The organism is Runella sp. R5_40 (assembly GCF_057652295.1).
In genome coordinates, this window is sequence record NZ_JBYFCH010000030.1 from 1 (window position 1) to 57671 (window position 57671).

Here is a 57671-nt window from a genome sequence, read left to right on the forward strand (position 1 = left end):
ATCTGCGGTTATCTGCGGTTTTAGAATCAGCGTAAATCTGCGGGTAAATTATAAAGAAACTTAATAAACAACGTACTTAATTTAAGCCTTGGTCTTTGTCAAAGTTCAAGACTTAAACAAAGGAGGGTTTACGAAACTTTATAGGTGATTAGCAAAATTAAACACATAGTACACAAATCTAAAGGTCGATGCGTCTGACCGATTTCTTTGTTTACTATGTGTTTATTCTAATTGTGCTCTATGTGTTTTAAAGGGAAGGGAATGTTACTAAATCCTGCATTTATTTGTACACCCACAAAATACCAAGGCTTAATTTGGGAATGAAATTTTTCCCATCGAAACACTGGGGACTCCCTCTCTTGTGCCAAAGTCAAGGTTATTTCCACAAAGCGTTTCGTTGGCCAAAATGGCAAACAAAACCGCTTCTTTGGCATCTCCTGATATCCCTAAGGAATCGGTGGCATCCATCGGAAAGTCGGGAAGTAATTTGCGAAGTGCCTCAATGAGGGCAGGGTTGTGCATTCCCCCCCCGCTCAAATACAAATGATATTCTTGGTCTTTTTGGCACACTTTTAAAATGGCCTCAGCGATGGTTTCTGCCGAAAACTGAGTAAGGGTAGCGACCAAATCTTCGGGGGATAAGGAGGTGGTATTGCTGCGTTGCTGGGCAATTCGCACGTACTCCAAACTGAATAATTCGGGGCCCGTTGTCTTGGGAAAGGGCCCTTTAAAAAAGGCATCTTTTTTTAACGCGTCCAACAAAGATTGATTGACATGGCCACTTAGAGCCACTTTTCCATCTTGGTCGTAGGGCAAGTTAAAAAACTTACGCATAAAAGCGTCGATGAGGGTATTGCCTGGCCCAGTATCGGTGACGAACACCTCTTGGGCATTGAGCGACCCTGGCAGATACGTAAAATTGGCTATTCCGCCCATGTTGAGCATGATGCGGTTTTCATCTTTTTTGGAAAAAATAAAATAGTCGCCATAGACAGCAAGGGGCGCACCTTCACCACCCGCCGCGCAGTGTTTTTGCCGAAAATCACTCAGGGTAATAATGCCCGTCGTTACGGCGATATGGTCGCCATCGCCAATTTGAAGGGTAGCGTTGGGGTATTTATCTAGCCGATGCAAAATTTTGGGAGCATGAAAAACCGTTTGCCCATGACTAGCGACAACATCAATGTCTTGCGGGTCAATTTGCCATTTCTTCAAACAATCCAGCACGAGTTTTCCGTGCAAATTTCCGACCCACGGGTTGAGGAGACAAAGGTGTTGGAAATCAATTTCTTTTTTGGCAAAAACCCGACGAATTTCATCTTTGATGTCATCACCAAAGGCAATGGTATCGAATTTTTCGAGGGTAAGCGTTGTCTTTGCACCATGCCCACTAAAACGACATAGGGCTATGTCTAAACCATCCATGGATGTCCCAGACATGAGCCCTATGATTCGTCGCGTTGGCTTTTGTGCAATCTCAACTAATTTACTGAGGTTTGCATTCATTCGCCTGTCGATTAAAAATGTCTATCACCAGCTTCGCGGCGTCCCAACATCACGGCACCTACCATGGCAATTAGGAACAATACCGACGCTAATTCAAAAGGAAGTAAATAATCGTTGTAAAGTACATTGCCGAGGCTTTCGACCATCCCTACTTGTGAATCAAATTCGTAAGGGTTGTAAGAGCCAAATTGTGATTTACGCAACACACCGACCATGATAACCCCGAGGGTTCCACCCACAATAGTTGCCGCGATTTTGACTAAATTGGTTTTCGATTCTTCGTCTTCTTGACGCAAGTTCAAGAACATAATGACAAATAAGAAAAGTACCATGATAGCCCCTGCATAAACGATGATATTAACAGCAGCTAGGAATTGGGCGTTTAGAAGCACATAATGTCCTGATAAACAAAAGAAAGTGCCAATCAAAAAAAGTACGCTGTGAATCGGGTTTCTTGCTAAAACGACCATTAGCCCGCACAAAATCGTCAAAAACGAAAGTACGTAGAAAAAGATAGCGGCGGGGGTAAGGTTATTAATAAAAGTTGAAAAGTCCATCTTTAAGGTAGTTTACAGTTGTGTTCTTGGTTGTGCTACGATACCTTTCAAATCTTGTTCGTGCGCTTCTTCTCTGGTCCAAGCGGTGCGTAAATAGCGGTTGTTCATATTTTCGGCCAACTTGTCTTTACCCCAAATTACTTGATCACGTTCAGTAAATACGGGCAGAAACTCATCGTGACGAAGGTAAATGGCTTGTTTTGGACAAGCTTCCTCACACAGCCCGCAGAAAATACAACGTAGCATGTTGATTTCATACACGGCAGCGTATTTCTCTTCCCGATAAAGATTTTCTTCTCCTTTTTGGCGTTCTGAAGCCACCATTGAAATCGCCTCAGCAGGACAAGCTACGGCACACAAACCGCAGGCAGTACAGCGTTCGCGGCCTTGGTCGTCGCGTTTGAGGACGTGGCGCCCGCGAAATACGGGGCCTAGGTTCTTTTTAACTTCAGGATAACTGATGGTCACTTTTTTCTGAAAAAAGTGCTTAATCGTAATCCCTAGACCTGTGACGATGGCAGGAAGATAAATCTTCTCTGCAAAGGTCATTTCTTTATTACTAACTTGTTTTGAACGATTCGTAAGTTGCATAACTCAAAGGTTTACAGTTCCTAGTTTACAGTTTACAGGGCGATAATTAGTAAGCTGTAACACTTGTAAGCTATTTCAAAAGTGAAACTACTAAGGGTTTCAAGTACAAAATGGCGCCCCCCGTCAAGATAACATTGACAATGGCCAATGGAATAAGTCCTTTCCAGCCGAGGTTCATTAATTGGTCGTAACGGAAACGAGGCAATGTCCAACGTACCCACATGTAGAAGAATACAAAGAACAATGACTTACCAAAGAAAGCCAACGTACCTACTAATGTAGCAAGGTTGTGGCCCGTAATTTCTCCCGTTGCAGCAATCAATTTGGCTTGTACCCAATCCATGCCTGGGTAGTTGTACCCACCAAAGTAAAGACTGGCAATCATTGCGGATGAAACAAACATGTTGATGTATTCAGCAAAGAGATAGAAACCAAGTTTCATCGAGCTATACTCCGTATGATACCCACCAATGAGCTCTGTTTCACACTCAGGAAGGTCAAAAGGAGTACGGTTACACTCGGCAAACGCACAGGTAATGAAAATAACAAAACCCAACGGTTGATAAAATATATTCCAGTTGCCGCCGTGCTGTTGCTCCACGATATGACGGATAGAAAGTGACCCAGTCATCATCAAAATGGCAACAATAGCCAAACCCATTGAGATTTCGTAACTGATGTTCTGCGAAGCCGCACGAATGGCGCCTAAAAGCGAGAATTTGTTGTTGGAAGCCCAACCTCCCACCATGATTCCATACACACCAAGCGAAACAACGCCAAACACGTATAGGATTCCAATGTTAACGTCGATGGCTTGTACGGCCACATCCCAAACTTTACCAGGGGCGGCTTCGTACTTGATGCTGTCGCCAAACGGAATAACCGCGCTGGTCATTAAGGCGGTAAGCATGGAAAGACACGGGCCTAAAATAAACAGCCATTTGCTGGCATGTGATGGAATGAAGTCCTCTTTAAAGAACATTTTGACGGCATCGGCGATGGGTTGCAATAACCCAAACGGGCCTGCACGGTTAGGGCCAATACGGTCTTGAATAAAGGCTGCCACCTTGCGTTCTGCATAAGTGGAGTAAGTTGCTATCAACAGGGTAATGGCAAAAATGAGTAATATTATAATTGCCTTGATGATAAAAGCTGCGTCTATTGAAAAAGCCATAATCGAAGTGACTGTTTTTTAGTTGTTCTCGGCCAATGAACGTTGATTGGCTTTCGCGTTATTTTCTTTACTCAGTTCCCGAATGGTGCTGTTGTCAGTGACAAACGGGCGAGAGTCGTCAATTTGCTTGTATTGCGAGGCCGCTACTTTCAAACCAAACTCTGGTTTTTTCAAGTCAGCGCGGTATTTATTGGCCATAATCACCGAGTAACGTGCCACTTTCATGGGGCCTTCGATGGTCCAGTCACTGGTTTTTTTACGTTCAAAACGGCAGGTATTACAGATAAATTCTTTGACTTCGCCCCATTCGTTTTTGCGCGCAGTAACGCGGATTACTTCATCTCCACGGTACCACAACGTCACTTTACCACTGCATTTTTCACAATCACAATGTGCATCTACAGGCTTTGTGAACCAAACACGGTTTTTGAAACGGTAGGTCTTATCCGTCAATGCACCTACTGGGCAAACATCAATAACGTTTCCTGAGAAATCATTATCAATGGCTTTTTCGATGTACGTACTAATTTCGGCATGGTCGCCACGGTTCATCACCCCGTGTACACGTTTGTTGGTGATTTGGTCAGCAGTAAACACACAACGGTAGCACAAAATACAACGCGTCATGTGTAATTGAACATACGGGCCAATGTCTTGCTTTTCAAACGTACGACGGTCTTCTTCGTAGCGCGTTTGAACACGACCATGCTCAAACGCAAAGTCTTGAAGGTGGCATTCGCCTGCTTGGTCGCACACTGGGCAATCGAGCGGGTGGTTGAGGAGCAAAAACTCCACGATTCCCTTGCGGGTTTCTACCACGGCTTCGTTGGTGGTGTTTTCAACAATCATACCATCTTGCACCGTAGTAATACACGAAGGTACCAACTTAGGCATAGGGCGCGGGTCTTTGGCTGACCCTGCGGATACTTTTACCAAGCAAGCACGGCATTTTCCACCCGAACCCTTCAATGGTTCATAGTAGCACATAGCTGGAGGTGCAAGGTGCATTTTTGTAGGATCGGCTTCGGCGATTTTACGGGCCGCTTGCATGATGGTCGTTCCAGGCGGCACTTCGATTTCGATACCGTCAAACGTTATTTTGAATAACTGCGGTGCAGTAGTTTCCATGTATTATTCGTAGTTCAAAATCAAACTTCAATCTCTTAAACTAATTCCATTTCACCACGGTACACTGCACCGGGTTTTGTTGCTTCGAGCGGATGGGTCACGTGCCATTCAAATTCATGACGGAAGTGACGAATGGCCGCCGCTATTGGCCAAGCTGCTGCATCTCCCAATGGACAGATGGTGTTTCCTTCAATTTTCTTGGCTACGTCCACCAACAAGTCAATGTCACGCATGTTTCCTTTGCCGTGTTCGATGCGGTCGAGCACTTTATCCATCCAGCCAGTTCCTTCGCGACAAGGTGAACATTGTCCGCACGACTCGTGGTGGTAGAAACGGGCAAAGGTCAACGTATTGCGAACGATACAAGTGGTTTCATCCATGACGATAAATCCGCCCGATCCAAGCATGGTACCTGTGGCAAAACCTCCGTCAGACAATGATTCATACGTCATCAAACGTTTGTCACCATTGGCCAATGTTAGGATAAGGTTGGCTGGCAAAATAGGTACAGAAGAACCTCCTGCTACCACCGCTTTGAGGTGGTGCCCAGGGCGAATCCCGCCACACCATTCGTCAGCATAAATAAAGTCTTCCACTGTAATACCTAATGGAATTTCATAAACGCCAGGTTTGTTGACGTGGCCAGAAACCGAAATAAGCTTCGTTCCTGTGCTACGACCTACCCCAAGTGCCGCATAAGCTTCACCACCGTTGTTGACAATCCAAGGTGTATTTGAGATAGACTCCACGTTATTAACCACCGTAGGACATTGGTAAAGCCCCTTGACGGCAGGGAACGGTGGCTTGTTGCGTGGGTTTCCACGTTTTCCTTCCAATGATTCAAGAAGGGCGGTTTCTTCTCCGCAGATGTAAGCACCGCCGCCTGGTTGAACGACCAATTCAAGGTCATAGCCAGTTCCCAAAATATTTTTTCCTAAAAAGCCCGCAGCTTTTGCTTCTTCAATGGCTCTTTCAAGGATGTGAATGACGTACATCAATTCACCACGTACATAAATGAATGATTTTTTGGCACCAAGCGCAAAACTTGAAACAATCATCCCCTCAATCAACAAGTGAGGGTTGTTTTTCATTAAATAGTGGTCTTTGAAAGTACCAGGTTCTGACTCATCGGCGTTGCAGACCAAGTAGCGAGGAACTCCTTCTGGTTTGGCCAAAAAGCTCCACTTCATTCCCATCGGGAAACCTGCTCCACCGCGTCCTCTGACACCTGATTTTTTGACTTCCTCCACGATTTCGTCAGGAGTCATTTTTTTCAATGCCTTTTCTACCGCAGTATAACCGCCCATCTTACGATAGACTTCGAAGGTGTCGATACCGGGAACATTTATGTGTTCGGTAAGAATTTTTACTGGCATAGTATATCGATGAAATATCTTTTAGTCTTTGCTTAATTCGTCAATGATTTCGTCAATCTTGTCATTGGTCAGGTTCATGTAGTACTTTTCACGAACCTGAAAGACGGGTCCCCATCCGCAGGCAGCCAAGCACTCCACTTCTTTGATGGTAAATTTGCCATCAGCGGTAGTTTCGCCCGTATCAATTCCCAATTTTGTCTTGAGGTATCCATAAACATCTTCACCACCCATGAGGCAGCAAGGACCCGTACGGCAATACTCAATGACGTGTTTGCCAACGGGGTCAAGGTGAAACATGGTATAAAACGATGCCACCTCATATACTTCAATGGGCAAAATAGTGAGCAATCCAGCCACATAATCCATCACCTCAGGACTTACCCAGCCATATTGTTCTTGGGCAAGGTGAAGCAAAGGCAAAAGGGCAGATTTTTGTTTACCTTCTGGATAGCGAGCTATGATTTCTTTGGCTTTGGCTAGACGCTCGGTAGTAAAAGCAACAGTATGTGTAGTTTCAGTCATTTTCAAAGTCGATTAAGCATCCAACTCACCTGCAATTACGTTAAGACTACTCATGGTCACGATAGCATCTGAGATGGTGCTACCAACGCACATTTCAGGATAAGCCTGATAATAAATAAAACACGGACGACGGAAGTGCAAACGGTAAGGCGTACGTCCACCATCGCTGATTAAGTAGAATCCAAGTTCTCCGTTTCCACCTTCAACAGCATGATACACCTCGCCAACGGGAGCGTCGATTTCACCCATCACAATTTTGAAGTGATAGATGAGTGCTTCCATGCTACGATATACTTCTTGCTTTGGAGGCAGATAGTATTCTGGGGCATCGGCAAAGTAAGGGCCTTCTGGAAGATTTTTCAACGCTTGCTCAATGATGCGAAGGCTTTGCCAAATTTCCTCGTCACGAACCATGAATCGGTCGTATGTATCGCCATGTTGTCCAACTGGAATGTCAAATTCAAAATCTTCGTACGAAGAATAAGGGTTCATCACCCGAACGTCGTAGTCCACCCCAGCAGCACGAAGGTTTGGCCCCGTAAAGCCGTAACTCATAGCACGCTCGGCAGAGATAGCGCCAACCCCAACGGTACGATCCATAAAAATACGATTGCGGTTAAATAACCGTTCGAATTCTCTGAAAATAGGGGGGAATGTCGTCAAAAACTCATTGATTTTGCGAATCGCTTCTTTCGACAAATCGCGTTCCATTCCACCTACGCGACCCATGTTGGTTGTCAAACGCGCACCACACATTTCTTCGTAAATTTCATAGATTTTTTCACGGTACTCGTAGATGTACAAAAAGCCCGTAAATGCTCCTGTGTCAACGCCTAAGATACCGTTACAAACGATGTGGTCGGCAATACGTGCCAGCTCCATCATAATAACGCGAATGTATTGAGCCCGTTTTGGAACCTCAACGCCGAGGAGTTTTTCAACCGTCATGTGCCATCCCATGTTATTGATAGGAGACGAGCAGTAGTTCATGCGGTCGGTGAGGGTCGTAATTTGGTAAAACGGACGACGCTCGGCAATTTTTTCAAAAGCGCGGTGGATATACCCGACTGTTTGTTCCCCAGCAATGATTTTTTCACCATCCATCGTCAACACGTTTTGGAAAATACCGTGTGTGGCGGGGTGGGTAGGGCCAAGGTTGAGGGTAGTCAGTTCATTGACGTATTGTACTGGTTCGTCTTTGACAAGAGTACCGCTAGTTGATTTGGCAATGTTAGCTTCGGTCATTTCTTGTTTTACTTAAAATTATCTTCCAAAAAGAGCATCAATTTTATCTTCACGGGTAGCGTCTTCCAACGGATATTCGCGGCGCATTGGGTGGTAATCCATTTCTTCCATGTTCAGGATACGAATTAGATTAGGGTGGCCATCGAAGATGATTCCGAAGAAATCAAACGTTTCGCGTTCCATCCAATTGGCGCTTGCATATACTTCGGAGGCCGTTGGAATGTGCAAATCGGCTTCTGCCAAAAAGACTTTAATACGTACCCGAAAATTGTGAATAAAACTGTGCAAGTGATATACCACACAGTATTCGGTGGCGGGGGTGGTGTCAGGAAAATGTACCCCAGTAATATCTGTTAGAAAGCCAATTTTAAATTCTGAGTGATTTTTGAGGTATTCGAGCATTGGAATAATCTGCTCACGCGTGGTAGTCAACGTGAGCAACCCAAATGGCTCTTCAAAATCATATACATCATCCCCAAATTTCTTGACGATTTCTTCTGCTACTGATTGATTGTTGAGCATAAGTCTCAATGATAAAATCGATGATTACTGAATGTTATACGATGCCAAAAGTGCTTGATACTCGGCACCATTACGACGGCGGAGTGATTCGTTGTGGGTAAGTTCACGTACTTGCATGATGCCTTCCAAAATTTGCTCAGGGCGAGGAGGGCAACCAGGTACATATACATCTACAGGAATAACGCGGTCGATGCCCTGCAAAACGCTGTACGTATCGAAAACACCACCACTTGAAGCACACGCACCAATGGCAATAACCCAACGAGGTTCGGCCATTTGAAGGTAAACTTGTTTCAAGACAGGGGCCATTTTCTTGGCAATGGTTCCTGCAACCAGCAACATGTCAGCTTGGCGAGGTGAGAAACTAGGACGCTCTGAACCAAAACGAGCCAAGTCATAACGCGAAGCCATGGTGGACATAAACTCAATTCCGCAGCAAGACGTCGCAAACGGCAATGGCCACAACGAGTGACTACGGGCCAAACCTACTACTTTATCAAACGAGGTAGCAAAGAAGCCCGAACCTTCGAATCCTTCAGGGGCTTCTACTATTTTTATATCAGTTGCCATAATTGATGGTTAATCGTTGTTATTTTTCCCAGTCTAAAACACCTTTGCGGATAATGTAGTAGAAGCCAGCCAAAAGCAAGCCCATGAATAAAATCATTTCTACAAATCCTAGCGACCCTAATTTTTGGAAATTGACCGCCCAAGGGTACATAAAAATAACCTCCACGTCAAACAAGACGAAAAGAATAGCTACTAGAAAATACTTGATGGAAATAGGAGTACGCGCATCTCCTTTTGATTCGATACCACATTCAAAAGCTTCGTCTTTACGCTCACTGTTTCGCTTTGGACCAATAGAGTGCGTTACTATCATGGTCACCACGATGAAGGCCAATGCCAAGCCTAGTTGAATGAGGATAGGTAGGTAGTCTGAAGGTAAATAATTCATTCGTATGGGGATTGGTTAATGCAGATTAACTTAATACTCAAAATTAGGAATGTCCGTTAAGTAAACCAAATGTTAGGGCTTTGGTTTTTGAACGGCGCTGTAAAATTAATAAGAAAGGCTTCTGTACACCACAGAAGCCCCGAAAATATCAATAATCTATAATAATTCGTCGTGAATCGTTGAGGGTGGTGGACGAAATTTTGAAAATATATTCCCCATCTGGGAGGTGCGACAAATCCACTACTTTGCGGACGTCCAACACGGGAAGTTTCTCACGGTAAACCACTTGACCCGAAATGTGGGCGACGGTTATCTGCACATTTGTCAGGTCTTGGAAGGTTTCAATGGCAATTTTTCCATGACGACTCGGATTGGGATAAATTATTAAACCTTCTTCCTCACCAGCGGGGCGAACGGTTATTTCTGAAGAAAAAGGAGATACACACGTACGTGAACTGCCGCCCGTCGATGATACAAACGTCACCCGAGAACGGACACTGAATGCACCAATAGATGTTGTCTTGATGGCAGATTGCTTGTTGGGCAGTGCGCGGCTACCTTGTTGCCAGTCCCAAGAAATGGCCGAAACCTTTGAGTCAGCAAACGAATAGATCGTAGAATCAACAGCCGCTTGTACACTGTAAGGACCTGATTGAACAATAGACGGAGCCTTTATGCTGATAGTTTTAATGGTTACTGGTGACGAAACAGCAGAACTACACCCGTAAATATTTGAAATTCTAGCAGTGTATTGGCCTGGGTTTTTTACCGAAATAGTTCTGCCTTCAAATGAATTACTCCAAGTAACGGTATTAACAGCTGATACATTGACCGACAAGGTGATGGTCGAGTCAGCACAAATTACTTGTTCGCCACTTGGTGTAATGGTTGGAACAGGTGGTTCAACGTTTTCAGTCACTGTGATAGGGGCTGTCAAGTAGGTATTCCCTGCGTTATCTTTCATCGTAACTTGGTAGGTACCTGCTCCCTTTACCGTAATGATTTGGGTAGTTTCACCAGTACTCCACAAGTAAGAAGAAAAGCCATTGGGCGCTTTGGCATTAAAACTAACAGCAGGGGTATTGCAACTGATAGAAATGGGTAAAACTGTCCGTGCCATAACGGGCACCACGGTGGCAAAAAAGCTTGGAGGAAGAGAATTATCCCACGCCCGTGCTACATCTACCAAGCCTTGGCCTTGGAAGTGAACGTAGTCGTCTTCGCCATTGACGGGATTTTTGGCAAGTCGCGGTACTTGAATATTATCGGTGAAAGGCCCACCGTAACATTTGTTAAATGGAATATTAATGACGGCTGTTTGGGCGTCAATTACATCTTGAGATACAAACGAGGCGCTGTTGAAGGCATAACGAGAAGTGCGCGACAACACCCATGGAAGTGACGATAATACTTCTCCTTGCTCAATGCGAGCAACGTTTACTAAGCCTTGTAATGAATTTTGGTAAGCTGCTTTTGTTACACGGGCGGCGGCATCGTTTTCTCCTTGCAACCATAAAACAGCCCGTAATCCTAAGATAGAACCATAGTATTGGAGCGATGCTTTGAGGTTAGCATAAGGCATGCCTGGAGGTAAGAATACGCCTGGAACTCGGCTCTCAACGGGCTTGCCATTGGCGGCATCTAACCAGTTTTGGGTAGAAGTGTCAAACCAAGAGGCGTTCATGAACATCACGGGAACATTGAGCTTTCTGACGAGCAAGTCGCCCAAGGCACCCCAGCACCAAGCGCTGCGTCCACGAGGTCCAATGACCATATTGGCGGTAACCTGAGCGAAAGTAAGTGTCGGATTGTTGGTTTTGTCTGAATTTTGATTGTCCCAAGTTACGGCATTTACGCGGTCATCAGTGGCAGCGGGAGCGCCAAAATCGAAGAAGCCTTGGGCATTGGATTGGCCTGCAATCAGAAATACTTCCCCAACACCTACCCGACTGATGGCGTCACGTCCTATCTGGTTTGGGCCATAAAATCCCCTTACTTCTAGCGTGTACCACCCCCCACGGCCTGTCAGAGTACCTAAAAAAGTGCCTCCACTGGGATTTGTTTGAATGGTAGTCCAGTCAGTGGCTTGTCCTTGCCCTGCGAGCACAGGTACTAGCCGTGCTTCGATGCGGTCAACCGCTTGGGTATAGTAGCCGCCAATAGAAATAACTGCTTGGTTGGCGTTGTTACGCTGAAAAATGGCTCTTTCGACGGGAAAAGTAATTTTGACTTGGGCCATCAACGTACCTACTGTCATAAACACAATCAGTAACACATTCAACCAGCGCCAGTAAGTAGTTGTTCTTCTCTGCATAATCATGACGGACGTTTCGATTTTTAAGTTTTTTGCGGCGCAAATTTAAAATTATCACACTACTTTTCACACTGCTATTCAAAGTTATTATGGTTTCCAGACTTGTTTCACTAAATTTGTGGCCTCATTTTATTTGCGTTTACTATGTTTGAAAGCTTACAGGATAAATTAAACAAAGCCATTCGAACCCTCAAGGGGAAAGACAGAATTACGGATATTAACGTAGCCGCCACGATTAAAGAGGTGCGCCGCGCCTTGGTGGACGCCGACGTTAACTTCAAAGTTGCCAAAGAAATTACGGACAGAATCAAAGATAAAGCCCTCGATCAGAAGATTTTGATTGCGGTTGAGCCTGGGCAAATGTTCGTAAAAATTGTCCATGAAGAGTTGACTGAATTGATGGGTGGGCATGCCGAAGGTATCAATACTAAAGGTGATCCTGCCGTAATTTTGATTGCGGGTCTTCAAGGTTCGGGTAAAACAACGTTTTCGGGTAAATTGGCCAGCTCACTCAAACGCCAAGGGCGTCAGGTGTTGTTGGCGGCCTGTGATATTTACCGTCCTGCGGCGATTGACCAGCTGAAAGTGCTTGGTGAGCAAATAGGTGTAGAAGTTTTTGCCGAGCCAGAAAATAAAAATGCAGTAGAAATTGCCCAAAACGCCATTGCCCACGCCAAAAAGTCGGGCAAGAAAATTGTGATTGTCGATACAGCGGGTCGTTTGGCCGTTGACGAGGTCATGATGCGTGAGGTTGAAAATATCAAAGCAGCCCTAAAGCCTTCCGAAATTTTGTTCGTTGTTGACTCAATGACGGGGCAAGATGCGGTAAATACGGCCAAGACGTTCAATGAACGTTTGAACTTTGACGGGGTTGTACTTACCAAATTAGACGGTGATGCTCGTGGGGGAGCGGCGCTTTCAATTCGCCAAATTGTAGATAAACCGATTAAGTTTATCTCAACGGGCGAAAAAATGGAAGCCCTTGATAGTTTCCACCCTGATCGTATGGCGAGCCGTATTTTGGGAATGGGAGACGTACTTTCGTTGGTAGAACGCGCTCAACAAGCCTTTGACGAAGACGAAGCGAAGCGTTTGAACGCCAAAATGCGTCAAAATAAGTTCGATTTCAACGACTTCTTGGGACAATTACAACAAATCAAAAAGATGGGTAACGTCAAAGATTTGTTGGGAATGATTCCAGGCATGGGAAGTGCCGTGAAAGATATGGATATCGACAACGATTCTTTCAAACCGATTGAGGCCATCATCCAGTCAATGACTCCGAAAGAACGCGAAAACCCAGACATGATTGACAATAGCCGTAAGAAACGTATTGCAACAGGTAGTGGTACATCTTTACAGCAAGTAAATAATCTTTTGAAACAGTTTGACGAAATGCGCAAAATGATGAAAAAGATGAATACAATGGAAAAAATGGGTAAACTTAAAATGAGATAAAACCATTTTCAAATGTTTTTAACGCAGAACCAATCATTAAACCCCGCTCGGACTTTTCTCCGAACGGGGCTTTTTTTAGGCTTATTCTTGGGAATGGCTCAGGTGAAAGCTCAATCGGTAGGATACTACCCTTGGAATGGCCTGATTTCGGTGAGTACAAACCCTGCCAAGGTTTTTTGGCTGGATGCTCGCCTACAAACCAACACCTTGTTTGGAAGCCTTAGTACGGAGGTGTTGCCTTTGTTTAATTTTAAACAAACAAGCGCCGCTCAATTTTATGCAGGCGGGGGCGTACGGTTTAATTTTATTGGGGTGTTGGCCAATCAAACAAAAAATGTGGTGGAAGGCTATTCGCTCAATATCGGAACGCGCGTTTCGCTCTTTAAAACAGTGCCCCAAGTAAAAATTGCGTTAGAAATTGCCCCTTACGTCGAGCGAAAGTTTGAGTCGGGCATTCTAAAAAGTAACTTTGGGCTGATTTACACCTTTGGAAAAAATAGCGGAGAATGGAAGAAATAGCATTTTATGGCTTTTCAGCACTTGCAGTGGGGGCAGCCCTTACGATACTCTTTACCCGCAATGTGATGTATGCCGCTTTGAGTTTGTTTATTACTTTATTGGGGGTTGCGGCGCTGTTTGTCTTGGCAGGAGCCGATTTTTTGGCAGTGGCTCAGTTACTTATTTACGTAGGTGGGGTGTTGATTCTCCTCATTTTTGGGGTCATGCTGACGCACCGAGCCGACCGAACGGATAGCCAACAGGCGAATATTGTCCTGACGACCCACGTAAACCATTTTTGGGGAACTGTGGTGGCGTTGGCCATTTTTGGCGGTTTATTCTGGTTGATTGTTCATGCCAATTTTCTTATTCTACACGGCCCCGACGATGTGATTGACCCAGCCGTTAGAAGTACAACACTACGTCAGTTTGGGATTCATCTAATGACAACCCACGTTTGGGCTTTTGAAGTAATAGGTATTTTGTTGCTCATGGCCCTGATTGGCGCTACCTATTTGGCCGTTAAGCGAGAAAAATAGAAAAATTAAAACAGGATTTTTTGAACTTAAAGAAGCTAGACTTTACGTGATAAGACCATCATTTTTACAAGCTGGAGACCGAGTAGGGGTAGTGGCAATGGCCAGTAAAGTGTCGTACCCATCATTGGAAGAGGGGTTGCGAATTTTGCGAGAAGACTGGGAGCTTGAGGTAGTTGAAGGTCACACCCTCTATTCTCATTACAACCAGTTTGCAGGAACCGACGAGCAGCGACGTCAAGACTTACAACACATGCTTGACGACCCGAGCATAAAGGCTATTTTCTCGGCGAGAGGTGGTTATGGTAGTTCAAAAATTATTGATACCCTCCATTTTCAAAAGTTTAAAAAATCGCCCAAATGGCTGGTAGGTTTTAGCGATATTACGGCCGTACACTGCCACTTGCACCGCCTTGGTTTTGAGAGTTTGCACGCTACTATGCCAAAGTTATTTGGCCAAGAAGGCGCTGAAAATGCGCTTGAATCGCTGCGTAAAGCGCTTTGGGGAGAGCAACTTGCGTATGATGTGCCTGTCCATCCGTACAACCGAAATGGCAAAGCAGCGGCAACGGTAGTGGGTGGTAATTTATGCCTTTTAGCGCATTTGCTAGGGTCACGTTCTGAGATAGACACACGCGGTAAAATTTTATTTATCGAAGATGTAGAAGAATACTATTACAACCTCGACCGTATGATGGTTCAATTGAAACGAGCGCGTAAGCTAGATCAACTGGCGGGCATCGTCGTGGGGCAATTTACCGACCTCAAAGACAACGAATCTGCTTCTTTTGGTAAAAATCACTTCGAAATTATCAGTGACTACGTGCAAGAATTTGACTATCCCGTCGCCTTTGATTTTCCCGTCGGGCACGTCGCTGATAACCGTGCCATGGTAGTCGGACGACATGCGCTGCTGGAAGTGACGTCCGAAAATACTCGCTTGTGTTTTGACTCCTAAGTATATTTTTCTGTAACTTGCCCTATCTCTGCCTTTTGACAGAGGAAGTTATGGCCTAAACTCCCAGGTAAGTGTACAGATTATTCCTCTTCTTTCTAGGAATTCAGTTGGTAAGCCGATGCTTGTTTGCGCAGGATTATCGGGTGGAACATATTGGGGTAGAAAAAGGGCTATCACAAGGTTCGCCGTATCACATGCTCAAAGACTCACGGGGGTTTATGTGGTTTGGTACGCAAGATGGTTTGAATCGTTACGATGGACATTCGTTTAAGGTATATAAACCAGACCCCAACAACCCTTACACGCTTCATGGGGTAAATATTGCGGGCATCGTTGAAGATCGCCGTGGCAATATTTGGCTAGGTACCGAGGAAGGGTTGAATTGTTATGAACGTTCGACAGAGCATTTTACCCTCATTGTTGACAAAAAACACGCGGGTATCAAAAAACGAACCGCTCCGTTTTATGCCGATCAAGACGAGCTTTGGTATATCAGAGAAGGCGAGGGGATGTTGGCGTATCACTTCAAAACCAAAACCCATCGGGTGATTGCGCCAGAGGTATTTATTTCTCAGGATTTTGACTACATTGATTGGACCACGCGAACGCCTGCGGGAGATGTTTGGATGGTGGGCGACAAAGGGGTAGTGCGGTATAATATCAAAGAAAAAAAATACCATTATTATTTTAGCCAATCTCCCAAAAACGAACTCGGCACTCCACTTAATATCATTTGTTTGTACGTGGACGCCAAAAATACGGTTTGGCTGGGGTCGTTAAACGGCGTCATTCGTATTGACAATACCTATACAACTTTTCAATTCTTTGATAAATCGGTAGAAGGACAGCCGATTGGGGCAGTGTATAGCATTGCTGAGGGCATCAATAAAAAATTGTGGATAGGAACCCAACGAAATGGTTTTTGGATTTTGAATCCCGCCAAATTGACCCTGCAACCTTTGTCGTTACCCTTGGTCACACCCCGAAAATTAGACAATTACGAGATTACCCGTATTTACGTTGACAATAGAGGAATTATTTGGGCGAACGTTGACCCAGATGGGCTTTTAAAAGTAATTCCGAATGCTTCTGTTTTGCGAAAAGTAACCGATACCCCCGATTCGCCAGATGAAAGGCGTTTGGATAATTTTTCGGTTCGGTGTTTTGCCCAAAGTCCCGATGGGAACGTGTGGGTGGGCACCGAAGGTAGTTTAAACGTATATCAACCCAAAAACCGCACCATCATCAAGCGATACCTGACGAAGGCTGCCATGCCAACCATTCCTTCGTTAAATTTTATAAAATCGTTGCTTCGCGACAGCCATAATCGGATGTGGTTAGGCACGTACGGTGGCATTATGTATTTTGATCCAAAGGCAGAAAAATTTACGCTTTTTCAGTTTGACAAAAACCCTTCTCGAAACAACTATACACGAAACATTACTGAACTTTCTGACAGTTTATTTTTACTTGGTACTCCGCAAGGCCCGTGGATTTTTAATGTCCAAAAGGCAACTTTTTCACGTCCTCCCATGCTGAAAAATCGAAATGTGTTTTCGGTGTTTCAATCCAAAGATAGTACCATTTGGGTGTCGTCTTATTTTGATGGATTGTACGGATATCGTTACCGAAACAACCAATGGAAGCAGGTATATTATGGAATGAAGTATTTCAATATCAATGTGATACGCGAAGATACAATTCGTGGAAAGCTTTGGGTTGGTACGGAGAAAGGGCTGCTCGAACTAAATCCAAAAAATAGGGTTTATCGCTTTTATAACGACCGAAATGGCCTAGCCAATTCGTATATTTATGGGATAATTATCGACAAAAAAAGAGACTTGTGGCTCAGTACAAATCACGGTATTTCGCACTTTGATCAACAAACAAACCAGTTCCGAAATTTTGATGTAGCTGATGGCATTCAGGGATACGAGTATAACGGGAATGCGTTTTTGGAGACCAGTGAAGGAGAGATATTTTTTGGTGGGGTAAAAGGTTTTAACAGTTTTTATCCCGAACGAATGCGGAAATTATCCTTTAAGCCTAGTGTTCATTTGTACAATTTTAGTGTAAATGAAGCAGCCTATCCATTGGAAAAACAAATCAACGAAACCGATGCCGTTTCGTTACCCTATTCCCAAAATACCTTTTCGTTGGAATTTGCGGCCATTGATTTTTACAGTAATGGCCGAAATGCATACAAATATAGGCTGGAGGGGCAAGACGATGATTGGGTGCGCAGTGGTAGTAAAAATTATGTGCGGTATGCTAACCTCGCACCAGGTCGATACGTTTTTCGGGTGATGGCCTCCAACCGTGATGGGCTGTGGAGTGATGATGAAAAGAAGCTTTTTATTCGGATACAACCTCCGTTTTGGCAAACGTGGTGGTTCTATTTTGTTTGTACGGGTTTGTTCGGTTATGTGGCTTTTGTGGCAGGGAAAAACAGACTTGTTCGTTTGAAAGAAAAAGAACAAGAAAGACTACGAATTGCTTTGGATGCGCAGGAACAAGAACGTAAGCAAATAGCCCAAGACCTGCACGATGAGGTGGGAGCAAGACTTGCAACACTCAAGCTTTATGCGTCCACGATGACAAAATATTTGTCTAAAAAGCCTGAAAGTCAGGAGATAAAAAGTAAAACATTGGAGATAATCAATGACTCCATTGTGGACATTCGACGGATGCTGCGCGAGCTAAGTCCGAGGGTGTTGGAACAATACGGTTATGCAGCGGCCATTGAAGAGTTGGTGCGCAAAATCAGTCAATCGGGCGTGGTAGGTGTAGAAATGGATGCCTCTCGGCTGCCCGAACGTTTACCTACCGAAATCGAAACGGGCTTGTACCGAATCACCCAAGAGTTAATGAACAACAGCCTAAAACACGCTGATTGTAAGAAGATTACCATTCGTGCGCATCAAGATGAAGATATCATTCATTTTGATTATTTTGACGATGGCAAAGGATTTGATTATGCGAAGGCAAAGCAAGGGCTTGGCATTGGGAATATCGAATCGAGGGTGGCCGTTTTGCGGGGACAAATTGTCTGGACGCCAAAAGTAGGGGAGGGAAATGCCGTGTTTATTCAAATCCCTACGACCTCAAAACGCCCCGAATTATCGCTTCTGGACGTAAAACAAGTCATTGAATCACTTCGGAAATGGTTGGTGTCGTTCAGAGAAATCAATTGAATATGAAATATTTGATTGATTTATAGCTACTTATCTGGTCTTATGTTTCTTATATGATTGTTAAAATAGCCTAATCAAACAACCCCGCAATTTCCGCTTTGTATTTTTCCTGAATTATACGGCGTTTGGGTTTGAGGGTGGGGGTTAGTTCTCCATTTTCAACCGAAAGTGGGCTTGATAATAGGTGGTATTTTTTGATGCGTTCGTATGGAGCTAATTCCCGATTTTCGTTTTCAATTTCCGCGCGAAGTTTGGCCACTACTTTTTCATTCTTGATGATTTCTTCGTCGCTGGTATAGGTGATGTTTTCGACCCGACAAAATTCTTTGATGGCTTCAAACGACGGAACAATCAAGGCCGCGGCGTATTTTTGACCATCACCCATTACCACCGCTTGTTCAACAAAAAACGATTCTTTGAGTTTGGCCTCGACGGCTTGAGGAGCCACGTATTTTCCTGCGGAAGTTTTGAAAATTTCTTTTTTACGGTCGGTGATTTTTAAAAAACGACCATCTATCCATTCGCCAATGTCACCCGTGTGAAACCAGCCGTTCGCGTCAATTACTTCGGCTGTGAGTTCTGGTTTTAAGTAATAACCTTTCATTACATTGGGGCCCTTGACCAAAATTTCACCATCGTCGGCCAATTTTACTTCGACGCCGTCAATCACAAGCCCAACTGTTCCGATGCGCACTTCGGGCTGGGGAAAAAGCCGATTAAACGAAATAACAGGCGAGGTTTCAGTCAGACCATATCCTTCGCAAACGGGAATTCCTGCGGCCCAAAACACCCGTGCAATGCGTGGCGGCGTGGCGGCTGCCCCTGCTACAATCATTTCCAATTTTCCTCCTAACCCTTCTTGCCATTTGCTGAAAACCAGTTTACGGGCTAACTTTAGTTGAGCATTGTACAAAAATCCCATGGAGTTATTTGGGTCATACTTCAAACCTAAATCAAGCGCCCAAAGAAATATATTTCGCTGAATGCGAGGTTGTTCGTAACCTTTGGCGATAATTTTATCATACACTTTTTCCAACAAACGAGGCACCGTAGAAAGTACCGTTGGGCGTACCTCTTTGAGATTTTCGGCAATGGTGGCTACGTTTTCGGCGTAGTAAATTGAAATCCCCGAGCGCAAATACACGTATTGTACCATGCGTTCAAAGACGTGATTGAGGGGTAAGAAACTCAACGCACGCGCCTCAGTCCCAAACGCAATCAATTTACATCCTTCAATGACGTTGCTGATGAGGTTTTGGTGGCTGAGCATTACGCCTTTAGGGTTGCCCGTTGTGCCTGAAGTATAAATAATACTCAAAAGGTCGTCGGGTTGGACATTGGCTTTGCGTCTATTCAGTTCGCTACGGTGGGCTTCGTTGGCTTGGGCTTGTACGTCTAGCCAATTTTTAGCACTTTTTACGGAATCAAAGGTGTACATTTCTTCGATGCTAGGCGCAGTGGTAACAATGTCAAGGAGTTTGCGGAAAAGGCTGGCATCGCCTACAAACACAAATTTTACTTCCGATTCATGAAAAATAAATTGAAAATCGTCGAGCGTGAGGGTAGGATAAATGGGTACCGAAATAGCTCCTATCTGTTGGATGGCAAAATCTAAAATATTCCACTCGGGGCGACCATCAGAAACGATGGCAATTCGATCGCCGACATTAACCCCTAAGCCGATGAGCCCCAAACTCATTTCGTCAATCTGGTGAAGAATATCTGTGGCCGAAAACGTCAGCCATTCGCCTTTACGTTTACAGGCTAGGACGTTGGCTTTGTTTTGAGGTCGAACGGCGTACTCAAGAATGTCGAATATACGAGTAGTAGAAGATAGCATAGCGGTAACATCGGGTTTAGCTGAGTAAAATAAAAAAGAAGCAATCAATGTTGCAAAAAGAAACAGCTTATATTTGGAAATGCAACCCTTACCAAACCTTTAAATAGATGTCAAAAAATACCATTTCTGAGGATCAAGGCGATATAAACAGCTCACAACAACGCCAATTGTTTTACGAAAAGCTCGACGAACAAACGCACTTTTGGCTAGAAGAAGATGCCAAATATTTTTTACACCAAGCGCTTTCTACACCCGTAATGAACGTTTTATCCCGAACGGAAGGGGCGTATATTTATGATTTGAGCGGAAAAAAATACTTAGACATGCACGGTAATGGCGTCCATAATGCGGGTTTTAATAATCCCAAGGTCGTGGAAGCACTTCAACATCAGATGCAGGAAGCGTTGGCTTTTACGCCGCGCCGTTATACCAATATTCCAGCCATACAGTTGGCCAAAAAACTAACAGAAATTACACCCGCAGGGCTCGATAAAGTTCTTTTTTGTCCAGGCGGCTCTGAGGCCATCGAAATGGCCGTGATGTTGGCAAAACAAATTACGGGAAAATGGAAAACAATTTCGTTTTGGGATGCTTACCACGGAACAGGGTATCAGGCGGCAAGTGTAAGCGGACAAGCACACTTTACGAAAGGAAATGGCCCGATGGTGCCAGGGGCGCTGCACGTTGAGTTTCCCAATTATTACCGAAATCCGTGGAATTGGACGGACCAAGATGCCATCGACGAAGAATATTTACGACAAATAAAACTCCTCATTCGGAACGAGCCTGACATTGCGGCCATCGTGGCCGAACCGATTTCTTCAACACCTGTTGTTCCTTCTAAAAATTATTGGCAAGAAGTACGTAACCTGTGCGATAGTGAGGGTATTTTCTTGGTTTTTGATGAAATTATCGAAGGCTTTGGGCGTACGGGTAAAATGTTTGCCAGCGAGCATTTTGTGACGCCCGACGTGTTGGTGTTGGGTAAATCATTGGGAGGTGGAATGTTGCCATTTGCGGGAATCGTTACCAAATCAGCCTACAATACCTTGCAACATCTTTCGATTGGACATTTTACCCACGAAAAAAATCCGTTGTGTGCCGCAGCGGGTTTGGCCGAAATCGAGTACATCGAAGAACACAATTTAGTAAATAATGCCGCCGAAAAAGGCGAGTATTTGATGGCGTCATTTCGGGAAATGCAAGAAAAATACCCGATTATCGGGAATGTCGCGGGCAGAGGTTTCCACATTGGTATTGATTTAGTAAAAGACCCCAAAACCAAAGAGCGAGCCTACGAAGCAGCCGAACGCATCATGTACCGCTGCATGGAACGAGGTTTGGCTTTCAAAACCATCGAAGGCAATGTAATCACCCTTCGTCCCTCGCTTATTCTGACCCAAGACCAGTGCGATTTTATCCTTGAAACCATCGAGGCGGCTATTCAGCTTGAGTAAGCATGGGCTGCAATACTTCCCAAACATTCTGAGCCACGATTTTCGCCCCAGCTTCGTTGGGGTGAATACCATCTTTTTGGTTAAGGTTAACTTCTCCCCCTACTTTTTCGAGTAAGAAAGGAATCAACCCAACGTTGTTTTTTTTGGCCAATTCGGGATAAATCACTTTAAATTCTTCGCCGTATTTTTTACCCATGCTCGGAGGTACTTGCATTCCCGCCAAAATAATTTTGGCTTCTGGATATTTTGCCTTCACTTTATCAATCATCGCTTGGAGATTTTTACGCGTTTCAGTCACAGCAATACCGCGCAGACCATCGTTTCCTCCTAATTCTAAAATAAAAATATCGACTTTGTTTTTTAACACCCAATCCAACCGACTGTTTCCGCCCGAAGTGGTTTCTCCGCTTAAACCCGCATTCACAATTTTATAGGGTAATTTCAAAGAATCAATGCGGTTTTGGAGAACGGAAGGGTACGCTTGTGCAGGTTCGAGTCCATAACCAGCCGTGAGGCTATTGCCAAAAATTAGGATGTTTTTTACTTCCTTTTGGGAAACAGCAACCGCCGCCGTGTCGGTAGTTTTTGATTGCTCAGTGCTCGTTTTCTCGCTCGTGTTGCAGGCCAGAAGTACTAAGGCAGAAAAATAAAGTGATAAACGCGAAACTATTTTAAGCATATTGTATTTTGATTAGGAAACCATCGAAACATAAACCCACGCAACGCCGCATAAGTTTCTGACAAAGAAAGTATTCCTACTGTACGAAGCAGTGGCGTTGTGTGAAACCTAATAATATGGCAAATATACTGCAACTTGAACACGTAGCGAAGGTATATCGCAGTGGAAACCGTGAACTCAAGGTACTTGATGATATTAATTTTTCGGTAGAGGCGGGGGCTACCCTCTCCATCGTAGGCCCGTCGGGGAGTGGAAAAACCACGTTGTTGGGGCTGTGTGCGGGGCTCGATCGTGCCACTTCGGGAAGTGTCGAACTAAACGGAATCCGCCTTAACAACCTCAATGAAGATCAACTCGCCGATGTTCGAAATCGGTACGTCGGCTTTATTTTTCAAAATTTTCAACTCTTGCCGACCCTAACTGCCCTCGAAAATGTCATGGTTCCCCTCGAACTTCGGGGTGAGAAAAACATTAAAAGTCAGGCGATGGATTTGTTGGATAAAGTTGGGTTGGCCGAACGGGGGCATCACTACCCTACACAACTCAGCGGTGGCGAACAACAGCGGGTGTCGTTGGCAAGGGCGTTTTCTAACCAGCCTCAAATTTTGTTTGCCGATGAACCTACGGGCAACCTCGACGCCGAAACAAGTGAAAAGGTCGAGAAGCTACTGTTTGACCTCAACAAAGAAGCAGGCACGACGTTGATTCTGGTGACGCACAACTTGGAATTAGCCGCAAAAACGCAGCATATTATCCGAATTAAAGGGGGAAAAGTAAATGGTTAATGGATATTTTAAAACCGCTTAAAAACTTTTGTTATGAATACGCTTATTATTGAACCCCAAAATAAAGATGACTATCAGCTTTTTATAGATTTAGCTAAACGACTTAATGTTAAGTACAGAGAGGAAGTTGATGCAGAGGAGGCTAAAAAAGAAGCTGATTTTTTTTCACTGGCAGGAAGTTTTGATTTGCCTGAGACAAGCGAAGAACTTGCTCAATGTATTGAAAAAGCCCGTATTTCTAAAAATATTGACGTAAAATGGGCAGATTAGGATATTTGTTAGACTCCAATATTTGTATTCATTTTATGAAAAATGAAGGTAACGTAGTGGAGAGGATGAAAATAGTGGGCTTATTAAACTGTTTTCTTTCTGAGATTACTGTCTTGGAGTTAATGTATGGGATTGCTAATAGTCAATCTTCTAAAAAAGCTGAAAACAAAGCAAAATTCGAACTATTTGTTAATGGTTTTAGCGGTCGGATTTTGCCAATTCGTTCTGCATTTGATGAGTTTGCCGCGCAAAAAACACAACTTCGTAAACTAGGGACACCAATAAGCGATTTTGACTTATTAATAGCTTGTACATCAGTGGCCAATGATTTGGTAATGGTTTCAAGGAATGTAAAAGAAATGGAACGAGTAGCGGGGCTAAAATTGGAGAATTGGATAGATGAAAATTTCAACAAAGCATGAACAATAATATAAGTTGGCTTTTAAAAATGGCTTGGCGCGATAGTCGGCGAAATTATTCGAGATTGTTGCTGTTTGTTTCGTCCATCGTTTTGGGCATTGCGGCATTGGTAGCCATTTATTCTTTGGGGTATAATTTGCGGGAAAATATTGATAGTCAGGCAGCTGAATTATTGGGTGCAGATTTGGAATTATCCGATAATCAGCCACCAAATGATAAAATGCAGGCCCTGATGGACTCACTAAAAGGGCAAAAGTCGAAGGAAATGAGTTTTGCTTCGATGATTTATTTTCCCAAAAACAGTGGAACACGTTTGGCGCAAATTCGGGCTTTAGAAGGGGATTTTCCTTACTATGGTACCCTTGAAACGGAGCCACTCACTGCTGAAAAAGACTTTCGTACCCAACAAGCCGCTTTGGTTGACCAAACCTTAATGTTGCAATACCAAGCCCAAGTAGGAGATTCTATCAAAGTGGGTGAAATGACCTTTAAAATTGCAGGAATTCTCAAAAAAGCACCAGGTCAAACGGGTATTGCGGCTACTGTCGCACCGTCGGTGTATATTCCGATGGCGTTTTTGGGACAAACTAAATTGGCGCAAAAAGGGAGTCGGATTGTTTATCGATACTATTACAAATTTGACCCAAAAACTAATATCGAGGCTTTAGTAAAGAAAATTGAACCTAAGCTCGAAACTGAAAACTATAACTTCCGAACCGTAGAAAGTCAAAAAGAAGATACAGGTCGCTCGTTTCGCGATTTAACTCGATTTTTGAGTTTGGTGGGATTCATTGCATTGCTGTTGGGGTGTGTGGGTGTCGCAAGTGCGATACACATTTATATCCGTGAAAAAATCAATTCCATTGCCATTCTTCGTTGCTTGGGAGTAAAAGCGTCGCAGGCATTTTTGATTTACCTCATTCAAATTTCGGGGATTGGCCTGTTGGGTTCTCTATTGGGGGCATCGCTGGGAGCAGGGATTCAGCAATTTTTACCCCTCGTTCTCAAAGATTTTTTACCCTTCGAACTAGCCACTTCACTTTCGTTTACGGCTATCGGCCAAGGGGTGCTATTAGGCGTAATTATTTCCAATTTGTTTGCGCTTTTGTCGTTGATTTCAATTCGTAAAATTTCGCCTCTTAATGTATTACGGGCATCGTACGAGCAATCGGGTTTGGGAAAAGACCCACTCAAATGGCTGGTGTATGCGTTGATTTTGGCATTTGTGTTTGGCTTTACGTGGCTGCAAATGAAGCGTTGGATGGATGCGGTGGCATTTACAGCGGGTGTTACTTTTGCCTTTTTACTTTTACTTGGAATGGCTACGCTTTTGATGTGGTTAGTTCGCCGATTTTTTCCTTCTTCATGGAGCTACTTGAGTCGGCAGGGGTTGGCCAATTTGTATCGTCCCAACAACCAAACAGCCATTTTGATGGTATCAATTGGCCTTGGTACCATGTTTATTTGTACCCTTTTGTTTGTCCAAAACTTGTTACTTGACCGAATCAAGCTATCAACTGACGGCGATCAGCCCAATATGGTACTCTTTGATATTCAAACGCCTCAAAAACAGGCTGTGATGGAGGTGGTAAAAAGTCAAAAATTGCCAATTTTACAAAACGTTCCAATTGTTACGATGCGGTTGGAACAACTCAACGGGCAAACTTCTACCGAAGCGCTGAAAGATACAACCAACAAGCGTTGGCGAGGGCTGTTTAGTCGGGAATACCGCGTAACATTCCGTGATTCGCTGATTTCGACTGAGAAAATTGTGAAGGGTAAATGGGTGAGTGAAGCGAAAGACGTGAGCCAGCCTGTACCTATTTCGTTGGAAGATGGTTACGCCGAACGCAATACCATCAACATTGGTGATACGCTTTTGTTCAATGTGCAAGGAATGATGCTCACTACCGTTGTGGCAAGTTTGCGTGATGTGGACTGGGCAGGGGTACAAACCAATTTTCTGGTACTTTTCCCTAAAGGCGTGTTGGAAGAAGCACCTCAATTTCACGTTTTACTCACCCACGTACCCAATACGACGGTTTCGGCGCAGTTCCAGCAAACCATGGTGCGCCAGTTTCCAAATGTGTCGATGGTTGATTTAGGTTTGATATTGACGGTTTTAGACGATATTTCAACTAAAATTGGCTTTGTCATTCGTTTTATGGCTGGTTTTAGTATCCTAACTGGGCTCATTGTTCTGATTGCCTCGGTGCTGATTTCCAAATACCAACGAATTCAGGAAAGTATTTTGTTGAGAACGCTAGGCGCAAGTCGCCGCCAAATATTGATAATCACGGCGTTAGAATATCTTTTTTTAGGGACATTAGCCGCCTTTACGGGAATTTTACTGGCAGTAGCAGGCAGTTGGGCACTGGCGACGTTGAGTTTTGAAATGACCTTTAATCCAGTTCTTTGGCCCGTTGGCGTGGTGTTTTTAACGGTAACTTTATTGACAGTTTTTATTGGCCTTGCCAACAGCTGGGGCATTCTGTCTCGTTCTCCTTTGGAAGTGCTAAGGCAAGATGTGTAGGTACAAACGTTTTGTTTCTCCGAAACCAAAATTGCTTCGGAGAAGCGAAAACATTTGTAGAAATAAAATTAGGCAAACCAATTTCCGCTTCGGAGAAGCCCAAACGTTTGTAGAAATAAAAATGAGGCAAATAAATTCTCGCTTCGGAGAAGCGCAACCATTGTGAGTTTTTTAAACGTTTTATTTCTCCAAAATCAAAATTGCTTCGGAGAAGCCAAAACGTTTGTAGAAATAAAATTAGGCAAACCAATTCCCGCTTCGGAGAAGCGCAACCATTGTGAGTTTTTTAAACGTTTTATTTCTCCAAAACTAAAAACCTTTGTCGAACTTGTAACAAATGATGTGAAAATACGTCCAAGCTTCGTAGAAGCGTAACATTTTTAATCAAAATGAGAAAAATATGGCGGATGTCTTTTCACAAATATACCTTCATATCGTTTTTTCGCCCAAGCGGCGAGAAGCATTGATTCATCCCTCTTGGGAAGAACGATTGTATAAGTACATCACAAAAATTGTGCAAAATCGTGGGCATAAAATGTTAGCAATCGGTGGTATGCCTGATCATATTCACCTTTTTATCGGCTTGAAGCCAGTAGAAAATATTTCAGATCTGGTAAAAGAGATTAAGACTCAGACGAATACTTTTATCAATACGGAAGGCTTGTGCCCCCATAAATTCGATTGGCAAAATGGTTATGGTGTATTTTCGCATAGTCGTTCCCAACTAAATACAGTATGTCAATATATCCTGAATCAAAAAATACATCATCAAAAAAAGACTTTTCAAGCAGAGTTTCTTAAAATGTGCGAGGATTTTGGAATCGAAATTGGGAAAAAACAATTTTTTGATTGGGTTGGCGAATAATGGTTACAAACGTTTTGTTTCTCCGAAACGTATTATGATGAATGTGTCTGGTTTGGATGGCTACAAACGTTTTGTTTCTCCGAAACGTCTTTGATGAATGTGTCTTGTTTTGATGGCTACAAACGTTTTGTTTCTCCGAAACATCTTTGCTGAATGCTTCTTGTTTTGATGGCTACAAACGTTTTGTTACTCCGAAACGTTTTTGATGAATATGTCTGGTTTGGATGGCTATAAACGTTTTGTTTCTCCGAAACGTTTTTGATGAATGTGCCTGACTTCGATGGCTACAAACGTTTTGCTTCACCGAAACCCAAATATGCTTCGGAGAAGCCAAAATGTTTGTAGAAATAAAAATGAGGCAAATAAACGCCCGCTTCGGAGAAGCGCAGCCATTATGGGTTTTTTAAACGTTTTGTTTCTCCGAAACCCAAATATGCTTCGGAGAAGCAAAACGTTTGTAGAAATAAAAATGAGACAAATAAACGCACGCTTCGGAGAAGCGCAACCATTATGGGTTTTTTAAACGTTTCGTTTCTCCGAAACCCAAATTGCTTCGGAGAAGCCAAGACGTTTGTAGAATTAAAAATGAGACAAATAAACGCACGCTTCGGAGAAGCGCAACCTTTGTGAAACAAGCTCCCCTTATTTTAACAAAGCCCGAATTTCTCCTTCTACTTTACCCGATGATGGGCGGGAGGCGGTGGCGGTAATAATTTTACCCTCTTTGTCAATGAGGAAGTATGCAGGAACACCGCTCATTTGGTAAGCTCTGTACAGTTTAGAAATCTCCGCATCGTCTGAAATATTGATATGTGTACCTTTAAATGCGGGGTCTTTTTCTAAAAAATTCTTCCAATTTGTACTTTTGCTATCAATAGAGACGTATAGAAACACCACGTCATTGTTCTCCGAAAACTGTTGTTGAATTTCCTTTGCTTTTGGTAATTCTTCTACACAAGGTCCGCACCAAGTCGCCCAAATATCTGCATAGACAATTTTACCCTTTAAATCGCTCAAAGAGACCTTTTTTCCATCAGGAGTAACTCCTGTAAAATTGGGGGCGGGAGCACCCTTTGAAATAGTAATCCAATTTTGGTACTTTTTGTCAAGGGGTAACTGATAAAGGGAATGAGGATATTCCTTTTTAAATGAATCATAAACTGACATCGTACCGCTAGTTAATCCTTGATTGAGTGCATCATAAATATTGATTGCCAATAAACACTCTGTCATTGCTTTGGAGTAATTACCATTTTTAATCATTTTCTCAAGTATTTCGGGAAACTCTGCATAGGGTATTTTTTTTCCATCAGGAGTTTTTTGAGCCAGCAATGCAAAACATAGATTGTAGTAATATTCTTTCAAAACCCAGCCATAATAGGAATACTTGGCGTTGAGGAAATCATCATCTAGTGGAATTTCTCCGTACACTTTTTCTAAAAACTCAGGGATGAGCATTCGCCCTTCTGTTGTGTTATAGCGGGCCGAAATATAGTTGTGTTTAAAACTTAAAGGGATAATTCGATTACTGATTTCCAGTAATTTAGAGGTTTTTTCGGGCAAAGGATGTTTTTGAACGAAGCTTTGATGGAACTCATCTAAAGCACTTTTCATCTTATTCAACGAATGGGTAAATTCCTCGGGTGGAAATTCATTGATTTGTTTACCCCCAACGTTGAAGTGCTTATTGAAAACATTCCGTGATTCCTCCAAGTAATTATTGGCCTCAGCTCCTTTTCCCGAAAATTGGGTCGAAGTCGCCTTATCATTGGTTTCCACAATTACCTTTAGGTTGTCGTTGGGAGAAAGAAAACAAGTGAATTGTAATTTGTCAATGGTTACTTCAGCAAATGTTGGCCGATTGAGGCGAAAGTTTAAGATGCCATTTCCTTGCGCGTTGAGTGATGTTTTGGCGATGGTGTCACCTCCCGAAATCAAATTGGAGATCATCACGTAAGCTGCCGCATTGGGCTTTTGAGGTGTTTGGAGATGAATAGATACATTCGGCAGCTGCGCGTGAGTAAAGAAAGTAAAAATGAAAAAAAAGAAAGTGGAGAAGATTTTCATGGGAGTAAAGGGTTGGTTTTAGTAGAAACGAAAAGGTTAATACTAAATTGTTATCTTGATGAAATAGAAGGACTTATAGACGTTTTGTTGCTCCGCAACCTTCGTAAAATTAAACCACTTTTCCAGGGTTCAAGATACCTTTGGGGTCGAGTGCTTGTTTTAGGGTACGCATAAGGGCTATTTCTTCAGGTGTGCGGCTGAGGTGAAGCCATGGTTTTTTTTCGAGACCAATACCGTGTTCGGCTGTGATCGAACCACCAATTTTTTGAAGGGGTAGAAATACGATTTCTTCCACGCGGTGGCGAGTTTCGGGGGTGTTTTCGCCGCAGCTTACAAACAAGTGAAGATTCCCATCGCCCATGTGACCAAAACTGTAAAAATGAACTTGTGGCCACACTGCTTTAAGGTCGTGGATGACGGTGTGAATGTACGATTCCATGTCAGTGATGGGCAAACTCACATCAAACAAAAAGACAGGTTGATGAACTTGAAACACAAAATCCACTTTTTCGCGTATTCCCCAAAACCAATCCAGTTCTTGCTGAGATTGTGCCAACGTGGCGTCTTCGATAAGGCCAGTTTCGAGCGATTGTTCCAGTAAATTTTGAAAATGAACTTCGTCAGCTTCTTGATGTTGGCCTAATGCTTCCAGCAACACGTAATAAGGATAGTTTTGAGGAAGAGGAGGGATAAAACTAGAGGGAGGGGAGGTCATCAAACGGTAATAATCTTGCCAGATGATTTCGAAAGTGGTGAGTTTATTGGCCAATTCACGCTTGGCGGTTTGCAGAAATGCGATTGCTTTGTCGAAGCTAGAAAGTCCAATAAGTGCCGTATTTTTGCTTTTGGGTGCATCTTCTAATTTTAAAATGGCTTTGGTGACGATGCCTAACGTTCCCTCTGAGCCAATAAAGAGGTGTTTTAGGTCGTAGCCTGCGTTGTTTTTGAGCATTTTATTCATGGAAGAAATAACCGTACCATCGGCCAAAACTACTTCCAAGCCCAAGACAAGCTGACGCATAACTCCGTAACGAATGGCTTGTAAGCCTCCTGCATTCGTTGAGATAGTACCGCCAATCATACAACTTCCTTTGGCTCCTAAGTCCAGCGGAAACAATAAACCTGCCTCCTCAACGGCCTTTTGTAAATCGTGTAAAATCACGCCCGCTTGTACCGTCACTGTTTTGTTTTGAAGGTCAATTTCCTCAATGACATTCATTCGTTCGAGACTCAGTGCAACGTCGTTGGGGGTAGTGGTCACGCCGCCGACCACGTTTGTTAAACCTCCGTGCGGCACTACGGTTTGGCCGTGTTCATGACAAAGCCGTAGGATTGTCGCCACATCGTCGGTAGTAATGGGACGTGCCAATGCTTTGCACGAAAGGTTGTCGGTCGATAACCAACGGCTGGCAGGGCGTTCGGCGGCTTCGATTTGGGTTAAAATGGCGTCTTTTCCAACTGCTTGAATAAGGAGGTCAACAATTGAAGTCATGAGGAAAGGTTGGTTTTGTGAATTTTTAAAGTAGAAACCCCAAATGTTTTTACTTACTATGGGTATAAAAAAGAGGGTACATTGACAACGTTCCCGATAACGATTGCGTGAAAAAATACAAATTATTCTTTGTATGATTTTATAAATGTTAGTAGTGTTGTTATCCTTAACTTATATAACATGTTAGATCCTGTACTCATTTTGCTCGTAGGCGTTGTGATTGTTGTCGGAGGAATTATCGGTTTTAAATTGCATCCCTTTTTGGCCCTTTTGTCGGCGGCGCTGGTGGTGGCATTGCTCACACCTGAGGCGGCGATTGAACAATTTTATTTGGCTAAGGGAATGTCTGCCGCTGAGGCGTTGAAACAAGCGCATAAAAGCGTAGGTGAACGTATTGCCACCGAATTTGGAAATACCTGCGCTAAAATCGGTATTTTGATAGCGATGGCAGCCATCATCGGAAAGTCAATGCTGGACAGCGGGGCAGCCGAAAAAATCATTCGTGCTATGCTAAAAGTGACAGGCGTTAAAAATGCGCCCATTGGATTTATTCTAAGCAGTTTCTTTTTGACGATACCCGTTTTTGTTGATACAGTTATCTTTTTAATGATGCCTTTGGCCAAAGCGATGGGAATGCGTTTAGGCAAAAATTATCTTTTGCTGGCGTTGTCGGTCATTGCGGGTGCCGTGATGGCCAACTCTTACGTTCCTCCTTCGCCTGGGCCGTTATTTCTCATTGGGGCGTTAAACGTTCCCATTGGTTTAATGATGGTTTGCGGCACTTTGTTAGGGCTTTGTACCATTACAGTAGGTTACCTTATTGCGCTGTACCTCAATAAAAAATACGATATTCCCTTGCGTGATGCGCCCGATGCCCGTTTGGAAGACATTGCTGCCATTGCCAACAAAGAAGACAAAGAACTCCCCGCTTTGGGATGGGCGCTGCTTCCCGCGGTGTTTCCATTGGTAACGATTTGTGTGCGTTCGGCGGTGGAGGCATTTAAAATTCCCCATGAAAATTTATCGCCTTTTAGTCAGGGATTTATGGATGTACTGATGTTTTGTGGAGATAAAAACATAGCGATTTTTATGGGTGCTTGTTTTGCACTTTACGTATTGGCAGGCCAGAAAAAAACGACCAAGGACAAACTGACGGCCTTTACCCAAACGGCTTTGATGAGTGGCGGAGGTATTATTTTGATTACAGCCGCTGGTGGGGCTTTTGGTGGGATGTTGCAGCAAACAGGTATTAGTCAGCGCATTGCCGACATGACCAAAGATTATCAAATGGCGCTCATTCCGTTGGCATTTTTAATTACGGCAGTGGTGCGCACCGCCCAAGGCTCGGCGACGGTGGCGTTGATTACAGCTTCGGGGATATTGGCAGGAATGGCTCAAAATGCTAACCTTGGTTTCCACCCCGTTTATCTGTGTTTAGCCATTGGTAGTGGGGCAAAACTAATTCCGTGGATGAACGACGCAGGTTTTTGGATTATGTGTAAAACCTCAAATTTAACCGAGCAAGAAGCCCTCAAAACCATTGCCCCTATGCAAAGTTTGATGGGATTGGCGGGGGTACTTTTGACAATGATAGCGGCTTGGTTGTGGCCGATGGTGTAGCAGCCCCCACCCCAATGGGGGAGTTTTAATATATACATCAGAAAATGAAAAATACTATAATAGATACTCAAACTTCCCCAATGGGGGCTAGGGGGCTTGTAATCAAAACCTCGCCCAACGATAATGTAGCCATCGTAGCAACTCCATCGGGGCTGAAACGAGGGAGTATTGTGCTAGGCACAACGGTTTTAGTCGAGAATATTCCGATGGGACATAAAGTGGCGCTCCAAACCCTTGAAACGGGCGATGAAGTACGACGTTATGGACAAGTGATTGGCTATGCCACCCGAACCATCGAAAAAGGAAGTTGGGTAAATGAGGGAAATATCAGTTTGCCCGAACCTCCCAAATTGGAAGATACTAAGTACAAACCAGTTTTACCTCCTGTTGAGAGGAATGACGAATTGCAAGTTCAATTAAGGAAGGCTTCTTTCATGGGCTACCGAAATGCTGATGGTAGTGTAGGGACAAAAAACGTACTGGCAATCACCACGAGCGTACAATGCGTGGCAGGCATTACCAATTTTATCGAAAATAAAATACGAAAAGAATTGCTGCCTTTGTACCCTAATGTTGATGATGTGGTGGCGTTTAATCACAGTTATGGATGTGGCATTGCGATTGATGCCCCTGGGGCAATTGTGCCGATTCGAACCATTAAAAACATTGCGCAAAATCCCAATTTTGGCGGCGAAGTGATGATTATTGGTCTTGGTTGTGAGAAACTTAGACCAGAAAGGTTACTCCCCGATAACGATAACCAATCTTCCATTCTCTACCTCCAAGATGAACGTTTTGAGGGTTTTTATGAAATGGTTGACGGAATCATGGAAATGGCAGAAACGCACCTTCAAAAACTCAACCAACGCCAACGTACGCAATGTTCCGTAGCCGATTTGGTGGTGGGGATGCAATGCGGCGGAAGCGACGCTTTTTCGGGCTTGACGGGTAATCCTGTGTCAGGTTTTGCCGCCGATTTGATTGTGCAAGCAGGTGGTACGGTGTTTTTCTCGGAAGTAACCGAAGTCCGCGATGCCATACATTTGTTGGTGCCAAGGGCAATGGATGAAACCGTTGCCCAAAAACTCAAAGACGAAATGGCGTGGTACGACAATTACCTCTACCAAGGTCAAGCCGACCGCAGTGCCAATACAACCCCAGGAAACAAAGGTGGAGGACTAAGTAACATCGTCGAAAAAGCATTGGGTTCGGTTGCTAAGTCGGGGACAAGCCCGATTGTGGATGTGGTTTCTCCAGGAGAAAAAGTACGCAAGAAAGGATTAAATTTTGTCGCAACGCCTGCTTCTGATTTCGCTTGCGGCACGCTGCAATTGGCCGCAGGAATGAACATGCACGTCTTCATCACGGGGCGCGGCACTCCCTATGGGCTAAACATGGTGCCTGTGATAAAAGTGAGCTCTAACTCAAAACTCGCCAACCGTTGGCACGATTTGATTGATTTCGACGCGGGCCCCGTTGCTTTTGGCGAAAAAACGATTGAAGAAATGGGTTGGGAGTTGTTCCACTTGATTTTGGAAGTTGCCAGTGGAACCAAAAAAGTAGCAACCGATAAATTGGGCCTTTATAATGACTTAGTACTCTTTAACCCTGGGCCTTTGACTTAGCCTGTTGTTGGAAAGTACCCATTCTCGTGCCGTTGGATACTCATATCCAACGTTCGAAGTTTTTCAAAACCTTGCTTTTCGGTTTTGAGAAACCTTAACTTTCAGATTTGAGAATCTGAAAGCACTCAATGCCGTGCCATTGGATACTCATATCCAACGCTTGAGGTTTCTCAAAACCTCGTCTCCAGCGAGAGCAATCCTTTTATTCTAAATAAAATTCAAAAAAATAAAAATATTTTTCAATTCGTGTAAGGAAGTATTCGTGCGAACTTGTCTTTAGAGAAAGTACACCATAGCACGATGAAGCAGGTCAACAATAATTATATTGAAACCAAGGGTACTCCTATTACCACACCATTATCTTCTTCCGACGATAAAAAAGTCGTGGAGTTTGATGACGAATTGTTTATCCGAAAAACCTTTGAAACCAATGCGCGGGAAGGAATGGCCTTGCTCTACAAACGCTATTACCAACCCCTTTGTACCCACGCGGTGAAGTACGTTGGTTCGCGAGAAACGGCCGAAGACCTTGTCTCCGAAATCTTTTTTCAGCTGTATGCCAACAAAACGTTTAGCGACATCACTTCCTCTTATCGGTTTTACCTATTTCGGGCCGTTCGTAATAAAGCGTATAACCACCTCCGTTGGGATTTGAGCCGTAAGGCGGACCTGCTCGAAGCCGCCCAAAAACCGATGCTCGATGAATACCAGCCCGACCATATCAGTCAGTTTGAAGAACTGTACCATGATGTGGAAGAAGCCGTCAATAAATTACCCATTGAGCGGCGTAAAATTTATTTGATGCGAAAATTTGAAGGGAAAAAGTACCAAGAAATTGCGGATGAGCTGAATCTTTCAGTAAAAACAGTGGATGTACAACTTCATCGAGCCAATCAGTACATTCGAGCACTACTTAAAGGAAAGTGGTTACTTTCTGAAGTTTTAGTCGTGTTAAGCCTCGTTTTTTAACCAAAACTATCACGTTTGTGAGGTTTTTACTACTTACGTCAATGAACATAGAAATTACAAAAGAAATTATATTTAACTATTTGTCGGGACGCGCGTCGGCCTTACAAAAACGAATGATAGATGATTGGGTTAAAAAACCTGAAAACGAAGAACTGTTTTACAAATGGTTGGTCGAATATGAGTGTCAAAATCCGCAGTATAGCACCGATATAGCTGCTGGTTTAGACCGTTTTAATCAATTGGCCAATCAAGTTGATGAAAACCCAGATTGGTCGATTTTATCCGAATCGGAAGAAAAAGAATTTACGCATTTTTCATGGAGATGGTGGGCCATTGCAGCTTCAATAATCAGTGTTTTCGTAAGTGGATGGGTCTATCAAGATACGTTTTTGTATAAAACTCATCGCACCGAATTTGGTGAAACCCAAACAATTACCCTTAGCGATGGTACCCAAGTAACACTCAATGCCAACTCATCATTGGAAGTTCCTCGATTTGGGTTTGGTAAAAAAACACGCCAAGTTAGGTTGACGGGAGAAGCTAATTTTTCGGTAACGCATACCGTTGATAACCAACGATTTGTAGTAAAAACCGAAAAAGGCGTGGAGGTAGTTGTTTTGGGGACAGAATTTTCGGTTTATGCCCGCCGCAAAGAAGCCAAAGTGGTGTTGAACAAAGGCAAAGTTCAGTTGCGCTACCAAGAAGGAAAAACGCAGAAAGAGCTAATGATGAAGCCAGGAGAATTGGTGACGTTTGACCAAAGTAATCACCTCAAAAAAGAAATTACCGAGCAACCTGAAAAATACACGGCATGGAAAGAACACCGCTTTGTGTTTGACGATACAACCTTGGAAGAGTTTGTCCGAATTATGGCGGATAATTACGGTTTAAAAGTAATTATCGCCGACGACTCCTTGGCTCAACGGACACTAGTGGGATCGTTTCGAGCCAATAATGCCGACGAATTGCTTGAAATTGTTTCCGAAATATTTAACCTCCAAATCACCAAAGTGGGTGATACTGTACTTCTTACTGATAAATAATAGACCCAAACCTGTGTTATAATGAAGACAAACCTACAAAAATCAAGTTGGGTAGGTAGTTTACTACTTGCCTTGTTGCTCTTTGGGCGGCCAAGTTGGTCGCAGCAGGTGTATGCCAAAGCGTATAAACTTGCGCCAAGACCCGAACAAAAAACGGCGCCTGAAACTCAAAAATTAAAAGGAGTTTTGAGCCAACTTAAAAGCTATTATCGCGTTGATATTCTTTTTGAAGGCGGGCTTGTGGATGGCCTTGTAGTGCCTACCGACCTTGTTGATTACAAAGCCTCGTTGGAATCGAATTTAGAAAAAGTCCTAAAAGTTTCGGGACTGAACTACAAGAAGGTAAAAGAAGGGGCTTACGTGATTTTGGAAACGAAAAAAAACAAAAAAACGGCGGAAGCTGACGCCCGATTTCAAGAAAGCATCATTGCCCCTCAGCTCACCGAAAAACCCTTGACGGCAGAGGTTTCGGTGGTAAGAGCCGTAGAAAAAATGGAGTTACTGGCCGAACTCATTAAAGGGAAAGTGTCCGACGAAAAGGGCGTAGGTTTGCCAGGCGTAAGTGTCTTAATCAAAGGTACGCAACGCGGCACTACCACCAACGTTGAGGGAGCCTATCAATTGGAAGTGCCCAACAACGCGTCGGTGCTGGTTTTTAGCTACGTCGGATACGAAAGCAAGGAAGTCATCGTAGGTGCTCAAACGGCCATCAATATTTCGCTAGTACCCGAAAGTAAGTCGTTGGGTGAGGTGGTTGTAACGGCCTTGGGGATAAAAAAACAAGCAAAAAGCGTGGGTTATGCGACCGCAACGGTAGGAACAGACGAAATGACGGTCAACCGCACTGCCAATTTTATGAATGCGTTGCAGGGTAAAATGGCGGGGGTAAATATCACATCGTTGGGGTCTGGGCCCGCAGGTACGAGCAAAATTCGTATTCGCGGCCAATCGTCTTTTGGGGGGAATAATTCACCTTTGATTGTGGTCAATGGCGTACCTATTGATAATACTAACAACGGCGCGCGCGGCGATGTTTCCGAAAAAGGAAGCAACCGTACCTCCGACGGTGGTGACGGTTTGAGCAGCATCAACCCCGATGACATTGAGTCGATGACGGTTTTGAAGGGTGCGGCGGCTTCGGCCTTGTACGGCTCTCGTGCCAAAGACGGCGTCATTATGATTACGACCAAAAATCGTGGTTCGGGCTCGGGCGTTTCTTTGACATATAATTCCAATTTTACGTCCGAAACTCCCTTGGATTACACCGATTACCAGTACGAATACGGTCAGGGTGAAAACGGCCAGCGTCCAACGGCGGCCTTTCCTACGTCGGGGCAGTGGAGTTTTGGAGAAAAATTTCAGCCTGGAATGACGCAAGTTTTATTCGACAACATTACCGTTCCGTATGAGCCACAGCGGAATCAAATCTCACAGTTTTACCAAAAAGGATACACTTGGACTAACACCATGACGCTATCTTCGGGAGGTGAAAATGGAGGGTTTAGTCTTTCGGTATCTAACCTTGACAACCGCACCATTCTCCGAAATTCGGGTTATCACCGTCGAACCATCAACCTTGGTTTTACCCAAACGTTTGCCAAAAAACTGACGGTTTCGGGAAACGTAAACTATTCAAACGAATACCGTAAAAATCCACCCAACATTGCCGAACAAGATTACAGTCCCGTAATTATTTTCAACATGGCCAATTCGATGCCGCTCGATTTATTGGAAAAAAATGCGGAAGATGCCAACGGGAACGAAGTGGTTTGGTCGCGATTTACGAACCGTACTAACCCTTATTTTGCCCTCAAACGCTTTGATAATATTCATAATGACCGTGTTTTTGGCAACCTAACCGCCCGCTACAATTTTACGGACTGGTTGTTTTTGCAAGGTCGGGTAGGGCAAGATTACTATTCGAGAGAGCAAGATTATAACCTGCCCACGGGTACGCAGCGACAGCCCGCCGCCCCCGCAGGGTTTGTAAATGGGCAATTCGTACAAGATGCGCGCAGTGTACGTGAACTCAATGCCGATTTTCTGTTGGGAGCCAATCGTACGTTTGGGGTCATTGGGATGAACGTAAACGTGGGAGGCAACCAAATGTACCGCCGAATCAGCCGCCACAATGTGTTTGTGCAAGATTTTTATACCAGAAACCTATATACCGTTGGAAACGGTCGCTTGCGTGATGCCACGTACGATTTTTCTGAGCGCCAAGTGAACTCTCTCTATGCGTCGGCGGAGGTGTCGTACAAAGATTATTTGTTTTTGAACGGAACCGTGCGCAACGATTGGTTTTCAACGTTATCGCCAGCCAACAGAAGCATTTTGTACCCATCTATTACCGCAAGCTTTGTGTTTTCTCAAGCCTTTGCGACGAAGTTGCCCACTTGGATTAATTTCGGAAAAATCAGGGCTGCCTATGCCGAAGTGGGTAGTGACACCGACGTGTCGCCTTATGCCAACAACCTTTTTTACAGTATCAATGCGCAGCAATTTCCCTCTCCAACGGGAGTGGCTCAGCCTTTGGCAACAATTAGCGGAAGCACCGTGCCCAACCCAGACTTACGCCCGATGCGTGTGTCAGAGAAGGAGTTTGGGTTGGAGTTGAAGTTGTTTAACAATTTCTTGGGACTTGATTTTACCTATTACGATAAACTGTCTTCTGACCAAATTTTGCGTGCTCAGACCTCCAACGCAGGTGGGTACTTAACGCAACTTATCAATGTAGGCCAGAGCCAAAACCGAGGTGTCGAAATGTTGGTGACTCTCAACCCCATTCGGCGTGAAGACCTCACTTGGAGCCTTATTTTGAACGCGGCGTATAACAAAACCAAAGTACTGGATTTGGGAAGCAGTGTGAGCGATAACATGATTACCGTCGGGACGGGAGAATTTACGGGAGAGTTGCGCCAAGTGGTGGGGCAACCGATGGGGCAATTGTTCGGATTTGGTTACCTCCGCGATGCCCAAGGCCGCCAAGTATTTGACGCGGGAAATGGCCGTCCACTTCGTACTGCTACCCAAATTCCGTTTGGAAGTGCTCTACCACTTTGGGTGGGTGGAATCACCAATAGTTTCAATTTTAAAGGCGTAGAGTTATCGTTTTTGATTGACTTCAAATTGGGTCATAAAATGATTTCTGGCACCAACCACAACGCGTGGCGCCATGGTTTGCACAAGGCCACGTTGGTGGGTCGGGCCGAGAATTTTGTGATTGGAGACGGCGTAAATCCGAATGGAGAAGTAAACAAAACCAAGTCGGTTGTTCAGGCTTATTATGAAACAGTACGCTCGCAAAACATTGCCGAAGAGTTTGTTTATAACGCAGGTCTTTGGCAGCTACGCCAGATTTCGTTGGGGTATGATTTGAGCAAGTTGTTGCCCGCCAACCGCCGTTTTGTCAAAGGAATCCGCCTCAATGCTGTCGCCAACAACGTAGCAGTCATCAAAAAATGGGTGCCAAACATTCACCCAGAGCAGTTTGGATTTCCGTCGGATAACCTCGTGGGCCTCGAAGCGACGGGACTACCGATTACCAGAAACATTGGCTTTAACTTGAATGTGAAGTTTTAAGCTCCCAAACCCCCGATGGGGGCTAAATACAAAGCTTTCGGGGAAACAATAAAAGGATACAAACAATGAAAAATATAATCAGAAAATTGGCTTTTTCGCTCCCTTTTTGGACGACAATTGTTGTTGGAGTGGGGGGCTTGGTTGGCTGCGATAAAGGGTTTGATGAAATGAACGTAAACCCCATTGCCCTTACGGCCGTTGACCCTGGCTATCAACTCAATACGGCCATTGTCAATACGGCACCTGCCTACGGGAACTTGAGTTACGAAACGACCATCGTCAAACAGATGATAACGCCCTTTAGCGGGCAAGGGTCGGCGGCTAATTTTAACCAAGACAATCGGGGGGTAGCGTCGGGCAACTGGAATACGTATTACCAAACCAACATCAAAGAACTGACAGACGCCCTTGCTAAAACCAAAGATATTCCTGCGCGGGCAAACCTCTACAACATGATTCGGATTTGGCAGGCATATTCGTTCATGATTTTGACCGATACCTACGGCGATATTCCTTACACCCAAGCAGGCCGAAACTATTTGGAAGGCATTTCAACGCCAATTTACGATACCCAAGAGTCGGTATATTTGGCGATTTTAAGCGAATTAGACGGCGCTTCGGCGGCTTTGGATGCCTCTAAAGCCAAAGCAACTACTGATTTGTTGTACGATGGCGACGTCACCAAATGGAAGCGGCTGGGGTACTCACTTTTGTTGAGAGCGGCCATGCGTTTATCAAAAGTAAACCCTGCAAAAGCGGCAGAATACGTGGCCAAGGCCGTGACGGGCGGGGTGATGCAATCCAACGCTGACAATGCGATAATTCGTCACAATGCGAGTTTTACCAACCCCATTGGCTCACAACTCAACGGAGGGCAGTCGGCGTTCTTTTACCTTTCCGAAGATTTTGTGGAGTATTTGAATAAAAATAATGACCCGCGCTTAGCCTCGATTGCGGTCCGCTACGTGGGTGCAACCAGCGGTGCCCAGCAGGTGGAGTCGCGGGCCAATCGTACGTCTGCGGTTCAGATTGGGGCTCCTCAAGGCTACGACAACACGACAATAAGCACCGCCGTTGCCGCTAAAAAACTGGCAAGTTTGTGGGATTATAGTCAATTGGATCGTACGCGTATGGGCGGCTTAACGGCGCCTAGCTTTTTGGTGACGTATGCCCAAACCCAATTGTTGTTGGCAGAGGCAGTGTATCGGAAATGGACAACGGGCGATGCCGCAACACTGTATGCCAACGGGATAAAGGCCAACATGCAGCAATATGCGAGTTACGGCACAAGTTCGGCCATTGCCGACGCGGCGATAGATACGTACATAAAGGCGAATCCGTTAGCAGGAGGAAAAGAGTTGGAACAAATCAATACACAATATTGGGTAGCCACGTTTCTGAACGGCCCCGAATCGTGGGCAAACTTCCGAAGAAGTGATTACCCCGTGTTAACGCCTAATACGTATCCAGGAAAAGACCTTAAAACCGAGCCATTTATTCGTCGTTTGACTTATACTGATGCTGAGTTGAACGTCAATAAAGTGAACGTCCAAAAGGCCATCGACCGCCAAGGGCCTAACTTGTTGGATACCCGCATCTGGTGGGATAAAAAATAAAAAGACTTGCCAAGCCTGAAAAAAGAGATAACAAGACTTGGCAAGTCTCACTACTTGGTAAAACGACTTGCCAAGTCTCACTACCGATAAAAGTAAAGACTTGGCAAGTCGTTTGGCAAGTCTTGAAAAATTAAAAAACCTAAACCTAAAACCCTGAATGTCTGATCCCTTATTTATCTTGTCGGTGGGCGTGTTGATTGTGGTGGGTGGAATCATTGGCGCTAAGCTGCATCCATTTTTGGCTCTGTTGTTAGGAGCCTTGGCCGTTGCGATGCTGACACCACCCGAAGTCATTGAGCAATACGCATTGTCCAAAGGAACGGCTCCCGCTGCGGCTTTGGCGATGGCCAAAAAGAGCGTAGGTGAGCGCATTGCCACCGAGTTTGGAAATACCTGCGCCAAAATAGGCATTCTGATAGCGATGGCCGCCATTATTGGAAAATGTATGCTTGAAAGCGGCGCGGCCGAGCGTATCATTCGGTCGATTCTTCGTCTAACGGGCATCGAAAAAGCCCCGATTGCCTTTCTACTAAGCAGTTTTTTCCTCGGAATCCCCGTTTTTTTTGATACCGTTTTATTTTTGATGGTGCCTCTTGCCAAAGCCATGACCCTCCGCATTGGTAAAAATTACCTTTTGTTGGTGTTGTGTATTATGGCGGGGGCGGCAATGGCCAACTCGCTGGTGCCCCCTGCGCCTGGCCCGTTGTTCCTGATTGGCGAAATGCACATTCCGATGGGTTTGATGATGGTGACGGGTGTCATTGTGGGACTTTTTACCATTACCTCGGGCTACTTTTTTGCCCTTTGGGCCAATAAAAAATGGCCAATTGAACTCCGCGATTCGTTGGATGCGAAACTGGAAGACATGAAGTCGATTGCGGCTAAGGAAACCAAACAACTCCCTTCGTTGGGTATTTCGTTGTTGCCTGTAGCCGTTCCTTTGTTTTTTATTTGCCTCGATACGGCTTTTAGCGCCTTTTTTAAAGCAAGTGAAGTCCCTACCACTTTGGTGGCCATTGTAAAATTTTTTGGCGACAAAAACATTGCCATTCTCATGGGAGGGTTCATTGCGTTGTGGGTGTTGGCAAGCCAGAAAAAGGACGCTAAAAAAGATGGATTAACGCCTTTTGTGCAGTCGGCTTTGATGAGTGGCGGCGGTATTATTTTGATTACGGCGGCGGGTGGTGCGTTTGGGGGAATGTTGCAGCAAACGGGCATCAGTAGCCGCATTGCTGATATGACCAAAGAATACCAAATGGCACTTATTCCAATGGCATTTTTTATTGCGGCCGTAGTGCGCACTGCCCAAGGCTCGGCTACGGTAGCCTTGATTACAGCCTCGGGTATTTTGTCAGGAATGGCCAGCAACGCCAACCTGTCGTTTCACCCTGTTTATTTAGGGTTAGCGATTGGATGTGGGTCAAAATTAGTGCCTTGGATGAATGATGCTGGTTTTTGGATTATCTGTAAATTGAGCAACCTTACGGAAAAAGAAGCCCTCAAAACCATTTCGCCGTTGCTGGTAGTGATGGGGTTGACGGGTTTGATTGTCATTATGATTGGAGCGGCTTTGTTTCCATTGGTATAAAAAATAACCGTTTAAAATAAGATGAAACGTAGTAATTTTCTCAAAGCAGTTGCCGTAGGTTCGGTAAGTGCTTCGGTAACACGGGGCGAAAAGGCCCATGCGGCGTCGCTTGTTATGCCTCCCAAAAAAGTATTGATGAAAGCAGGCTGCCAATCGGGCGGGACGAGCGTTGAAAATCTCGAATTTAAAGCCCGTCATGGTATCTTTAATATCGACGGCGGTGCCCCAAAAGTAATTCCTGGCAAAGGCTGGGATTTGGAAGATTCGTTGGCCAAAAAAGAAGCTTGCGAAAAGTACGGAATCAGTTTGGACGCGTACCATTACCCCTTGAGTTCGGCGGGAATTGACAAAGTGATTTACCCCAATATTATGTTGGGAAAAAGCCCTGAGCGCGACCGTGAGATTGAGTATTTACAACAAATGATTCAAGTGGCGGGCAAATCGGGCATCAAAGTACTGAACTACAATACGACGATTTTACCCGTGTTGCGGACGGGAAAATACACCGACCCCAAGCGCGGAAATGCCGAATACAGTGTTTGGAACTACGAAGAAGCATTGAAAAGAAATGACCCTAAAACGGTAGCAGGTGATGTATCAATCGACCAAATTTTTGAGCGAATTACGTATTTGCTCGACCGACTGCTTCCTGTGGCAAAAGAGTACAAAGTCAAACTCGCCAACCACATTGCCGACCCACCAGTGCCAGCAGCTTACCGTGGTGTGATGCGTTGGAACAGCCCCGATGTATTTAAAGGGATTCAGCGTTTTGCCAAATTGTACGACAACGAATACCATGGCTTTAACTTTTGCATTGGCTCCATTGCGGAGGGATTAAAGGACCCCAAAAACGAAATTTATCCGATCATCAAATGGGTAGGAGAGCGCAATCAGATTTTTAACGTTCACCTAAGAAACATCAAAGGAAGTTTCAATAATTTTCAAGAAGTCTATCCCGACAACGGTGAAATGGATTTTGTCAAAGTCATCAGAGCATTACGGGATGTAGGTTATTCGGGGATGGTTATGCCCGACCACGTACCGCACCACCATGCAGCTAACAGTACTCAAGAAGCCTTTGCGTTTTGTTACGGTTACATCAAAGGTTTGTTGCAAGTAGTTGCCAGCGAAACCGCCTAGTATCATTGATAAAAAAAAGACCTCAAAGACGTAAGATTGGGCACAAGAAGCGCTTTTAAAAAGTAATTCGTTTTAATCAATCGTACGTCTTTACCAATTTATTCAACTTTTTATGTCAATCAGCCTTCCCTCCCAAGGACCACGAATTAAAGAATTTAACATTACACCCATCGCGGTGGTGGACCCGCCTTTGCTCAATGCGGCGGGACTTCACGCGCCTTATGCGTTGCGTACGGTGGTGGAACTTATCACCGACGACAACATCGTAGGAATCAGTGAAATCCCTGGCAATATCGACATCGACAAGGCGCTAGAGCGAAGCAAACGCCTAATCATTGGCCAAGATCCGTTTCAACTCAATAAAATCAAGGACATTTTACAAGCCGAATTTGGGACTGAAAAACCTGCCGACCGTGGGTTTACCCCTTGGGACCAACGTACGGTTGTGCACGTGTTTAGCTCCATTGAAGTAGCGTGTTTGGACATTATCGGTAAAATCATCAATCGCCCCATCGTCGATTTGTTAGGCGGTCGTCGGCGCGATGCAGTGCCGTTTTCGGCTTATTTGTTTTATAAATACGAAGGAGCAGGGGGTGAACTTGAGTTTGGCACCGACCCCAATGCCTCGGGCTGGGCGGCGGCTCGTCAGGCGAGTGCGCTCAACCCCGAAGAGATTGTTGCCCAAGCACATGCCATGTGTAAAGCGTTTGGTTTTAAGTCGATTAAGCTCAAAGGAGGTGTATTTGACCCGCGCCAAGAAGTAGATGCTATTTTGGCGTTGCACAACGCTTTTGGCCCCGATGTGCCTTTGCGTTTAGACCCAAATGCCCTTTGGACGGTAGAAACTTCTATTCAATACGGGAAAGAAATGGAGGGCGTACTTGAGTATTTGGAAGACCCCTGCCGAGGTCAGCAAAACATGGCGACGGTTCGGAAAGCGCTCAAAACACCGCTGGCAACCAATATGTGTACGACTTCGTTTGGTGATATTCCCAAGGCGATTGAGTTAGGTTCGGAGGACATTATTTTGAGCGATCACCATTTTTGGGGGGGCTTGCAAGAATCGATGAAACTTACCAGCGTTTGCGAAACCTTTGGGCGTGATTTGTCGATGCACTCCAACTCGCATTTGGGGATTTCATTGGCAGCGATGGTGCATTTAGGGGCGGCTATTCCTAACCTACGTTATGCCCTTGATACGCATTATCCATGGCAGTCGGACGAAATTGTGGTGGGTGGTCGCTTGAAGTTTGAAGAAGGTTCCGTCGCCGTTCCCGAAGGCCCAGGTTTGGGCGTGGAGTTGGACAAAGCGGCGTTGGCAAAATTGCACGAAAACTACCTAAAATGTGGCCTGACCAAACGCGACGACGAAATCGAAATGCAAAAAGTAGTACCAGGCTGGAAATTTATGGCAACACGTTGGTAAATCACTCATCACTAAAAAAACATGGAACTTTCAAAAATAAAATCATCGCTCGAAGACGGGCTTCTTTCGTTTCCAATTACTGATTTTGACGAAAATGGGGAATTTAACGCCGAAACTTACGCTGACCGTCTCGAATGGTTTGTGAGCCACGATGTTTCGTCGGTGTTTGTAGCGGGGGGGACGGGGGAGTTTTTCTCGCTTTCGGCGGCAGAATATGAGCAAATTGTCAACCTTTCGGCGAAGGTTGTAGCCGAACGCGTACCCGTCATTTCAAGCGTGGGGCGTAGCATTCCTGAAGCCATTGCCTTTGCAAAAATGGCCGAAAAAGCAGGTATCAATGCACTGTTGCTTTTCCCTCCCTACCTGACCGAATGCCCGCAAGACGGGGTGTTTGAATACGCCAAAACGATTATTCAAAATACCACGTTGCCCGTCATTTATTACAACCGTGGCAACGGTGTTTTATCAACGCAATACATTCAAAAACTAGCGGAGGCATGCCCCAACTTCATTGGATTAAAGGATGGTACGGGCAACATGCAAGACCTGAACGACACCATCAAAACCGTTGGAAAGCGCTTGTCGTACATCGGGGGAGTGCCTACGGCTGAGATTATTGCCGAAGCCTATTTGTCGATTGGAGTCAATACGTATTCGTCGGCGGCGTTTAATTTTGTGCCCGAATTGGCAAATAAATTTTACCATAGCCTCCGCGCGGGCGATACCGAGACGGTTGCCGAAATTACCAAAAATTTCTACATTCCGTTGGTACGTTTGCGGAGCAAAAAAAACGGTTATGCGGTCAGTTTGATTAAAGCAGGGGCAAAAATAATTGGTAAAAGCGCAGGCGATGTTCGTCCACCGTTATCGATGCCTACTGAGGCTGACTATGCTGAGCTTGAAAAAATTATAAAAGCTAATAGTTAAAGAGATAGTGATTACGCTTTATAGTTGAGTATAAGATACCAACCCGAAAATGACTAACTTTCGGGTTGGTATTAACTCTGTCAAAACGTCCCATTCCTTACCCCCTGTTAAACAGTTTCTCGACACTTTTAACGGTTTTCTATCTATAAATAACTGCCACAAACTGCCTTTTGATAAGCCGCCTATAGGCACATTCTGATTCTAAGCAGCCAATTCGGCTTCCCGAATAAAAATACAAGCCCGTAGCGTAGGAGCAATGGTTGCTTGCAATAGCCTTGGGGTAAATTCAGCATTACGATATTTTGCCGTAGCCTTCATAGAAGGAAATTTAGTAACGAATGTAGTCTTTAGGTCACGTGGTCTGCCTGCCTCATACATGAGCGAAAGTGAAAGCAACGATCCATCCCGTTAGCTAATGGGGGCGGTAAGGGAGTTTACGTCCTGACCACAACAAAAACCTATGAAAATGGTGCATAAACAGCTGTAAAAACAAAAAGAAGGCCAATTTGAAAGTATTTGCACCAGCGACAATAACTCCATAACAAAAGGAAAGGGGTGATGAGCACTCGGCGCTATCGAAGGTTTCGTTCAACATCAAACGCTTTTGGGAGCTTCATGGCTTGGCTTGCTGCCACAACGAAATCTTAGTCATTAGCGGTAGTATTTTTACTTTACTTTGTAAGTGTCGTGATCAAATTTATTTATAAGAAAATAGTGAGTTTATTTAACCTTTAGATGGATTTTTCAGAAGTGGAAATATGTGAAATGATTTGTGGTATAGGCCATATCGTTTGCTCTTCAATCCACTGATTTTTGGCAATTAATTCTTTGATTAGAGCAGTTTGTTCTGGTGAAAAAACGTCACGGTTTAGACCTGAGAATTCATCCACTAACCATTTGCTTTGATGCTGGCCAGATTTGATGGGCTTGTAAATGGCCGTAGTTGGATTAGGAGTAATGAGTTGCACATCCTTACATTTTTTCTTGAAAATATGCTGAATGCGGCAGTAAATATCTAGTCCATGATAATCCCAATCACCGACGTAAAAAATGGGTAAATTTAGGTGCCGTTGAGAGATACGTTCAATGATAGGTGTGTTATTGCCTCCTGCGTACCACAGTTCGATGTTATTAGCGTGAAATTCCCACCAAGCTTTAAGGTAGTCGATGTTTTCGCATAGAAGGATGTATTTTGGGTCAGGACAATCTACCACGAAGCGCCATTGATTTTCTTTAGATGACCTAGCGGGGAAATCATCGATTCCAAGCAGAAACAGAACATCACTCATTAGCCCAGGACGGTTCTCTAAATATTTGGAATCTTTTAGCTTGAAAACGTTGGAACTGAAAATACGAACAGTGGTCAGGTTTTGTCGCAACTCCTCTCGGTTGTTAAAAATGAACATCAACGTATGAAGGTCGTAACTGTCGTATTGCTTTAGCCCACTAGCCCCTATCTCCGATTCATTGAAGAATTTTTCATAGTAGCTGTACTGTGGTAGGAGTTCCTTTTCAAAAAAGGCCTTGTAACCGTCCTTCGCGACAATAATGTTTTTATTCCCCGCTTTGAAATCCAATAACCGTTTACGATGACAGAGTACATTTTTAATGTAGGCGTTCTCCATCAGCTTTAAAGTCACACTGTCGTCCAGATACAGTTTGTACAAACCTTTCAGGTATCGCCAGTTAAGGGAATTTCTCATAATTCATTGCTAAAAACGGCAACCGGGTGTTTGTTGATGAATTCTTCTTCGGGGTCTTTGAAGAGCCAATAGATGTGTTGCTCACCTTCTTTAATGCGATGTAACGGAATGGACAATGAAAGTATTTGGTAACCGTATTTCCTGGCAATCTTTTCCAGCATATCCATATTTGAGCCAATACCTGCAGCTTCATCGATGCTCATAAACCGAAGTCCGTCGCTTTGGTGTTTCTGATCCTTTTTCATCATCGAAAGCTTGGCAATGCACAGCAAAGCCATTGCCGTATAGGTTTGGCCTGTACTGCCTGAATTCGTAATTCCGCTGGCCGTGTGAATCTTGTAATTCGGTGTATAGTACGAGAACGGCGAAAGCAAATCGTCAATAGTAATCTGAGGTAGCGGATGATCTGTATAACGCTTATACTCATCAATGATTAGTTCATCTATGGACACCTTCTGCCGCTGTTCCCGGGCACTAAGGTATTCTTGTATGGCATTGTGCCATAACCCCTCATTGATGGCGGGCATGTCGTCTAGGAATTGGGTTATCCATTGTACTCCGATACGACTGTTTTGCTCGCCCTTGAGCGAAGCCTTAAGCCCCCCGCTGATTTCTGCTTCTCGCTTGTTCAGCATGTTCCCCACTTCCCGCAATATATTAGTTTGTCGGCCGATCTCAGTATGTAATTCTTGCATCAGGTCACGCACCTTCACCAACTTGTTTTTATTGATCTCTGCGTTCCTATGTATAATATCATCCATATACTCAGTAATCTTCTGCCAAACTTCTTCTTCCTTAAAATCGATTTTTTGAAAAATGGCGGGGAGTACATGACGTACTAGTATTTTAAAATCTTCCGTTTGTCCAAGTCGACTCTGGTCGTTTTGCACTATATCAGGGTTTGCAATCACCTCTCCATAGGCACGAGTGTATTTACTTTGATAATCATCCATTGCCTTCTTAGCCTCAGCCAGTTTATCTTTTGAATAGTCAACCGGAAGGTCTTTTTCCAAATCTTCACTTTCCAGTTCCAGCTCCGTCAGTTCTTTTTCTGTCTCCTTTAGCTGTTGATACAACCAAGTCACTTCCTGTTTCACATTCTGCCCCGCTTCCGCCCTATTGTGACATTCCTTAAAATCGGCATAATATGTATCTTCGCTTAGCTGAGGCTCATCTTTCTCGTTCACTTTCAATCCATATTCGACTTTTAGTTCCGTCAATAGCGAGTCCACTGCTTCCGGTTGCGTTACGGCAAACGTTTCTAGTTGCTTCTTCAACGTTTCTTTGGCACTGAGCTGCGCGATCAATGCATCTCGTTCTTTTTCCGCTTTACGATGATCCGTTATGATCTGTTCCCGGTTCGTATAATCATTCAATGCCGAATTCAACTGCGTTTCCAGCCAATTTAATACTTCGTTATCCAAGTCCGATTCCCGATAATTCAGTGTTTCCCGTTGCGGCCATGCTTCAAAAAAAGATTGAGGCTGTTCTAACTCCCCAAAAAAAGCCTGGAGTTTTTTTCCGGCTTCGATGCTTTTTTCGATCTCAGCCATGCTCTGTTTTAACACATCCCGATTAGCCCGAAACCGCACTTTGATAGTTTCTTCATCCTTACCGTCGAAAAGCCGTTCTTCGGTGTATTCGAAAAACGAATGCACCCCACCTAAATCTGCCCAAAAACCATTTCCCGATTGCCGGGTAGTCGCCTGAAGTACCACGGCCGGTTCTGGAATGTATCGATGGCCAACATGCGCGTCGTTCGATGTCACTGTTAACACATTTCCTTGCTGGAAATATAGCACCATACTTTCCCTCTCTGGGGTAAGTTTGGGTTGATTGTTTAAGGCCCAGTATACTAGCGAATGTTCGTTATCAATGTCATTACACGCTAACAAGGCCTTTTTAGTAGTTAATTCCTGTTTCCAGGTGGTAATATCTGATTGGAGACTTTGGTTTATACTTAGCAGTCCTAATGAATGATCCAGTTCATCGAAAGCAATGATCAATCCTCTCTGTTCTAGCTTGGCTTTACCACTTTGCAATGCGGCATACAATACACGTTCAGTGTTGAATTTTCGGTGAAATTTCTGCACTGCCTGTATGCCCTCAAGTCCATGTATGGCTATGAATTGCTCAATTGCCTCGACATGATCTACCGGTTTTTTCAATCGGTCTGATTCCTTCGACTGAGTTTGCTTTCTCTTCTCCAGTATCGGAATGTCCTTGGCCAATTCCTTGATTTTTTCATCTTTTACCCGTTGCAAAACCACCAGCATTGCCCGGCTCCCGAAATGTTTGCTCAGCAACTGTTGAATTTCTGTTTGCTGTTCTTGCTTCTGCTGTAAAAGATGGTAGTACTGCAAGTGTTTCCAGGTGCTGAGGGCATTGTCCAGCTTACTTTTCAGATCGAACAGATTTTTCAATGCTTTTTGTTTTCGCTCAATCCTATCAAGTTGCTCGCGGTTGTTACGAAACGTGGACATATCATCCTCCATGGAGGATACCACTTTATCAAATGCTTTCTTAAAATGCGTACGCCATTGTCGACCAAACAGGAAATCCTGTAAGTCCACACCGTCTTTGATGTTGATATTTTTCCTGGCAAATGTTTGCAAAATCTTGGCATAGTCTTTTAGCGCATTCTCAACGGTCACATCCAGCGGAAATAACTGATTGATGTGCAACGTTTTGTGGTACTCATTAAATCGTCTGAACTTTTTAAACCCCAAATCTCTCTCCTCATTAAAATGCCGATCCAGTTCATCGATTGGTAACCATTTTCCGTTACTTTCAAACGCATCAACTTGGATTGGTTCGTCCAATGGTGTTAGCTTGTCTGCATCAAAATCGAGACTTTGCTGAATAATAAAAGCCTGCGTCTGGTTTTGGTTACGAGCAATGTATGCTCCTAACACGAGATACTGCCCCGAAGCGGTTTCCACATTGATGTACGCGTAACCGAAGTCTGTATTATCTGTAGTTTTCAAGACCAGCGTCTGGAAAGGACGCTCGCTTTTGCTCTGAGTAGACGAACTATATTCGGCAGAACCGATAAGTATGAGCTGTAATAAATCTGTTATAATGCTTTTGCCCACGCCACTATCGCCCACAAAATCGGTACGAAATGGATGAAACTTGTAGAAAAATTCTTGGTGGTGAATAATATTTACTGTACCAAGGCTGTGTATACGCGGAAAAGGATGCATTAGTAGCGGGCAATAATTTGATCAATGTTTTGAATCACATCTTCGTACACATATAGCAATCGCTGGAATGAAGGCAGCGGTTCGAAGTAATCGCCATTACGTTCCATCCAACCTAACCGAACGAATTGGTTCAAGGCTGAATCTACCATATTATCGATTTCAACATCGTCTGCCTGTAGCTTAGCTTTCTCCGAAGATTTTGCGATGAGTCTGAGCAAACCGTTTTCGTATTCTTCGTAATCCAGTGAGATCTTTTTCTTGAGTTCTGCCACTGAGTTGAGCTCCAGATTACCAGCAAAATAGATTACCTTGTATATAATCAGCCCTATAATAATATATTCATTTTTAACCTGACGCTTGTGGTTTTCTGGGATATTCGACTGACCTGCTGAATGGTAGTCCAAGTAATAATACAATTGGTCGTCATCGCCCCGTTTTTCCAGCCTTACGCCGAACAGGTTGCGATAATATCGTTGTAACGAGTCCTCATACCTTTTTAGGTATGCGTACAATTCTGGGTCAGAACCTCGCCGTTGGATATGAATACCATCTTTTAAAGCATAATCAAGCAGGCTGAATATCTGCTGGCTGTGGGCACTTTCTAAAAAGGCATAGCCTACATTTTCAGTATCGTTATTTTCCATAATGAGTTTTTTGAAAGGGGGGACGTCACAATTTCTTGTCTCGAAACATGCACTTCATACTCTGGTTTGCGATATATTTGATCCATTAACCCGAATAATACCTGAGAAGCCAATACAAAATCCTTATCCGCTTCCATCACCTCGAAAAACGACCGCGAAGCATCCAGTTTACCATCCTTCGCCAACTGCGCCATTAACTGGTTAATCCAACCATCCACCCGGTTGATTTTTTTCATTTCCTCGCGGAGGTGCTTTTTGCCTTCTTCTTGAAAACCTTCGTCTACTGGGTAACTTTTCCGTGGACGTGCGGGGGTTGGAAAAAGGGATTCTTCGCGCTTAAAGGTGAGCAACTGGGATCTCTTACTTCTGAAGGAAAAAGGCTTTATCTCGTTTGGAAACATCACCTTTTTCTCATTGCCGTTACCCTGCACTTTTGAGTGTTGGAGTAAAAAGTGAATGAACCGTTCTGTATTCGCTGTCCACTCTGATTGCCGTAGTATAGCAAACAACTGCTTGATCTTCGGCTGAATGCGGTCGAGTCGCCTGTCGGTGCTTCGTAACTTGCTCTGTATGCGATTAAAGAAAGCCTGACTGGTGCGAATGTGGCTAATCACAACCTCGTTTTCTGTATCAATCCCAATTAGTAACGACACAATCTTGTTTGTATCTTCAAAAGCAATGCGTAGCTCCAGGTTCTTTTTCTGAATGTCTGTCAGATCATCACGCACCTGTTTCAATAATTCCAGCGGTTTCTTTTCTTGAGCCAACACATCTTTACGCAATTGATGCACGGCCTCATCGATTTGTTGGTGCAAAAAATCCGTTTGTTGAGCTAACCTAGTTTGGAAAGCGTCCAAGCTAATGTTAAACCACTTGATTAACTTCTCTTCACTTTTCCTTGAGATACTCAGTTCTTCCTTCAGGTCATGACAAATCACCTCGATCTCCGTGGGGGTTAATGCACCTTTCAATGTTTTTCTTGACAAGTCACAAAACGCATATGCGTACTCCTGAAAAGAATATAGTCGCTTTTCCTCATCATAGCTTAGAAAAAAACGTAATAGTTTCTTGATGCGGACTTTATTCCGTGATTTTGGATAGTATTTTTCGTCTTTTTCTTTCCCTTTTTGAAAATCTACAAATAGTCGATGAATTTCCTCTTCGCTGAAAAAATCATTTTCATAGTATCCCGCCTTCAATCGTTCGTACAGCGCGATAATTACCATAATCTCCAACTCTTCGGGAAATAGTTGCCTGTATGTATCAAGCCGCTGAATTGCTTCGATAAAGTTGAAAGGTAGAGATGTTAGAGAAACGTTCACTGAAGTTATCTTAGAAATTGTCTAAAAAGATTTACTTTCATTTGCTCTTAAGTTTGTCTTTTTGCCGACAAATTAGAAATAGAATTCTAAATTTACAGACCTTGGGCGTTTTCGCTGTCACACGTGGGTTCGAGCTGAAAACCCAAAGGTGAACCGACTGAGCCTTTTCAGATAAACACTGAAGTCAGAAATGGAAGCCCAGAAATCCCGAACGAGTTGGGCGGTTTGTCGTACGAGGACCCAAAATATGTTTTTTAGGTCGGTCTTGCACCCAATTTGTTATTAGATAAAACACTATTTTACTACAACGAGTTGATTTACAGGTGGTTTTTGTGAATTATTAACACTTTGTATGTTATAAATCATTTCTGTACAAGGATAGTGAGTTGCGCTTATATTCGCAACTAATTTTATGTTTTTTTATCCAATGGTAATGTCCTCCTTCAGTTCAGTAACAAAGTGGTTCAGAAATGGAACATTATAGGCCATCTCAATCACTTTTTTAGAGAAGATAGGCCGAAGCTCATCAGAGGCTGACAACTTGCTCTAATTTTCAAAGAGCATCGGAAATGCGGTCAAATGTAAACGTTAAAAACAACAAGTGGCTAAGAAGCTTCATTGTGTAAGGTGCATATCATGATAACATTAACCTCCCGAAAGTATCCAAACTTTCGAGAGGGGTGACTTTTACAGCTCCACGTTGGGGGTTAGTAGAGTAGTGAGGTGTTATTGAAGTTAACCAACGATTCTCATGTCTTTGGTCGCGTATTTGGCATAAATTAGCAAAGCCCAGTGGTTGAATTAAAGGGTTGGAAATGAAATCAACGGTCTAATTTCAACGGAACTGCTGGGGTACTTCAATATTGGGCAAGTTTTGCTCCATTCTTGCACCTCTTCCAAATTGTCGCTTTTGCAAATCAAAAAGCCTGCTACTAAAACATTGTTTGCTTCCTTGTGGGGTTGCCCGTTGCTGATTCCGCCGTTACTAACGATAGAAGCGTCATAGCGAACTGGTGCTGTACTTACCAATTTTCCCTGTATGGCGATGCTTCCAATCCAAGATTGCCATTTGGGCATGTCTTCGGCCATATCTTCTGAAGTGGCTAAATACCCGTTTTCTGCACTCGCATTGCGGAACAATAAAATATACTCTGTCATGGTTGAAAAGTTAAATTGTGAATGATGATACAAAGTTGCATAGTACCATTTTATTCAACGATGACAAAAGTCGATGTTTTAGAGTTTACCCTTCAATCGGCTAAAAACGTCTTTATTAATTCCCAAATAAGAGGCAATGAGTTTGCTCGAAAGCCGCGACATAAGGGTTGGCCTGTTTTGCATGAGCCATTTGATACGGTCGAGTGATGAAAGTGCGATAAACGTGTTGATGCGATAAACGGAGTTGGCGTAAGAGGCTTCAAGAATTTGTCGGTAAACTTTATCGAACTGCGGAAAGGCTTCCATCAATTCTTGAAACCCTTTCTTATTGATGGCTACAAGCTGCGACGGCTCGACCGTTCTGATATTTTCATTGGAGGGCTGCCCACTTCCAAAACTAATCAATTCACTGCACCAATGGTCTTCGATGATAATGTTGCGAGTTGTTTCATTCATTTCATTGTCATAAACATATACTTGCAAGCATCCTTTCGCAACGAAATAAACGTATTTACAAATGTCGCCTTGTGTCAAAAGCTGCTGATTTCTTTTGGTCTCAATGAGCTCAAATTTGTTTAGCACCAGTTCGAGGTTGTCAATATCCTTGCCAAGCCGTTTAATTATATGTTGTCGTAAAATGTCTATCATGTGTTTATCGGGAAGAACAGTGATTTAACTCAATAATGAATCAAGGGGGACTTCCCCTTTTAACGTATATTTTTCGGGCTTTGACTTCGTTCTGAAAATGATGCTTCTGGCTTCTAGGTCAAGTTTAACGGTTTCGCCGTACCATTGCACGCCACCCACAAAATCATCTTTTATCTTTTCGTATAATTTTTCCATGAGTTCGGTGTGAGTAAGCTCATCTTTCTCCAAAATTTGCAGCAAGTTTTTTCGGATGAAGTTGTATTTTTCTAATGATATTTTCTTGTTGACCTTCCCTTCTTTTGGATGAAGCGTTTGAATGGTTTGTTCTTTCATGGGTTCTGGAAATTAGTTTATGGGGAATTACATCACCTTCCCGAAAGTTCTAAAACTTTCGGGAAGGTGATGTAATCATACCGCAAAGGGTTTTCAAAATGCTACCGGTGAAAAAGTGGACAGTAGTTTGCATTTTTCACATTTAAAGTCATAAAAATCAAGAAGTTGTCTGATAAGCAATGAGTTCATTGTCAGTAATGTAAGGGGTTTTGTAATCCCCAATTATCTGTCCTGTTTTGCAAAAATTACTCATCAGAATTTCAAACTCATCACAAAGCTTGTTTCTGTCAAAAGTAGAGTTAATTGATATAGAAAGTTTCTGTTTATACATGGTGATTGTCTAATATATAAAGTCCTCGTTGTGGCAGTTTTACAGTAGGTGGGTTCAGTTCTTAAAGATAACAGCAACCTCCCGAAAGTTCTAAAACTTTCGGGAGGTTTTAAAATGAAACTTTCGGGAGGGTTTCAAAAATCAATCCCAAAACAATAGATAGGAAGCAGGTATTTTTTGCTTTACCTACCTAAAGGTAAAATGTACTTTAAACCCCAGAAAAACCAATGAAGAAATTCAGTTTTTTGCTCCTTACGCTTGTGATAGGCATCTATGCTAGTCATGTTTCGGTCGCTAATCCCTCAAAAAAAGTGTTAAAGGCACTGATTATTGATGGTCAAAATAACCACGAACAATGGCCTAAAATCACCTACATGATGAAGCGTTACTTGGAGGAAACGGGTAAATTTACCGTGGACGTAGAGCGTACCTACTATACTTGGAACGGAGGCGATTTGGAGGCAAAATACCCAATTAAAGGTCTTCCTGCGACGCAATCGTTGCCCAAGCCTAAGATGGATTCAGCCTATCACCCCGATTTTTTCAAGTACGATGTCGTTATCTGTAATTTTGGTTGGAACGCGGCCCCTTGGTCGGACGGCACGCAAGCAGATTTTGAAAAATACATTAATAATGGAGGGGGTCTAGTGGTGGTTCATGCTGCCGATAATTCGTTTCCGATGTGGCCTGCTTACAACCGCATGATTGGTTTGGGTGGCTGGGGCGACCGCACCGAGAAAGACGGTCCGTTTGTGTATTATGACAAAGAGGGGAAATTGGTGCGGGATACAAGCCCAGGGCGGGCGGGCTCGCACGGGGCGCAAAAGGAGTTTTTGATTACGGTTCGCAATTCAAAACACCCAATTACGAAGGGAATGCCGCTGAATTGGATGCACTCCAAAGACGAAATGTACGACCGCTTGCGTGGGCCTGCCGAAAATATGGAGGTACTGGCCACGGCTTTTTCTCCGAAAGACAATCGCGGCACCGACCGCCACGAACCCATGCTGATGACCATTAAACAAGGGAAGGGCCGTATTTTTCACACGCCGCTTGGTCACGTTGATTATTCGGTAGAGTGCGTGGGCTTTATTATTTCCCTTCAGCGCGGAGCACAGTGGGCGGCAACGGGCAAAGTTGATATCCCGATTCCTGCCGATTTCCCTACGGAAACAGCGGTGAGCCAGCGTAAGTTTGTGGAGTAGGAGTCGAAAATTACAATATCTAAAGGGGGGCGTTTCAATAAAAACGTCCCCCTTTCTCGTTTAAAAAGATTGATTTGCCCGTTTCAGCGCCTTTCATGTCCACTTGAGTAGGTATAGGGAGGAACGGAGTTGATGCGTGATGTTACTTTGTCGAAAAAACATCACAAACAAATGTCAAGAGTATTTCTATTAGCAGTCTTATTACTCCTCAGTTATCACAGTTTTTCGCAAAACAAATTTACATTAAGTGGAACGGTCAAAGATGCCAAAACGGGTGAATTGATGATTGGAGCGACCGTTAGGGTTAAAGAATTGCCCAATGTTGGAATGGCCTGCAATGAGTATGGGTTTTATTCGCTGACCATTCAGCAAGGTTCATACACGCTTTTAGCAGGAATGATGGGGTATGTATCTAATGAGGTGAAAGTGGTACTGTCTTCTAATCAAAAGGTTGATTTTCACTTATCTGAGGAAACGGCCATGCTAAATGAAGTTGTAGTTAGGGCAACGGCCGCGAATGAAAATGTAGCAAATCCGACGATGGGATTTGAAAAGCTCAACATCAAGGAAGTAAATCAATTGCCCGTTTTGTTAGGCGAACGCGACCCGCTGAAAATCATGCAGTTATTGCCTGGAATCA

47 protein-coding genes (1 of these 47 running past the window's edge) are annotated in these 57671 nt (G+C 43.9%); 23 read left to right on the forward strand and 24 right to left on the reverse strand.

Translation table 11 applies throughout. From position 1 onward, the window contains the following. Positions 1–309: 309 nt before the first annotated feature. From AC23N5_RS28735 to AC23N5_RS28790, 12 genes are all read right to left on the reverse strand, one after another. Positions 310–1506 (reverse strand): anhydro-N-acetylmuramic acid kinase, encoded by a 1197-nt coding sequence (locus AC23N5_RS28735; RefSeq protein ID WP_487758154.1) that lies wholly within the window; start codon positions 1504–1506, stop codon positions 310–312. A gap of 11 nt (positions 1507–1517) precedes the next feature. Next, positions 1518–2063 (reverse strand): NADH-quinone oxidoreductase subunit J family protein, encoded by a 546-nt coding sequence (locus AC23N5_RS28740; protein WP_183979428.1) that lies wholly within the window; start codon positions 2061–2063, stop codon positions 1518–1520. Positions 2064–2075: 12 nt separating this feature from the next. Further along, positions 2076–2654, reverse strand: coding sequence for a NuoI/complex I 23 kDa subunit family protein (locus AC23N5_RS28745; RefSeq protein WP_487758155.1), 579 nt, complete (start codon positions 2652–2654; stop codon positions 2076–2078). 70 nt (positions 2655–2724) lie between these two features. Continuing rightward, complete coding sequence (gene nuoH / locus AC23N5_RS28750) at positions 2725–3828, reverse strand: NADH-quinone oxidoreductase subunit NuoH (RefSeq protein WP_183979423.1); 1104 nt, start codon at positions 3826–3828, stop codon at positions 2725–2727. A gap of 18 nt (positions 3829–3846) precedes the next feature. Continuing rightward, complete coding sequence (locus AC23N5_RS28755) at positions 3847–4956, reverse strand: NADH-quinone oxidoreductase subunit G (RefSeq protein WP_028526552.1); 1110 nt, start codon at positions 4954–4956, stop codon at positions 3847–3849. A 35-nt stretch (positions 4957–4991) separates the two neighbouring features. Beyond that, the gene (gene nuoF / locus AC23N5_RS28760; protein WP_487758156.1) at positions 4992–6332 is read right to left on the reverse strand and encodes an NADH-quinone oxidoreductase subunit NuoF; all 1341 of its coding nucleotides are present in this window, start codon (positions 6330–6332) and stop codon (positions 4992–4994) included. Positions 6333–6353: 21 nt separating this feature from the next. Next, the gene (locus tag AC23N5_RS28765; protein ID WP_183979421.1) at positions 6354–6854 is read right to left on the reverse strand and encodes an NADH-quinone oxidoreductase subunit NuoE family protein; all 501 of its coding nucleotides are present in this window, start codon (positions 6852–6854) and stop codon (positions 6354–6356) included. Positions 6855–6866: 12 nt separating this feature from the next. After that, positions 6867–8099 (reverse strand): NADH dehydrogenase (quinone) subunit D, encoded by a 1233-nt coding sequence (gene nuoD, locus AC23N5_RS28770; RefSeq protein ID WP_183979419.1) that lies wholly within the window; start codon positions 8097–8099, stop codon positions 6867–6869. Positions 8100–8117: 18 nt separating this feature from the next. Next, entirely contained in the window at positions 8118–8621 is a 504-nt protein-coding gene (locus tag AC23N5_RS28775; protein ID WP_028526556.1) for an NADH-quinone oxidoreductase subunit C, read from the reverse strand. Positions 8622–8645: 24 nt separating this feature from the next. Next, on the reverse strand, positions 8646–9191 hold the full coding sequence (locus AC23N5_RS28780; RefSeq protein ID WP_028526557.1) for an NADH-quinone oxidoreductase subunit B: 546 nt from the start codon (positions 9189–9191) through the stop codon (positions 8646–8648). A 19-nt stretch (positions 9192–9210) separates the two neighbouring features. Beyond that, positions 9211–9585: an NADH-quinone oxidoreductase subunit A gene (locus AC23N5_RS28785; protein ID WP_157607765.1), complete on the reverse strand. Its 375-nt coding sequence runs from the start codon at positions 9583–9585 to the stop codon at positions 9211–9213. A gap of 142 nt (positions 9586–9727) precedes the next feature. Then, positions 9728–11893: a T9SS type A sorting domain-containing protein gene (locus AC23N5_RS28790; RefSeq protein WP_183979417.1), complete on the reverse strand. Its 2166-nt coding sequence runs from the start codon at positions 11891–11893 to the stop codon at positions 9728–9730. 144 nt (positions 11894–12037) lie between these two features. On the opposite strand from AC23N5_RS28790, the gene ffh reads away from it, so the two are divergent. The 5 genes from ffh to AC23N5_RS28815 all read left to right on the forward strand — a co-directional run bounded on the left by ffh (position 12038) and on the right by AC23N5_RS28815 (position 18537). Beyond that, positions 12038–13351, forward strand: a complete 1314-nt coding sequence (gene ffh, locus AC23N5_RS28795; RefSeq protein WP_183979415.1) for a signal recognition particle protein — start codon at positions 12038–12040, stop codon at positions 13349–13351. 12 nt (positions 13352–13363) lie between these two features. Next, a complete protein-coding gene (locus tag AC23N5_RS28800; RefSeq protein ID WP_487758157.1) occupies positions 13364–13870 on the forward strand; it encodes a hypothetical protein in 507 nt (168 codons plus the stop codon). After that, positions 13858–14388 carry an NADH-quinone oxidoreductase subunit J family protein gene (locus AC23N5_RS28805; protein WP_487758158.1) on the forward strand — a complete coding sequence of 177 codons (531 nt, stop codon included), beginning with the start codon at positions 13858–13860 and terminating at the stop codon, positions 14386–14388. The genes AC23N5_RS28800 and AC23N5_RS28805 overlap by 13 nt, the downstream gene beginning before the upstream one ends. A 46-nt stretch (positions 14389–14434) precedes the next feature. Beyond that, positions 14435–15343: a S66 peptidase family protein gene (locus AC23N5_RS28810; RefSeq protein WP_487758159.1), complete on the forward strand. Its 909-nt coding sequence runs from the start codon at positions 14435–14437 to the stop codon at positions 15341–15343. 71 nt (positions 15344–15414) lie between these two features. After that, entirely contained in the window at positions 15415–18537 is a 3123-nt protein-coding gene (locus AC23N5_RS28815; RefSeq protein WP_487758160.1) for a ligand-binding sensor domain-containing protein, read from the forward strand. 70 nt (positions 18538–18607) lie between these two features. Here AC23N5_RS28815 and AC23N5_RS28820 read toward each other — a convergent pair whose 3' ends face one another. Next, the gene (locus tag AC23N5_RS28820; protein ID WP_487758161.1) at positions 18608–20377 is read right to left on the reverse strand and encodes an AMP-dependent synthetase/ligase; all 1770 of its coding nucleotides are present in this window, start codon (positions 20375–20377) and stop codon (positions 18608–18610) included. A 107-nt stretch (positions 20378–20484) separates the two neighbouring features. On the opposite strand from AC23N5_RS28820, the gene pbfA reads away from it, so the two are divergent. Further along, entirely contained in the window at positions 20485–21834 is a 1350-nt protein-coding gene (gene pbfA / locus AC23N5_RS28825; RefSeq protein WP_487758162.1) for a (R)-1-hydroxy-2-aminoethylphosphonate ammonia-lyase, read from the forward strand. Here the strand turns inward: pbfA and AC23N5_RS28830 are convergent. Beyond that, positions 21818–22513 (reverse strand): arylesterase, encoded by a 696-nt coding sequence (locus AC23N5_RS28830; protein WP_183979402.1) that lies wholly within the window; start codon positions 22511–22513, stop codon positions 21818–21820. The two genes, pbfA and AC23N5_RS28830, sit on opposite strands and share 17 nt — an antisense overlap. Positions 22514–22629: 116 nt before the next feature. Between AC23N5_RS28830 and AC23N5_RS28835 the strand changes: the two genes are divergently transcribed. The 5 genes from AC23N5_RS28835 to tnpA all read left to right on the forward strand — a co-directional run bounded on the left by AC23N5_RS28835 (position 22630) and on the right by tnpA (position 27386). Beyond that, positions 22630–23298: an ABC transporter ATP-binding protein gene (locus AC23N5_RS28835; RefSeq protein WP_487758163.1), complete on the forward strand. Its 669-nt coding sequence runs from the start codon at positions 22630–22632 to the stop codon at positions 23296–23298. A 33-nt stretch (positions 23299–23331) separates the two neighbouring features. After that, on the forward strand, positions 23332–23568 hold the full coding sequence (locus tag AC23N5_RS28840) for a hypothetical protein (protein ID WP_487758164.1): 237 nt from the start codon (positions 23332–23334) through the stop codon (positions 23566–23568). Then, positions 23556–23990 carry a PIN domain-containing protein gene (locus AC23N5_RS28845; protein WP_487758165.1) on the forward strand — a complete coding sequence of 145 codons (435 nt, stop codon included), beginning with the start codon at positions 23556–23558 and terminating at the stop codon, positions 23988–23990. The genes AC23N5_RS28840 and AC23N5_RS28845 overlap by 13 nt, the downstream gene beginning before the upstream one ends. Continuing rightward, entirely contained in the window at positions 23987–26521 is a 2535-nt protein-coding gene (locus AC23N5_RS28850; RefSeq protein WP_487758166.1) for an ABC transporter permease, read from the forward strand. The genes AC23N5_RS28845 and AC23N5_RS28850 overlap by 4 nt, the downstream gene beginning before the upstream one ends. 400 nt (positions 26522–26921) lie before the next feature. Beyond that, a complete protein-coding gene (gene tnpA / locus AC23N5_RS28855; protein ID WP_487758167.1) occupies positions 26922–27386 on the forward strand; it encodes an IS200/IS605 family transposase in 465 nt (154 codons plus the stop codon). A 642-nt stretch (positions 27387–28028) separates the two neighbouring features. Here tnpA and AC23N5_RS28860 read toward each other — a convergent pair. Beyond that, a complete protein-coding gene (locus AC23N5_RS28860; RefSeq protein WP_487758168.1) occupies positions 28029–29165 on the reverse strand; it encodes a TlpA family protein disulfide reductase in 1137 nt (378 codons plus the stop codon). A 397-nt stretch (positions 29166–29562) separates the two neighbouring features. Then, positions 29563–30945 (reverse strand): FAD-binding oxidoreductase, encoded by a 1383-nt coding sequence (locus AC23N5_RS28865; protein WP_487758169.1) that lies wholly within the window; start codon positions 30943–30945, stop codon positions 29563–29565. Between the two features lie 180 nt (positions 30946–31125). Between AC23N5_RS28865 and AC23N5_RS28870 the strand changes: the two genes are divergently transcribed. The 10 genes from AC23N5_RS28870 (at position 31126) to kdgD (ending at position 46481) form a co-directional block, all read left to right on the forward strand. Further along, on the forward strand, positions 31126–32565 hold the full coding sequence (locus AC23N5_RS28870; RefSeq protein WP_487758170.1) for a GntP family permease: 1440 nt from the start codon (positions 31126–31128) through the stop codon (positions 32563–32565). A 44-nt stretch (positions 32566–32609) separates the two neighbouring features. Then, positions 32610–34190 (forward strand): galactarate dehydratase, encoded by a 1581-nt coding sequence (gene garD, locus AC23N5_RS28875; RefSeq protein WP_487758171.1) that lies wholly within the window; start codon positions 32610–32612, stop codon positions 34188–34190. A gap of 300 nt (positions 34191–34490) precedes the next feature. Further along, a complete protein-coding gene (locus AC23N5_RS28880; protein WP_183979391.1) occupies positions 34491–35159 on the forward strand; it encodes an RNA polymerase sigma-70 factor in 669 nt (222 codons plus the stop codon). A gap of 41 nt (positions 35160–35200) precedes the next feature. After that, a complete protein-coding gene (locus tag AC23N5_RS28885) occupies positions 35201–36202 on the forward strand; it encodes a FecR family protein (RefSeq protein ID WP_487758172.1) in 1002 nt (333 codons plus the stop codon). A 492-nt stretch (positions 36203–36694) separates the two neighbouring features. Next, on the forward strand, positions 36695–39784 hold the full coding sequence (locus tag AC23N5_RS28890; RefSeq protein ID WP_487758202.1) for a SusC/RagA family TonB-linked outer membrane protein: 3090 nt from the start codon (positions 36695–36697) through the stop codon (positions 39782–39784). A gap of 65 nt (positions 39785–39849) precedes the next feature. Continuing rightward, positions 39850–41400 (forward strand): SusD/RagB family nutrient-binding outer membrane lipoprotein, encoded by a 1551-nt coding sequence (locus tag AC23N5_RS28895; protein ID WP_487758173.1) that lies wholly within the window; start codon positions 39850–39852, stop codon positions 41398–41400. A gap of 157 nt (positions 41401–41557) precedes the next feature. Next, positions 41558–42988, forward strand: a complete 1431-nt coding sequence (locus AC23N5_RS28900) for a GntP family permease (RefSeq protein ID WP_487758174.1) — start codon at positions 41558–41560, stop codon at positions 42986–42988. 21 nt (positions 42989–43009) lie between these two features. Beyond that, on the forward strand, positions 43010–44128 hold the full coding sequence (locus tag AC23N5_RS28905) for a mannonate dehydratase (RefSeq protein WP_487758175.1): 1119 nt from the start codon (positions 43010–43012) through the stop codon (positions 44126–44128). Positions 44129–44240: 112 nt separating this feature from the next. Then, the gene (locus AC23N5_RS28910; RefSeq protein ID WP_487758176.1) at positions 44241–45554 is read left to right on the forward strand and encodes an enolase C-terminal domain-like protein; all 1314 of its coding nucleotides are present in this window, start codon (positions 44241–44243) and stop codon (positions 45552–45554) included. A gap of 21 nt (positions 45555–45575) precedes the next feature. Then, entirely contained in the window at positions 45576–46481 is a 906-nt protein-coding gene (gene kdgD / locus AC23N5_RS28915; RefSeq protein ID WP_487758177.1) for a 5-dehydro-4-deoxyglucarate dehydratase, read from the forward strand. A 731-nt stretch (positions 46482–47212) separates the two neighbouring features. On the opposite strand, the gene AC23N5_RS28920 is transcribed toward kdgD, so the two are convergent. From AC23N5_RS28920 to AC23N5_RS28955, 8 genes are all read right to left on the reverse strand, one after another. After that, complete coding sequence (locus AC23N5_RS28920; RefSeq protein ID WP_487758178.1) at positions 47213–48184, reverse strand: hypothetical protein; 972 nt, start codon at positions 48182–48184, stop codon at positions 47213–47215. After that, complete coding sequence (locus tag AC23N5_RS28925) at positions 48181–51390, reverse strand: hypothetical protein (RefSeq protein ID WP_487758179.1); 3210 nt, start codon at positions 51388–51390, stop codon at positions 48181–48183. The genes AC23N5_RS28920 and AC23N5_RS28925 overlap by 4 nt, the downstream gene beginning before the upstream one ends. Next, on the reverse strand, positions 51390–52034 hold the full coding sequence (locus tag AC23N5_RS28930) for a condensin complex protein MksE (RefSeq protein ID WP_487758180.1): 645 nt from the start codon (positions 52032–52034) through the stop codon (positions 51390–51392). The genes AC23N5_RS28925 and AC23N5_RS28930 overlap by 1 nt, the downstream gene beginning before the upstream one ends. Then, on the reverse strand, positions 52007–53356 hold the full coding sequence (locus tag AC23N5_RS28935; RefSeq protein WP_487758181.1) for a hypothetical protein: 1350 nt from the start codon (positions 53354–53356) through the stop codon (positions 52007–52009). The genes AC23N5_RS28930 and AC23N5_RS28935 overlap by 28 nt, the downstream gene beginning before the upstream one ends. A gap of 801 nt (positions 53357–54157) precedes the next feature. Continuing rightward, entirely contained in the window at positions 54158–54514 is a 357-nt protein-coding gene (locus AC23N5_RS28940; protein ID WP_487758182.1) for a YciI family protein, read from the reverse strand. A 78-nt stretch (positions 54515–54592) separates the two neighbouring features. Beyond that, positions 54593–55162: a Crp/Fnr family transcriptional regulator gene (locus AC23N5_RS28945; protein WP_487758183.1), complete on the reverse strand. Its 570-nt coding sequence runs from the start codon at positions 55160–55162 to the stop codon at positions 54593–54595. 24 nt (positions 55163–55186) lie between these two features. Then, positions 55187–55495, reverse strand: a complete 309-nt coding sequence (locus AC23N5_RS28950; RefSeq protein ID WP_487758184.1) for a DUF6958 family protein — start codon at positions 55493–55495, stop codon at positions 55187–55189. A gap of 93 nt (positions 55496–55588) precedes the next feature. Next, a complete protein-coding gene (locus AC23N5_RS28955; protein WP_487758185.1) occupies positions 55589–55684 on the reverse strand; it encodes a hypothetical protein in 96 nt (31 codons plus the stop codon). A gap of 369 nt (positions 55685–56053) precedes the next feature. Between AC23N5_RS28955 and AC23N5_RS28960 the strand changes: the two genes are divergently transcribed. Then, positions 56054–57031 carry a ThuA domain-containing protein gene (locus AC23N5_RS28960; RefSeq protein ID WP_487758186.1) on the forward strand — a complete coding sequence of 326 codons (978 nt, stop codon included), beginning with the start codon at positions 56054–56056 and terminating at the stop codon, positions 57029–57031. 171 nt (positions 57032–57202) lie between these two features. Continuing rightward, positions 57203–57671: the 5' portion of a TonB-dependent receptor gene (locus tag AC23N5_RS28965; RefSeq protein ID WP_487758187.1), read on the forward strand. 1805 nt of this gene lie beyond the right edge of the window; only the first 469 of its 2274 coding nucleotides appear in the window; its start codon is at positions 57203–57205; its stop codon lies beyond the right edge, outside the window.

Coding starts and splice junctions, on each gene's coding strand:
- AC23N5_RS28735 (WP_487758154.1), bottom strand. CDS start 1,506: ATGAATGCAAACCTCAGTAAATTAGTTGAGATTGCACAAAAGCCAACG.
- AC23N5_RS28740 (WP_183979428.1), bottom strand. CDS start 2,063: ATGGACTTTTCAACTTTTATTAATAACCTTACCCCCGCCGCTATCTTT.
- AC23N5_RS28745 (WP_487758155.1), bottom strand. CDS start 2,654: ATGCAACTTACGAATCGTTCAAAACAAGTTAGTAATAAAGAAATGACC.
- nuoH (WP_183979423.1), bottom strand. CDS start 3,828: ATGGCTTTTTCAATAGACGCAGCTTTTATCATCAAGGCAATTATAATA.
- AC23N5_RS28755 (WP_028526552.1), bottom strand. CDS start 4,956: ATGGAAACTACTGCACCGCAGTTATTCAAAATAACGTTTGACGGTATC.
- nuoF (WP_487758156.1), bottom strand. CDS start 6,332: ATGCCAGTAAAAATTCTTACCGAACACATAAATGTTCCCGGTATCGAC.
- AC23N5_RS28765 (WP_183979421.1), bottom strand. CDS start 6,854: ATGACTGAAACTACACATACTGTTGCTTTTACTACCGAGCGTCTAGCC.
- nuoD (WP_183979419.1), bottom strand. CDS start 8,099: ATGACCGAAGCTAACATTGCCAAATCAACTAGCGGTACTCTTGTCAAA.
- AC23N5_RS28775 (WP_028526556.1), bottom strand. CDS start 8,621: ATGCTCAACAATCAATCAGTAGCAGAAGAAATCGTCAAGAAATTTGGG.
- AC23N5_RS28780 (WP_028526557.1), bottom strand. CDS start 9,191: ATGGCAACTGATATAAAAATAGTAGAAGCCCCTGAAGGATTCGAAGGT.
- AC23N5_RS28790 (WP_183979417.1), bottom strand. CDS start 11,893: ATGCAGAGAAGAACAACTACTTACTGGCGCTGGTTGAATGTGTTACTG.
- ffh (WP_183979415.1), top strand. CDS start 12,038: ATGTTTGAAAGCTTACAGGATAAATTAAACAAAGCCATTCGAACCCTC.
- AC23N5_RS28800 (WP_487758157.1), top strand. CDS start 13,364: ATGTTTTTAACGCAGAACCAATCATTAAACCCCGCTCGGACTTTTCTC.
- AC23N5_RS28805 (WP_487758158.1), top strand. CDS start 13,858: ATGGAAGAAATAGCATTTTATGGCTTTTCAGCACTTGCAGTGGGGGCA.
- AC23N5_RS28820 (WP_487758161.1), bottom strand. CDS start 20,377: ATGCTATCTTCTACTACTCGTATATTCGACATTCTTGAGTACGCCGTT.
- pbfA (WP_487758162.1), top strand. CDS start 20,485: ATGTCAAAAAATACCATTTCTGAGGATCAAGGCGATATAAACAGCTCA.
- AC23N5_RS28830 (WP_183979402.1), bottom strand. CDS start 22,513: ATGCTTAAAATAGTTTCGCGTTTATCACTTTATTTTTCTGCCTTAGTA.
- AC23N5_RS28835 (WP_487758163.1), top strand. CDS start 22,630: ATGGCAAATATACTGCAACTTGAACACGTAGCGAAGGTATATCGCAGT.
- AC23N5_RS28840 (WP_487758164.1), top strand. CDS start 23,332: ATGAATACGCTTATTATTGAACCCCAAAATAAAGATGACTATCAGCTT.
- AC23N5_RS28845 (WP_487758165.1), top strand. CDS start 23,556: ATGGGCAGATTAGGATATTTGTTAGACTCCAATATTTGTATTCATTTT.
- AC23N5_RS28850 (WP_487758166.1), top strand. CDS start 23,987: ATGAACAATAATATAAGTTGGCTTTTAAAAATGGCTTGGCGCGATAGT.
- tnpA (WP_487758167.1), top strand. CDS start 26,922: ATGGCGGATGTCTTTTCACAAATATACCTTCATATCGTTTTTTCGCCC.
- AC23N5_RS28865 (WP_487758169.1), bottom strand. CDS start 30,945: ATGACTTCAATTGTTGACCTCCTTATTCAAGCAGTTGGAAAAGACGCC.
- AC23N5_RS28870 (WP_487758170.1), top strand. CDS start 31,126: ATGTTAGATCCTGTACTCATTTTGCTCGTAGGCGTTGTGATTGTTGTC.
- garD (WP_487758171.1), top strand. CDS start 32,610: ATGAAAAATACTATAATAGATACTCAAACTTCCCCAATGGGGGCTAGG.
- AC23N5_RS28880 (WP_183979391.1), top strand. CDS start 34,491: ATGAAGCAGGTCAACAATAATTATATTGAAACCAAGGGTACTCCTATT.
- AC23N5_RS28885 (WP_487758172.1), top strand. CDS start 35,201: ATGAACATAGAAATTACAAAAGAAATTATATTTAACTATTTGTCGGGA.
- AC23N5_RS28890 (WP_487758202.1), top strand. CDS start 36,695: ATGGAGTTACTGGCCGAACTCATTAAAGGGAAAGTGTCCGACGAAAAG.
- AC23N5_RS28895 (WP_487758173.1), top strand. CDS start 39,850: ATGAAAAATATAATCAGAAAATTGGCTTTTTCGCTCCCTTTTTGGACG.
- AC23N5_RS28900 (WP_487758174.1), top strand. CDS start 41,558: ATGTCTGATCCCTTATTTATCTTGTCGGTGGGCGTGTTGATTGTGGTG.
- AC23N5_RS28905 (WP_487758175.1), top strand. CDS start 43,010: ATGAAACGTAGTAATTTTCTCAAAGCAGTTGCCGTAGGTTCGGTAAGT.
- AC23N5_RS28910 (WP_487758176.1), top strand. CDS start 44,241: ATGTCAATCAGCCTTCCCTCCCAAGGACCACGAATTAAAGAATTTAAC.
- kdgD (WP_487758177.1), top strand. CDS start 45,576: ATGGAACTTTCAAAAATAAAATCATCGCTCGAAGACGGGCTTCTTTCG.
- AC23N5_RS28920 (WP_487758178.1), bottom strand. CDS start 48,184: ATGAGAAATTCCCTTAACTGGCGATACCTGAAAGGTTTGTACAAACTG.
- AC23N5_RS28925 (WP_487758179.1), bottom strand. CDS start 51,390: ATGCATCCTTTTCCGCGTATACACAGCCTTGGTACAGTAAATATTATT.
- AC23N5_RS28930 (WP_487758180.1), bottom strand. CDS start 52,034: ATGGAAAATAACGATACTGAAAATGTAGGCTATGCCTTTTTAGAAAGT.
- AC23N5_RS28940 (WP_487758182.1), bottom strand. CDS start 54,514: ATGACAGAGTATATTTTATTGTTCCGCAATGCGAGTGCAGAAAACGGG.
- AC23N5_RS28945 (WP_487758183.1), bottom strand. CDS start 55,162: ATGATAGACATTTTACGACAACATATAATTAAACGGCTTGGCAAGGAT.
- AC23N5_RS28950 (WP_487758184.1), bottom strand. CDS start 55,495: ATGAAAGAACAAACCATTCAAACGCTTCATCCAAAAGAAGGGAAGGTC.
- AC23N5_RS28955 (WP_487758185.1), bottom strand. CDS start 55,684: ATGAACTCATTGCTTATCAGACAACTTCTTGATTTTTATGACTTTAAA.
- AC23N5_RS28960 (WP_487758186.1), top strand. CDS start 56,054: ATGAAGAAATTCAGTTTTTTGCTCCTTACGCTTGTGATAGGCATCTAT.